The organism is Paenibacillus sp. 01T442, from assembly GCF_056398345.1.
Genome location: NZ_JBFTPF010000003.1, coordinates 1 through 57,671, shown reverse-complemented (window position 1 = coordinate 57,671; position 57,671 = coordinate 1). Strand labels below are relative to the sequence as shown.

The 57,671-nt window shown below is 46.5% G+C and carries 44 protein-coding genes, 1 pseudogene and 1 riboswitch (1 of these 46 running past the window's edge); of the genes and pseudogenes, 38 read left to right on the top strand and 7 right to left on the bottom strand.

Going from position 1 to position 57,671, the window contains the following annotated elements:
- The 6 genes from AC1DLM_RS04410 to AC1DLM_RS04385 form a co-directional block, all read left to right on the top strand.
- Nucleotides 1-1,563, top strand: the 3' portion of a protein-coding gene (locus tag AC1DLM_RS04410) for an extracellular solute-binding protein (protein ID WP_477569354.1). It extends 69 nt beyond the left edge of the window; only the last 1,563 of its 1,632 coding nucleotides appear in the window; the start codon falls outside the window, past its left edge; it ends in the stop codon at nucleotides 1,561-1,563.
- A gap of 40 nt (nucleotides 1,564-1,603) precedes the next feature.
- Entirely contained in the window at nucleotides 1,604-2,536 is a 933-nt protein-coding gene (locus tag AC1DLM_RS04405) for an ABC transporter permease (RefSeq protein ID WP_441992122.1), read from the top strand.
- A 15-nt stretch (nucleotides 2,537-2,551) separates the two neighbouring features.
- Nucleotides 2,552-3,424, top strand: coding sequence for a carbohydrate ABC transporter permease (locus AC1DLM_RS04400; protein WP_216626213.1), 873 nt, complete (start codon nucleotides 2,552-2,554; stop codon nucleotides 3,422-3,424).
- Between the two features lie 84 nt (nucleotides 3,425-3,508).
- Nucleotides 3,509-3,862, top strand: a complete 354-nt coding sequence (locus AC1DLM_RS04395) for a hypothetical protein (RefSeq protein ID WP_477569242.1) — start codon at nucleotides 3,509-3,511, stop codon at nucleotides 3,860-3,862.
- Nucleotides 3,863-3,880: 18 nt separating this feature from the next.
- Complete coding sequence (locus tag AC1DLM_RS04390) at nucleotides 3,881-5,122, top strand: extracellular solute-binding protein (protein WP_477569353.1); 1,242 nt, start codon at nucleotides 3,881-3,883, stop codon at nucleotides 5,120-5,122.
- Nucleotides 5,123-5,204: 82 nt separating this feature from the next.
- Nucleotides 5,205-5,723, top strand: a complete 519-nt coding sequence (locus AC1DLM_RS04385; RefSeq protein ID WP_477569241.1) for a DinB family protein — start codon at nucleotides 5,205-5,207, stop codon at nucleotides 5,721-5,723.
- A 436-nt stretch (nucleotides 5,724-6,159) separates the two neighbouring features.
- Here AC1DLM_RS04385 and AC1DLM_RS04380 read toward each other — a convergent pair whose 3' ends face one another.
- The gene (locus AC1DLM_RS04380; protein ID WP_441992526.1) at nucleotides 6,160-6,591 is read right to left on the bottom strand and encodes a VOC family protein; all 432 of its coding nucleotides are present in this window, start codon (nucleotides 6,589-6,591) and stop codon (nucleotides 6,160-6,162) included.
- Nucleotides 6,592-6,819: 228 nt separating this feature from the next.
- On the opposite strand from AC1DLM_RS04380, the gene AC1DLM_RS04375 reads away from it, so the two are divergent.
- From AC1DLM_RS04375 to AC1DLM_RS04340, 8 genes are all read left to right on the top strand, one after another.
- Complete coding sequence (locus AC1DLM_RS04375) at nucleotides 6,820-8,643, top strand: cache domain-containing sensor histidine kinase (RefSeq protein WP_477569240.1); 1,824 nt, start codon at nucleotides 6,820-6,822, stop codon at nucleotides 8,641-8,643.
- Nucleotides 8,627-10,249, top strand: a complete 1,623-nt coding sequence (locus AC1DLM_RS04370; protein WP_477569239.1) for a response regulator — start codon at nucleotides 8,627-8,629, stop codon at nucleotides 10,247-10,249. The genes AC1DLM_RS04375 and AC1DLM_RS04370 overlap by 17 nt, the downstream gene beginning before the upstream one ends.
- Before the next feature lie 151 nt (nucleotides 10,250-10,400).
- Entirely contained in the window at nucleotides 10,401-11,795 is a 1,395-nt protein-coding gene (locus AC1DLM_RS04365) for an ABC transporter substrate-binding protein (protein ID WP_477569238.1), read from the top strand.
- A gap of 154 nt (nucleotides 11,796-11,949) precedes the next feature.
- Nucleotides 11,950-12,846, top strand: a complete 897-nt coding sequence (locus tag AC1DLM_RS04360) for a carbohydrate ABC transporter permease (protein ID WP_436241228.1) — start codon at nucleotides 11,950-11,952, stop codon at nucleotides 12,844-12,846.
- Between the two features lie 51 nt (nucleotides 12,847-12,897).
- Complete coding sequence (locus AC1DLM_RS04355; RefSeq protein ID WP_477569352.1) at nucleotides 12,898-13,755, top strand: carbohydrate ABC transporter permease; 858 nt, start codon at nucleotides 12,898-12,900, stop codon at nucleotides 13,753-13,755.
- 13 nt (nucleotides 13,756-13,768) lie between these two features.
- Nucleotides 13,769-15,871, top strand: a complete 2,103-nt coding sequence (locus tag AC1DLM_RS04350; RefSeq protein ID WP_477569237.1) for a heparinase II/III domain-containing protein — start codon at nucleotides 13,769-13,771, stop codon at nucleotides 15,869-15,871.
- A gap of 147 nt (nucleotides 15,872-16,018) precedes the next feature.
- On the top strand, nucleotides 16,019-16,942 hold the full coding sequence (locus AC1DLM_RS04345) for a glycoside hydrolase family protein (RefSeq protein WP_477569236.1): 924 nt from the start codon (nucleotides 16,019-16,021) through the stop codon (nucleotides 16,940-16,942).
- Nucleotides 16,943-16,958: 16 nt separating this feature from the next.
- Nucleotides 16,959-18,941, top strand: coding sequence for a discoidin domain-containing protein (locus tag AC1DLM_RS04340; protein ID WP_477569235.1), 1,983 nt, complete (start codon nucleotides 16,959-16,961; stop codon nucleotides 18,939-18,941).
- Nucleotides 18,942-19,233: 292 nt separating this feature from the next.
- Here AC1DLM_RS04340 and AC1DLM_RS04335 read toward each other — a convergent pair whose 3' ends face one another.
- A complete protein-coding gene (locus AC1DLM_RS04335; protein ID WP_477569234.1) occupies nucleotides 19,234-20,094 on the bottom strand; it encodes a helix-turn-helix domain-containing protein in 861 nt (286 codons plus the stop codon).
- Between the two features lie 139 nt (nucleotides 20,095-20,233).
- Between AC1DLM_RS04335 and AC1DLM_RS04330 the strand changes: the two are divergent.
- The 8 genes and pseudogenes from AC1DLM_RS04330 to AC1DLM_RS04295 form a co-directional block, all read left to right on the top strand.
- A pseudogene (locus AC1DLM_RS04330) lies at nucleotides 20,234-20,578 on the top strand (aldo/keto reductase); the annotation flags it as partial.
- Nucleotides 20,579-20,639: 61 nt separating this feature from the next.
- Nucleotides 20,640-21,371 carry an SDR family NAD(P)-dependent oxidoreductase gene (locus AC1DLM_RS04325; RefSeq protein ID WP_441992044.1) on the top strand — a complete coding sequence of 244 codons (732 nt, stop codon included), beginning with the start codon at nucleotides 20,640-20,642 and terminating at the stop codon, nucleotides 21,369-21,371.
- Nucleotides 21,372-21,408: 37 nt separating this feature from the next.
- Nucleotides 21,409-22,050: a ThuA domain-containing protein gene (locus AC1DLM_RS04320; protein WP_477569233.1), complete on the top strand. Its 642-nt coding sequence runs from the start codon at nucleotides 21,409-21,411 to the stop codon at nucleotides 22,048-22,050.
- 1,139 nt (nucleotides 22,051-23,189) lie between these two features.
- Complete coding sequence (sdaAB, locus tag AC1DLM_RS04315; protein WP_441992046.1) at nucleotides 23,190-23,870, top strand: L-serine ammonia-lyase, iron-sulfur-dependent subunit beta; 681 nt, start codon at nucleotides 23,190-23,192, stop codon at nucleotides 23,868-23,870.
- Nucleotides 23,867-24,751 carry an L-serine ammonia-lyase, iron-sulfur-dependent, subunit alpha gene (gene sdaAA / locus AC1DLM_RS04310; RefSeq protein WP_477569232.1) on the top strand — a complete coding sequence of 295 codons (885 nt, stop codon included), beginning with the start codon at nucleotides 23,867-23,869 and terminating at the stop codon, nucleotides 24,749-24,751. Before sdaAB ends, sdaAA begins: the two co-directional genes overlap by 4 nt.
- A 95-nt stretch (nucleotides 24,752-24,846) precedes the next feature.
- Complete coding sequence (locus tag AC1DLM_RS04305; RefSeq protein ID WP_477569231.1) at nucleotides 24,847-26,904, top strand: molybdopterin oxidoreductase family protein; 2,058 nt, start codon at nucleotides 24,847-24,849, stop codon at nucleotides 26,902-26,904.
- A 53-nt stretch (nucleotides 26,905-26,957) separates the two neighbouring features.
- On the top strand, nucleotides 26,958-27,191 hold the full coding sequence (locus tag AC1DLM_RS04300) for a hypothetical protein (RefSeq protein ID WP_173110707.1): 234 nt from the start codon (nucleotides 26,958-26,960) through the stop codon (nucleotides 27,189-27,191).
- A gap of 1,103 nt (nucleotides 27,192-28,294) precedes the next feature.
- Entirely contained in the window at nucleotides 28,295-32,878 is a 4,584-nt protein-coding gene (locus AC1DLM_RS04295; RefSeq protein ID WP_477569230.1) for an S-layer homology domain-containing protein, read from the top strand.
- Nucleotides 32,879-32,948: 70 nt separating this feature from the next.
- Here the strand turns inward: AC1DLM_RS04295 and queF are convergent, their stop codons facing one another.
- The 3 genes from queF to AC1DLM_RS04280 all read right to left on the bottom strand — a co-directional run bounded on the left by queF (nucleotide 32,949) and on the right by AC1DLM_RS04280 (nucleotide 35,627).
- A complete protein-coding gene (gene queF, locus AC1DLM_RS04290; protein ID WP_477569229.1) occupies nucleotides 32,949-33,446 on the bottom strand; it encodes a preQ(1) synthase in 498 nt (165 codons plus the stop codon).
- Between the two features lie 10 nt (nucleotides 33,447-33,456).
- A riboswitch (PreQ1 riboswitch) is annotated at nucleotides 33,457-33,500 on the bottom strand.
- A 133-nt stretch (nucleotides 33,501-33,633) separates the two neighbouring features.
- Entirely contained in the window at nucleotides 33,634-34,620 is a 987-nt protein-coding gene (locus AC1DLM_RS04285) for a Gfo/Idh/MocA family protein (RefSeq protein ID WP_477569228.1), read from the bottom strand.
- Nucleotides 34,617-35,627: a Gfo/Idh/MocA family protein gene (locus AC1DLM_RS04280; protein ID WP_477569227.1), complete on the bottom strand. Its 1,011-nt coding sequence runs from the start codon at nucleotides 35,625-35,627 to the stop codon at nucleotides 34,617-34,619. Before AC1DLM_RS04280 ends, AC1DLM_RS04285 begins: the two co-directional genes overlap by 4 nt.
- Before the next feature lie 141 nt (nucleotides 35,628-35,768).
- Between AC1DLM_RS04280 and AC1DLM_RS04275 the strand changes: the two genes are divergently transcribed.
- The 14 genes from AC1DLM_RS04275 (at nucleotide 35,769) to AC1DLM_RS04210 (ending at nucleotide 54,163) form a co-directional block, all read left to right on the top strand.
- Nucleotides 35,769-36,653: an AraC family transcriptional regulator gene (locus AC1DLM_RS04275; RefSeq protein ID WP_477569226.1), complete on the top strand. Its 885-nt coding sequence runs from the start codon at nucleotides 35,769-35,771 to the stop codon at nucleotides 36,651-36,653.
- Nucleotides 36,654-36,846: 193 nt separating this feature from the next.
- Nucleotides 36,847-38,967 (top strand): hypothetical protein, encoded by a 2,121-nt coding sequence (locus tag AC1DLM_RS04270; RefSeq protein WP_441992053.1) that lies wholly within the window; start codon nucleotides 36,847-36,849, stop codon nucleotides 38,965-38,967.
- A gap of 246 nt (nucleotides 38,968-39,213) precedes the next feature.
- Nucleotides 39,214-40,239 (top strand): zinc-dependent alcohol dehydrogenase, encoded by a 1,026-nt coding sequence (locus AC1DLM_RS04265; protein WP_477569225.1) that lies wholly within the window; start codon nucleotides 39,214-39,216, stop codon nucleotides 40,237-40,239.
- A gap of 18 nt (nucleotides 40,240-40,257) precedes the next feature.
- On the top strand, nucleotides 40,258-41,217 hold the full coding sequence (locus tag AC1DLM_RS04260) for an ABC transporter permease (protein ID WP_477569224.1): 960 nt from the start codon (nucleotides 40,258-40,260) through the stop codon (nucleotides 41,215-41,217).
- A gap of 13 nt (nucleotides 41,218-41,230) precedes the next feature.
- Nucleotides 41,231-42,118 (top strand): carbohydrate ABC transporter permease, encoded by an 888-nt coding sequence (locus AC1DLM_RS04255; protein ID WP_441992056.1) that lies wholly within the window; start codon nucleotides 41,231-41,233, stop codon nucleotides 42,116-42,118.
- Between the two features lie 193 nt (nucleotides 42,119-42,311).
- Complete coding sequence (locus AC1DLM_RS04250; RefSeq protein ID WP_441992057.1) at nucleotides 42,312-43,916, top strand: type 2 periplasmic-binding domain-containing protein; 1,605 nt, start codon at nucleotides 42,312-42,314, stop codon at nucleotides 43,914-43,916.
- A 108-nt stretch (nucleotides 43,917-44,024) separates the two neighbouring features.
- Complete coding sequence (locus AC1DLM_RS04245) at nucleotides 44,025-44,807, top strand: SDR family NAD(P)-dependent oxidoreductase (protein WP_477569223.1); 783 nt, start codon at nucleotides 44,025-44,027, stop codon at nucleotides 44,805-44,807.
- 38 nt (nucleotides 44,808-44,845) lie between these two features.
- Nucleotides 44,846-46,573 carry an IlvD/Edd family dehydratase gene (locus AC1DLM_RS04240; RefSeq protein WP_477569222.1) on the top strand — a complete coding sequence of 576 codons (1,728 nt, stop codon included), beginning with the start codon at nucleotides 44,846-44,848 and terminating at the stop codon, nucleotides 46,571-46,573.
- 53 nt (nucleotides 46,574-46,626) lie between these two features.
- Entirely contained in the window at nucleotides 46,627-49,065 is a 2,439-nt protein-coding gene (locus tag AC1DLM_RS04235) for a hypothetical protein (RefSeq protein WP_477569221.1), read from the top strand.
- 198 nt (nucleotides 49,066-49,263) lie between these two features.
- Nucleotides 49,264-50,643 (top strand): ABC transporter substrate-binding protein, encoded by a 1,380-nt coding sequence (locus AC1DLM_RS04230; RefSeq protein ID WP_477569220.1) that lies wholly within the window; start codon nucleotides 49,264-49,266, stop codon nucleotides 50,641-50,643.
- Nucleotides 50,644-50,732: 89 nt separating this feature from the next.
- Nucleotides 50,733-50,918 carry a twin-arginine translocase TatA/TatE family subunit gene (locus AC1DLM_RS04225; RefSeq protein ID WP_477569351.1) on the top strand — a complete coding sequence of 62 codons (186 nt, stop codon included), beginning with the start codon at nucleotides 50,733-50,735 and terminating at the stop codon, nucleotides 50,916-50,918.
- 155 nt (nucleotides 50,919-51,073) lie between these two features.
- On the top strand, nucleotides 51,074-51,925 hold the full coding sequence (locus AC1DLM_RS04220) for an amidohydrolase family protein (protein ID WP_477569219.1): 852 nt from the start codon (nucleotides 51,074-51,076) through the stop codon (nucleotides 51,923-51,925).
- A 23-nt stretch (nucleotides 51,926-51,948) separates the two neighbouring features.
- Nucleotides 51,949-53,232 carry an aspartate aminotransferase family protein gene (locus tag AC1DLM_RS04215; RefSeq protein WP_477569218.1) on the top strand — a complete coding sequence of 428 codons (1,284 nt, stop codon included), beginning with the start codon at nucleotides 51,949-51,951 and terminating at the stop codon, nucleotides 53,230-53,232.
- Nucleotides 53,233-53,260: 28 nt separating this feature from the next.
- Nucleotides 53,261-54,163 carry a fumarylacetoacetate hydrolase family protein gene (locus AC1DLM_RS04210; protein ID WP_477569217.1) on the top strand — a complete coding sequence of 301 codons (903 nt, stop codon included), beginning with the start codon at nucleotides 53,261-53,263 and terminating at the stop codon, nucleotides 54,161-54,163.
- Between the two features lie 90 nt (nucleotides 54,164-54,253).
- Here the strand turns inward: AC1DLM_RS04210 and AC1DLM_RS04205 are convergent, their stop codons facing one another.
- Nucleotides 54,254-54,811, bottom strand: a complete 558-nt coding sequence (locus AC1DLM_RS04205) for a DJ-1/PfpI family protein (protein WP_056609321.1) — start codon at nucleotides 54,809-54,811, stop codon at nucleotides 54,254-54,256.
- A gap of 149 nt (nucleotides 54,812-54,960) precedes the next feature.
- Between AC1DLM_RS04205 and thyA the strand changes: the two genes are divergently transcribed.
- Both thyA and AC1DLM_RS04195 read left to right on the top strand, forming a co-directional pair.
- Entirely contained in the window at nucleotides 54,961-55,755 is a 795-nt protein-coding gene (gene thyA / locus AC1DLM_RS04200) for a thymidylate synthase (RefSeq protein ID WP_477569216.1), read from the top strand.
- Between the two features lie 33 nt (nucleotides 55,756-55,788).
- On the top strand, nucleotides 55,789-56,268 hold the full coding sequence (locus AC1DLM_RS04195) for a dihydrofolate reductase (RefSeq protein ID WP_477569215.1): 480 nt from the start codon (nucleotides 55,789-55,791) through the stop codon (nucleotides 56,266-56,268).
- A gap of 246 nt (nucleotides 56,269-56,514) precedes the next feature.
- On the opposite strand, the gene AC1DLM_RS04190 is transcribed toward AC1DLM_RS04195, so the two are convergent.
- The gene (locus tag AC1DLM_RS04190) at nucleotides 56,515-57,144 is read right to left on the bottom strand and encodes a YcnI family copper-binding membrane protein (RefSeq protein WP_477569214.1); all 630 of its coding nucleotides are present in this window, start codon (nucleotides 57,142-57,144) and stop codon (nucleotides 56,515-56,517) included.
- Nucleotides 57,145-57,671: the final 527 nt, after the last annotated feature.

Genomic DNA, 57,671 nt, shown 5'->3' with positions numbered 1-57,671 from the left:
GATGCGCAGAAGTCTGCGAAACGGGGCAAGATTACAGTCACGATTTATGATCGTGGCAACATCCCTTCCGGCCAAGGAACGATTGAAAACAATCTGATGACGAAATGGATTAATCAAGCAGGTCCCGTGGATGTCACCTTCATTCCTTTACCACGGACGCAGTCTGATCAGAAGCTGAACACGCTATTCGCAGGTGGAGGCGCACCTGATCTCATTCTGGAATATGCGCCGCATGTCAAGAACCCGTTGATCGATCAGGGGCAACTTCGTCCGATCGACGATATGATTGAGAGATACAGCACGACGTACAAGGCCCTCTTGACGAAATTTCCAGCATTGCGTAAAGCAGGGTTGGGTACGGATGGCAAGTTGTATCAATTCGGCCGTATTAACGAAACAATTCCTCAGCGCGGCATTTTTATTCGCAAGGATTGGCTCAGGAAATTGAATCTGGACATTCCGCAAACCACCGAAGAGATGTATCTGGTTGCCAAAGCTTTTACCGAGCAAGATCCCGATGGAAATGGGAAAAAGGATACCTATGGCCTCGCCCTTGCCAATAATACGGTCGCTACACTAAACGAAATGTTCGGTGTCACGTATCCGAATTTCGTTGTTCTGGGCAACGAGCTCATTCATGGGTGGGACAATATGCAGGCTGTAACAGCTTTCAAGAAAAGGCTGTACAATGAAGGATTGGTTGACAAGGATTTTTTTGTCGATAAGAACGGGTCTAAGGCAAAGCAGGATTTCTTGAATGGGAAAATTGGCATTTATATGGATCAGTTTAATGTCCCGATTACCTTTTATAACGACTTCTATGTGGGTCTGAAAAAGAGTGTGCCAGACGCAGAGCTGGCTATTATGCCCTATCCGACAACCCCTGTGGGACGCTTTAATCCGATTTTCGTCAACCCGATCCAAATGACGKGTGTTGTAAATGCTGAAGCGAAGGATGCTGAAGCGGTTATGAAATATGTGGATTTCGCAGCTTCAGAGACGTTTATGAAAACGATGTACTACGGGTTCGAAGGCGTGCACAGTAAGACACTGCCAGGTCAATGCCCGCAGGTGACGGACTTGAATAAATGGCAGAAGGAATTCAACTATGCGTCAGGCGATTTCGGGATGTTAGCCTCACCAACACTTGCCGGTAAATGTTACTTCGGTGTGGAGAAAATGGATACGAAAGACCCTTTGCAGCAGGAAGTTAAGAAGATGTTCGATGCGAATTCTTCCTTCATCGATTTTAATTTGCAGATGGCAGGACCCACGCATTCCGAGCAAATGCCTCAGCTGCCGAAAGATCTTCAGCAAATTCTTACAGATACGATGAAGCAAGTGGATGTAGGGGATGGCGACATCTGGATGAAGGCCATTTTGACACCGAATTATTCGCCAGAGCAAGCGAAGAAGGATGCCATTGCCGTTTGGGAGAAGGCGGGAGGCGCACAAGTGGACGCTTGGTACAAAGCCTTTTATGAGAAGGACAAGGATACGATTATTTTGAGCAAAGATATCTATGATATTTTCAAGCAACAACGTGCGCTTCAGAACAAATGAGAGGCGTACCTGACACTCAGTTAGGTGGTGACGAATCGGTATGGCATCTGAGACGGCTAGGAGTAAGACGCAGCTCGCATTGCGCTATATCAATAAGAAGAAATATTTGTACATCCTGTTGATTCCAGCTGTTGTGTACTTTCTCATTTTCAATTATGTGCCGATGTACGGCATTATCATTGCGTTCAAGGATTTCAACTTCTCCAAGGGGATTGTCGGAAGTCCCTGGATTGGCTTCGAGAATTTCCGATACATGTTCGGGCTCAGTGATTTCTACACCGTGTTCTGGAACTCGTTGTACTTAAGTTTTCTGCGACTTGTATTTGGATTTCCGTTCCCCATTCTACTGGCTTTACTGCTCAATGAGATGCGTAACCGCACCTATCAACGCATTACGCAGACGATCATCTATCTGCCGCATTTTATTTCTTGGGTGGTCATTGGGGGTATTCTGGTCAACTTCTTATCCCCGTCATGGGGCGTCGTGAATATTTTCTTGAAGCAGTTTGGCTTTGAACCGGTGTTCTTCCTGGCGGATACGAATTATTTCCGACCTTTGGTGATCCTCAGCAGCATGTGGAAAGAATCGGGTTGGGAAAGCATTTTGTACTTAGCCGCGATGGTAGGGATCAATACGGAACTGTATGAGGCGGCTAGTATCGATGGTGCGAACCGCTTCCAAAGAATCCTAAATGTCACGCTGCCAGGGATCAAATCGACGATTATTATCCTGCTGATTCTAAGGCTGGGTCATATTATGGGCAATGGCTTTGAACAGATTTTTGTATTGCAAAATCCGTTGAACCTCAGTGTTTCCGAAGTGTTTGAGACCTATGTGTATCGCGTCGGGTTGATTGGCGGAAGGTTCTCTTTCGGTACAACCGTTGGGCTGTTCACCTCTGTGATTGGGCTGATATTCCTGCTAGCCAGCAACCAGATCGCAAAGTGGATGAAAGAAGATGGGATTTGGTAAGAGGAGGTTACATTTGTGGGTATTCGATCGTTTGGCGATAAAGTTTTTGATGGTTTGAATTATGGCATTGTGACGCTGTTCGCAATCGTTTGCTTATTTCCATTCTTCTATGTGGCTGCATTCTCGATTACACCGTACTCTGAGTATTTGGCGAATCCCTTGAAGCTCATCCCCTATCACATTGAGCTAGCGGCGTACAAACAGATTTTGCAGATGCCGCTCATGTGGACCGGGTATAAGAATACGCTGATCATCACGATCATAGGCGTAGCACTCAATATATTCCTGCTCCTGATTTCAGCTTATCCGCTATCCAAAACGGATTTAAAGGGCAGAAACATCATTATGATTCTCATTACCTTCACGATGTTCTTCAATGGTGGGTTGATTCCTAACTTTTACTTAATCAAAACGTTGCATATATACAACACTTTATGGGCGATGATTTTACCTGGCGTCTTGGGCGCCTACAACTTGATCTTAATGAAGAACTTTGTAAGCGCTATACCAGCGAGCTTGGAGGAATCGGCTTTTATCGATGGGGCCAATGAAATCAAGGTTTTGTATAAAATTATCGTGCCACTTTCTAAGCCTGCTATTGCGACCTTCGTTATTTTCCATGCGGTGACGCAGTGGAACACGTTCTTCTCAGCGATTATATACACCTCCAAGCGGAGTTTGTGGCCATTGATGTTGATTTTGCGGGAGATGGTCGTCGATGATGGCGGTATTGCCAAAGATGCCATGGATATGAACAACAGCGGTATTACGGTTTTTACGATTAAAATGGCGATCATCATTTTTGCGACACTCCCGATTCTGCTTGTGTATCCTTTCCTACAAAAGTATTTCATGAAGGGTGTACTGGTTGGTTCGATTAAAGGGTAATTTCATCATTTCGCAAGGGTAAGCCTCGATTAAATCTGCTATTTCGCAGTTTAATAATAGCGATACATAAAGGAGATGTTGGTATTGAAAGGGTCAGTCAAAAGCATCGCAAGCAGTCTCATTTGCATCGGGTTATTGTCTTCCATCGTTATGGCTTGTAGTTCTACCACGGATACGCCGGCTAGCACAACTGCTGCATCGACAGCACCAGGAGCAAGCACAGCGTCAGCAGCACCAGTCAAAGCAGCACCTGTCAGTATCAAAATGTTTAACCGGGTCAATGCGAACGTGGTCATTGATAACAATCCCGTGATTGCAGAGGCTGAGAAGTTGGCCAATGTGAAGCTATCTGTCGAGGCACCTCCAATTAACAACTATGTCGAGAAACTTCAGGTACTGATGGCATCCGGCGATCTGCCAGATCTAGTGTACAACTGAGGTGGGGCTGACGCGAATCTGGAGAAATGGTCTAAGGATGGTCTACTGACGCCGCTTGATGACAAGATTGCGAAATATCCGAATTTGACGAAAAACATTACGAAAGAAATGTGGGACGCTGTTAAATCCATCAACGATGGGAAAACGTACATTATTCCTAGAACGAATGTTGTGAATCACTGGGGGTACATGGTCAACCAGCAATGGCTGAATAAGTTGAATTTGAAAGCGCCAACAACATTAGATGAGTTTACGAATGTGTGTAAAGCTTTTACCAATAATGACCCAGATGGCAATGGTAAAGCCGATACCTACTGTCTGAGCTTGTCCAATCCTAGCCTTGGCAGCAACACGGTGTGGAATTCCACCTTCTTCTTAGCTTCTGCTTTTAATCTTCCGATCATCAATGGCGTCAAAGATACCGATGGTGCTTATAAAATCAGAGAGAAAATGTCCGGCTATATTCCTTTCTTGACGTATTTGAAAGGCTTAAATGAACAAAAACTCATCGATCCTGAGTACCTGATTAACAAGATTTATGTGGATCAAGAGAAGCTGAATCAGAATCGCGTCGGTATCATTTATTCTCATCAGTACGCGGTTATGGCCAACTTATCCAAGGATAAGGAATCTGACAAAAAGTACTCGTATCAACCTGTATTAAAAGATAGCAAGGGTGTAGCCATGGATCTCGTTACGCCGGCAGTGTGGGGCGGCTGGATGATTCCGAAATCGTCCAAAAATGTGGATGGGGTGTTGAAATTCCTAGATTGGGGCAATACAACAGAAGCGAACACATTGTTCCAATTAGGTACGAAAGGGTTAACGTTTGACAGCTATGATCCTGCCACCAAAAATATTTCTCGTACGGCAGAACAAGCAACCAAACTTGCTTCCACAACAAGCACGTATATGACGCTTGCTAACGCGATTGATGGCAACCCAGCTATTATCGAGGGTGCAGATACAGTAGACAGATTGAATACGTACAAAGCGCAATTGGATGCTGCGATGAAGCAAATGACTGTAGTAAACGTGCCTGCCGTTCGCTCACCTAAAATCTTGAACCTGAATACAACAATTCCGGATCTAGTGAAGAAAAAAGACGATCAAGAATTGAAATACTTGATGGGCACTCTTACTCTTCAGCAGTTTAAGGAGTTCTTGGAGAAAGAATGGTATCCAGCTACAGCGGATGCAGAGAAAGAATATGTCGATTACATGAATAAGTTAGGTAAAYAAAAAAGTGAAGTACCCTGACAATATGCTGTCAGGGTACTTGTTTTATAATAAGGGTATAACTGGAAATAAGGATAATACCAATTGAAGGAGTGAATGTTAAATGACACAAACGGCTGAACGCATGTATGACTATCATGTATGGGCGAATCAAACGCTGATCAAGAGGTTGAAGGAGCTTCCACAAGAGGTGTACCGCCAAGAAGTTCAGAGTGTGTTTCCGACGGTATCGAAAGTGATTGCTCATATCTACCTGACAGATCGCGTTTGGTTAGACATACTTGGAGGTAGGAATATGAAGGCGGCAATGGAAGCCTCTTGGCCGATAACCGAAGCAACAGAAAGCAAAAGCTTGGAGGAACTAGAGGTCATGTATACCGAGTTGTCGCTGCGATTTAAGGAATTTTTGAAGGAGCAGCCTAACTTGGAAAAGAAGATTATGCTCGATAATCCCTATGCAGGCGTAAGGGAAACCAGTTTGGCTGAAATGGTTCTACAGGTTGTGAATCACGCAACGTACCATCGGGGGAATGTCACGGCCATGCTGCGCCAAATGGGTCATGCTTCCGTTATGACGGAATACGCGTTGTTCTGGTATGCGGGGGCAGAGCAGCTAGCTTAACGAGTCGAAGCTACACTTCACGAGAGCKATCACTTGCCCATGTGTGTGCTACCATGTTCAGAAGCTTCAAGTCTAGAAGCTGCACCGCGTGCGCTCCCCCCACCATCCGCAAATTAGATGGATTTTCTGATGTTAATTTGAGTGAAATCAGTTGAAAAATTGGTTTAGATGGATTATATGTAGCTAATTTTGGGGAAATCCTATGAGTTGGCGAAAAGAGGGGATATTAACTGTAGTATATCCATCTAATCAGCACATTTACGTAAAATGCGCTGAAATAGATGGATAATTTCCATTTAAACTGCGAGGTGGCCAATTAGTGAGCCGTGTGGTTGGTCAGTCGGTCGGATGTTCAGCCAGTCATCAGCGCTACCAGCCAAGCCCCGAAACAAAACGGCCATGTCGCAATTATGCGAACAGGGCCGTTCTTTCACGTTTACTTCATCGTTTCGCCTTCTGTAAATATCTGGAAGGTCACGCCAAACTTGTCCTTCACTTGTCCGTAAGCAGGGCTGAAGAATGCTTCATGCAGGTCCATGATGACGGTGCCGCCTTCTTTGAGCCCTTCGAAAAATTGTTTCGATTTGCTTGCATCCTTCGTTGTAATACAAATCGTCACCTGATCTCCCTGTTGAACGGGTTTACCTGAGTCAGAGTCCGAGAACATCATTTGGCTTTCGCCAACTTGCAGCATGGCATGGGCAATAAGCCCTTTTTGTTCATCAGCAAGCGGGTAATCAGGGCTGGCGGGCATTTCACCAAAGGTCTGTTTAAAAAGGACTTGAGCATCCAGCGCTTTCTCATAAAAGGCAATCGCTTCACCAGCAGTGCCAGGCAATACTAAATACGGAGTTAAACGAACGGACATCAATAAACAGCTCCTTAGATTGAATTAGTTGAGGGGTAAAAAGTCTACCTCTTATTATTACCACATTTACCCGAAAAAATAAAGAACATATGTTCTGAATGTTTGCTATATAACGAAATAGCTGCCCTCGATCTTGAATTTCCCCCATGCCTACGGAAAGTGACCTATACTATAATATAGTAGATGAAGACTATCTACTCACATACAGGAAAGGTGCTAACGTCGCCTATGAATAAGCTTGCTATCTGGTCGTGGCTGTCACGCCTGTTCCATTCTTTCTCACTCAAACAACGGATATGGTTCACCTTTGTCATACTCATTACCGTAGGTCTGGTGGCAACAGGGAGTATCGCCTACCTGATCGCGTCCAAGGAAATTCAGCGCAATGCGATGCAGTCGAGTCAGGATACCGTGAATCAATCTGCGCAAATTGTGAATGAAAGACTGAAAAATATCGGTACCGCGGTGCGGTCCTTAATGTTCAGTGACGCTTTCAAGCAGTTGATGAAGGATGTTCAGAATAAGGATAACACGAGCTACTATAAGTCATTAACGGCTTTACAGTATGTGTTCAACCAGGTGAAATTCAATGATTCCATGATCGATAGTATATTGATCGCCACGCCAATTGGGGATTTCTATCCCACCTCCAGTGCGCGAAATATATCTAATTCCTTTTTTGAATCCGATATGTTTAATCAATTCCGGCTTTTAAAGCGCGGCTTTTGGAGCCCGGGACATGTGGATCCGTTTTTTACGGGGAAACAGCGGGTCCTATCGCTTGTCGCAGAAGGTGTAAGTGAAGATTCGTATTTGCAAAATGAGTCAACTAATGTGTATGTGGTCATCAATGTGAAGGAAGACGATTTGCGTGATCTCTTCATGGACAATTTGTCGGACCCTAATAAGCACTACTACTTCGTGGATTCGCATGGGGCAGATATTAATTATTCCGAGCGTATTCAGGATAATGTGTTTATTCAACGTCCTGATTTTGTTCAGCAACTTACCCATGATAGTAAAGGATCGTTTTTTTTCGAGGATAAGGATCGGAATAACTATCTCGTTAATTATGCGCGGCTGGATATCAAGGAAGATTGGATGATTGTTGGCGTCCAAGTCAAAGATAAATTGTTAGCCAAATTGAATGGGATTAAGCAAGCCACGATGCTGGTTACGATTGGATTTGTTCTCGTATCGTCGTTGATTACGAATAATTTGACGCTGTTGCTGCTCAAACCGTTGTATAGACTCCAGAAGCTCATGAAACGAGTAGAAGAGAATGATCTGGAAGTACGTTTTGAAAGTGCGTATAAGGATGAAGTTTCCCAGGTTGGGTTCCGTTTCAACCGGATGTTGGACGAGATTAAGCAGCTCATCGCGGATGTCACCAATCGAGAACGTGATAAACGGAAAGCGGAGATTAAAGCTTTGACAGCGCAAATGGACCCGCATTTTTTCTATAACACGCTCAATACGATCTACTGCAAATCAGTCCTCGGTGAAAATGAAGATGTGAATGAAATGATTTTGGCCTTATCCAATATGTTTCAATTGAGCCTAAGCGGAGGACGGGATTTGATTCCACTCGCAGATGAACTTGATCATGTTCGTCAATATTTGGCCATTCAACAAAGGTCGTATGAGAATTTATTCGTCTGCCGGATGGAAGTCGAGCCTGGGCTAAATGCCTGCCTCGTTCCGAAAATCATCATTCAACCGTTGATAGAGAATAGTATTTTACACGGTTTTAAAGATATGAAATCGGGCGGTGAAATCCAGCTTACAGCTCGAATAGATGGGGACTGGCTCCATATCATGGTGGAAGACAATGGGCAAGGGCTGATACCGGAGAAGTTGTTGCAAAGCATGATGCATCCAACTACCTCGAAGCATGGCTATGCCCTGCGAAATATCTATACCCGATTAGAGTTGTATTATGGGACAGAGCAACGGATGAAGATAACGACGAATACATGGGGCGGTGCCCGCATTGAACTATGGCTGCCACGGTATGAGACAGAGGAGGATTTCCATGGACCGACTAATTAAGCTATGTGTGGTAGATGACATTCGAAGTGTTGTTGATATGATTACGAAGAAGATCCCTTGGCATGAGCACGACATCGAAATCGTAGGCAGCGCAACCGATGGGGAGGAAGGTTTTGCCGTTATTCGTGAAACAAAGCCAGATCTTATTCTAACCGACATTCGGATGCCTAAGATGGATGGTTTAGAAATGACCCGCAACATTATGGAGATTCTTCCGACGAGTAAAGTAGTCATTTTAAGTGCGTATACCGATTTCGATTATGCGCAAAAAGCGATTCAATATGGCGCCTTAGATTATGTGAAGAAGCCATTTTCTATCGATCAAATTGTGAAAGCAGTCGTCAAAGCCAAAGAAGTCTGGGAGCAAGAGAATCGTAGCCGCACCCAGCTGATCGGTCTCCAACAGAAGATTAAAGAAAGCATGCCGGCACTTCGACAGGAATATCTCTCCTTACTCGTCTACCATCAAACCAATGAAGCTGAATTAGCGCGATTATCGGACTTTCTAGACATTAATGAATTGAAAGCACCATTTGCGGTGATGACGATTCAGATTGATCAGTTTACGGACAAATATGGCGAAGTTCCTGTAAAGGAGCTCGAGCTAGTCCGTTTTTCTTTGCAAAATATCGTTGAAGAAACGATAGCCTTTTACGGGGCAGCCGTCGTGTTTCGAGAGGGGTTTAATCGCTATATTTGTATTCTCAATGTCACCGATCAAGAGTCGCCTATAGCGGTCGCAGACGAATGCTGCGCGAACATAGCGCGTCATACGAAGTTCACAATTTCCATCGGTATCGGACAATGTGTAGAGACCGTGCAAGAGCTGCCCAAGAGCTATCAGCAGTCGCTTAGCGCGTTATCGTATCATTTTTACACGGGAGGCAATGGTGCATTTAGCTTTAATTCGGATGCACAAGCCGTTCCTGTGGAGTGGATTTATACGGAGGACAGCGAGAATGAGTTCTTGTTCGCTTTCCGCTCAGGCAATCGAGACGCCTGCGTCGAGTGGGCGATGACGGTTTTCACGGAGATGGGGAAAGTGTCCGTTCTCCCTGAGCCTGGTGTCGTAGAGAGACTGCTGCAAGGCCTTGTCCTGCGCATGCTGCGGGTGCTGATGGAGAAATTCCCTCGCCATAGCTTAGCTGAATTTGAAGCGAAGAATCAGGAAATCAGAGATAGCGGTGCCGCTATCCTAGAATATCGCGCATGGTTCATTGAGCTGTGTGAAATTGGGTGTGGACTGATCCATCAAGAACGGGCGAGCGAGTCGCAGAAAATTATTCTTCGTTCAGCGGAGTACATCAAAGCTAATCTGGACATCGATTTGACCTTGGAGCACTGTGCAAAGCAGGTTAATTTAAGCTGGGGCTACTATTCGAATTTGTTCAAAAAAGTAACCGGTTCGACCTTCCAACAATTCGTTACGCAAGCGAAAATGGAGCGGGCAAAGTCGATGCTGATTGAGGATTATCAGGTGCAAGAAATTGCGCAACAGCTGGGCTACGAGCATCGGCGTTATTTCAGCGAGGTATTTAAAAAGCAGACCGGTCTCACACCGACGGAATTCAAAGAAATGTCGCTGGGCAAGCCCTCCAAGCCGTGAGGGCTTGCCTGTTTTATGAACAAGTGGGAAGGGCAACATATAGGAACATATAGAAATATCTGCCCTCATTCAAGAGTTGACCTCATTATCAGGACAAGAGAATTCTTTTAATATTAGAAATGTAAACAACAGATTTAAGGGAGGCTTACACATGATAAAGAAATTAGGGACGGTCACATTAACAGTCGCACTCGCAGGTAGTTTGGCAGCTTGCAGCTCCACCAAAACCGAAACAGCAGCAAGCCCGGCAGCATCGGCGAAAGCATCAAGTGCGCCAGCGAGTTCGGCTACTACCAAAGCCAAAACGAAGCTTTCTTATTGGACGGGTGACCGTCATGATATGGACTATATTAAGAGTGTTGTACAGAAATTTAACGAAACGAACGGCGAGAATATTGAAGTTGAAATGGTTGTTAAGACAGAAGACTTCAACCAAGCGATTGATCTGGCTTTTGCTTCCGGACAGGCGCCTGACATTATTCGTGTCAAAGAAAATACAATTCAGCCTTTTGCAGCGAAAGGGTATCTGAAACCGATTGATTCTTATGTAACGGATGCAATTAAGAAGAAATTCCCAGTCATTGATGATTTCAACCGCATTGGTGGCAAAATGTACAGCCTTCCAAACTACGGTTCAACGATTCGTCTCGTTTACAACAAAGAGCTTTTCGCTAAAGCTGGCATCGCGTCACCTCCGAAAACATTGAAAGAAATGGTTGAAGATGCGAAGAAAATTACCGCAGTTGGTAAAGCGAATGGCTCCTATGGTTTCGCGCAGAACTTCAAGAGCCCGGACAGTGCCCTTGGTCGTTCAGCAAGAGTCATTGCAGAGGCAAGCGGCTACGGCGGCTTTGGATATGATTTCAAAACAGCCAAGTTTGACTTCGCAGGGTACAAAGATATCATTCAATCCTTCAAGCAAATGGTAGACGACGGCAGCACATTGCCAGGTATGGAATCCTTGGATATTGATCCACTTCGTGCACAATTCGCGGAAGGTAAAATTGGTATGTACATCTCCTTCTCTTCGGAGCCAGGTGTATACGCGAATCAATTCCCCGCGAAGATCGATTGGGCTGCAGCACCTGTTCCAACCATTGATGGCACGATCAAAGGCGCAAGTTCATTCCTTGGTGGTCAATGGCTATCCATCAGCAATACGACCAAAAACGCCGATCAAGCTTGGAAATTTATGCAGTTCATGTATGATGATGAAGTATTGAAAACGTATCACGAAAAAGGCTTTGGCTTGTCGATGGTACCATCTGTATCTTCTGTTGCCAAAAAACCAGAGATCAAAGGGATTGAAGGCTTCTTGCCAAGTGGAAATGACGGCACATGGCCGCTTCAACCAACCGTTACGGTTGAAGGCATGAAATTCAATGATGCATTCTTCAAATATATGATCAGTGGCGGAAATTTGGATCAGATTATTCAAGATCTGAGCAAACGTTATAACGATGCGTTGGATAAAGCAGTCGCCAAAGGCGATGTCAAAGTAGCTCCGAACCCAAGCTTCGATCCAATGAAATTAATGATGAAATAAGAGCTGCCTGAAGAGGTCCAAAGCGAGAGTGGAGCTGAAACTCCACTCTCTCGCTCTTGATAGGGAAATTAGATTGATCAGGGCCCCCGGAAAGTAATTGGACTACACATCGAAGCTTAGCTTCACTTTTTGGGGTATTTTAGGAGGGAATGGGATGAACAGGACACGCCAGATCGGTTTTTCATACTTATTTTTATTTCCAAGCTTTCTACTGACCATGGTGCTGGGCGTCTATCCGATTGCTTGGGCGATTCGTTATATGTTTTATGACTACAAAGGCTTCGGGGCACCGGATTTTATTGGGATTGATAATTTCAGACGACTCTTTCAGGATACGGAGTACTGGCATTCTGTCATAAATACATTCGTCTATGCAGGTGGCAAGCTCATCATAACCCTTCCGTTATGCTTAGTACTTGCCGTTATATTAAATTCCAAGCTGCGTGGACGCAACTGGTTAAGAGCGATCTATTTCATGCCTACAATCATTAGTTCAGCGGTTATGGCTGTCGTATTTTTTATCATTTTCAACTCGTACAACGGTATTCTTAATCAGTATTTATTAAAGTTTCATATCATCTCTGAAAGAATCGATTGGCTCGGACCCAAGCATGCGATGCTGACAACGATCATCATTGCGGTATGGGGAGCGGTAGGGAACTACATGCTGTTATTTCTAGCTGGTCTTCAAAATATCCCGAATGATGTGTACGAAAGCTCCTCCTTAGACGGTGCGAATAAATGGCAGCAGTTCTGGTATTTAACGATTCCGATGCTGGGTCCGGTACTGCAAATCGTCATTATGCTGGCGATCATCAATTCTCTCAAAGGATATGAGAGCATTATGGTTCTCACCGAAGGTGGACCGGTTGGTAAGACAGAAGTCATGTATCTGTATGTCTACAAGCTCTTTTTCCCAACACCATCAGGATCCGTTACGGATCAGCAATTTGGCTACGGCAGTGCTGTTGGTTTCATGACTGCTGTCATTGTCGGCATCATTACGCTTGTTTATCATCTGATGTCGAAACGCCTAAACAAACTACAATAGGGAGGAGACTTAAGAATCATGGAAGTGACAGAAGCGATACCTGCTGTTCATATGAAGAAAAAGACGCAGTCGTTTTCAGTGGGGAGATTGGGTGGAAAAGCACTGCTCTGGTTGTTTTTACTGATAACCGCACTGCTCATCGTGTTCCCAGTCGTTGTGACTTTTTTAGGCTCCTTTATGTCTAATTTGGAGATTACCAAGGGGGGAAAGATCTTCCCGTCTTCCTGGCATTTCGTAAACTATAAGGAAGCCTGGGTACAGGCCAACTTCGCGAGATTTACTTGGAACAGTATATTCTTGAGTGGAGCAACGACGATCGGCGTACTGATCGTAGCTTCCATGGCAGCTTATGTGGTTGACCGCATTAAGTTCCCAGGGAAAGCCATTTATGTCGCGATTCAAGCGTCCACGATGTTTATCTCCATTGGCGCAGTCGTCATTAGACCGCAGTTCGAGCTGATGGTGAAGCTGCATCTGAATACGAGTTTATGGGGCGTTGTCCTCATTCTGATTAGCGGTCATGCGTATATCTTCTTTATTCTATTAAGCTTTCTGCAGGGTATTTCCCGGGAATTAGACGAAGCCGCGCGTATTGACGGCTGTTCCAATGGCGGCATTTTCTGGCGAATTATTCTGCCTCTCATGCGACCTGGACTCGGGGTTGGCGCCTTGTTTACCTTTTGCGGGGCGTGGAATGAGTACTTGCGACCGTTAGTGTTCACGATGACGAATCCGAAGTTGCAAACATTAACCGTTGGCTTATCCTATCTGCGGTATGGGTCATCAGCAGCCGTTCAAACGCATTACATGTTGGCGGGTGCTTGCTTATCGATTTTGCCATTATTACTCGTTTATATGATTGCGAATCGTTCATTCATGCAAATGACGGCGGGTTCATTGAAAGGCTAGGAGGACTCTGACCATGGATATTAAGCGTTTAGAGCGACTGCGTGGAAACGCAGTCAACACAGAATTTCAATCAGCAATGGCGCTGTTACGACGGGATGCGGAAGAAGCGGCGAAGATCACCTTCGCCATTCGCTCCCATGAGCAAGGCGAATGGATGCACTATTATTATTGTGATGAAGATGGGACTCGGCTCACTTTCCAGTGGGACGAGCCCTTTCTTCATCTCTGTTCGATCTGTGGCAAGGCGAGGCGAAGCCAGCTGTTTGACGGAGGCTGGACATCGATCGCTCATAGCCAGATCGGCCGAGCTGTGTATCACGTTGCTCTACTGTATGCAATAGAACCTGACGCAGGTCGATTGCAATTCGTTAAATCCTATCTGATGGCGTATGCCGACCACTATGAAACGTACGCGATCCATGGTGATATTCCTTATAATGGGCCTGGGAAATTATTTGCCCAAACCTTAGATGAAGCCCATTGGATCACGGATCTAGCACTTGGCTTTGATATGATACAGAAGCATCTGACGCCAGCTGAGATTGCCCATGTACGGGCAGGTCTGCTGGAGCCCTGTGCTCGTTTTCTCATTGCACATAAAGAGAAGCAAATTCATAATCACTCGGTTTTGATTACATCGGCAATAGCCGCGCTGGGGCTTTTGCTACATGATCGTGATGTGCTGAACGCAGGCTTAGCAGGTGAATACGGCTTGGATGACCAACTTGAACGCGGGATTCTTGAAGACGGCTTATGGTACGAGGGGAATGTGCAATATCATTTCTATGCTTTTAAATCCCTGCTGCACTATGCGTTAATAGCGGAAGGAACTCCGTGGGATGTCTGGCAAAAGAATGCGCTGAAAGCGATGTTCGATTTTCCGTTGCAGCTTGTTCTGCCGAACGGCATGATGCCGACGATCAATGATGCAGGGCGTGGGGATCATATCGGCACCTATGCGCCTTATTATGAAATTGCTTATGATATTTACGGGGACGGGAAATATCGTTCGTTCTTGGCTACGGCTTACGGAACAGCTGACGCAGATCCACGTATGAATGAGGCAACTCAAACGAAGCGAAATTCGATCTATGCCTTAATGTTTGGTCAGGACTTGACTGGACATGTAGAGGAGTCAGACATGCTTGGAGTGGAGGTACAGCGCACACGCTCTTTACCTGGAAGCGGGTTAACCAAACTAGTGAATCCAACTGGCTGGCATGTGATCGTAAAGCATAGCCGTTTCGGTGGCGAACACGATCATATGGATCGTCTGGGGCTATCGATTATGCACGACAATGTGCCGCTGCTCATTGACCCCGGTACAACGGCATATGGAATCCCCGCTCATTTCGGATGGTTTAAACATACGTACTCACATAACACGGTGAGTATTGACGGGGCGGATCAGCCGCCACGAGACGGACGATTGATTCAGATGCAGGAAGAAGCATGGGGCGTGTGGTTGGAGACTGCGGTGGATTGGCTGGCAGAGGATTATTTGATGAAAGATCGTATTATCCTGCCTGCTGAGCTCAATCCTTGGGACACTGACGTCTATGAAGGTGTGCAAATTCGGCGAATTAACCTACTAGCAGAGGATCATCTATTAGATATTGTTCAAGTCACCGTTCCAGTCCCACGGTTGGTCCATGTAACGAATCATTTTAGCGGCAAGCTGCTAGGCAAGGAGGATGCTGCCAAATGGTCAACCTCGGAAGATCAACTAGGTCGACTGGATCAACAATGGTTCAAGGAGAAACGGAAGCTGGTGCAGGACGTATCGGTCTTCGAATACCGAATGAGTGAAGGCACGTTGGAACAACACGTTTGGTGCTCACAGCCAACAACGATATATACGGCACTGACCTCAGACAACCCGCCGAGCGGGCAACGAACGTCTTTCATTACCACCGCTGCTGTGGAACAATGTGCGATTTTTGTACAACTGCTGCACGTTGACCGTTGTAGGGAAGTGAAGGCACAGGGTCATCTTGAGGTTGTGGCGTTGTCGAATAGCAGTCTGCAAGTCGTATGGAATCAAGCAGAATCACAAGTCACGTATGATGTGCAGTTGAACGGAGTGAAAGCAGAGCTGAGCAGGAGACCTAGCTGACATGTCCATTGTTGCTAAATAGTATAGAAAGCTGCCCTTGTTATGTAAGTTCCCGCATTACGGGGAAGAGGGCGGATTTTTTATAATAAGTTATGTAAGCGCTTTAATTCATTGCGTTAGCGAAGACATCTGAAGGAGGGAATTTATTTGCACAAAATGAAGGCATGGCTGATCGGACTATTTTCATTTATTTTTATCCTTGGGAGTTTAGGTGCTGTCCCTGTTCGGGTTCATGCGGCCACCATCTCATCCTACGCATTGCCTTCGATCTACACGGCATCCACGGTGTATGGTCTCAAGGTAGATGCGACAACGATTCCTGTTGTTAGTTATACGAGTGAATACGATTATGCCCACTTCTCCATGTCGGGGTCAGCGACTATTGAGATCACGGCCATAGGGCAAGCGAGCATTACGTCCTACTCGATCTCCCCGAAGAAGCTCAATTTGACGGGAACTACGAGTGGCAATAAGCTGACGTTTACAGTCAGTGGCGACGAATATTTGATAGTCAAAATCAATGAGGGGCGCGCTCTCGTCATCGCAGCTGACCCGGCGGAGACGAACAAACCCGCCTCGTCGGGGACGGGGATTTATAATGTGAAATCTTCGCCTTACAACGCGGATAGCACGGGTGCTGGCATGGCGACGACCGCTATTCAGAATGCCATAAATGATGCGGCCAACTACACGGGCGGACAGGGGATTGTGTATGTGCCTGCAGGGATTTATAAGGCGGGCAACTTGCAGCTGAAAAGCGACGTTGCTTTATATTTAGAAGGCGGAGCCGTGCTTCGTTTTACAGGGGTAGCGAGTGATTATACCGTGAATTGGCATAAGGATTCACAGCTTCGAGACGTTACTTGGTGGTTATACACTCAGACCGGCGCAGACAATGTGAAGATATACGGTCGAGGTACGATCGACGGCAATGGGAAATACGCGACATCGAAGAACAATTTTGCCAGTAATATTATTGTGCCAATCGGGACTACCAATTTCACCTTGGATGGGCCGTTGATTCGCGATTCCGGTTCGTGGGCGGTAACCCCAGCAAGCAAGGTCGAATGATCTTACGTTTAAAAATATGAAGATCTTTAACCGTTTTGATATGGGCGAGAACGACGGTATCGATGTGAATGAATCCCAAAATGTGCTCGTTCAGCATGGGATCGGCATTGGTTTGGATGATCCTTACACAACGAAAACGTGGGATCAGACGGTGGATATTAGTCTAAGCTGGCCGGGAAGTCCCGAGCCCGTAAGTAATGTCGTGTTTGATGATCTTATTTCCTGGACGGTTTACTTTGGATTTAAAGTAGGTCAAGGTATGAGACAAAATCAAAGTGACGTTACGTTCAAAAACAGTGTCGTTTACGACTCATCTGTCGGTATCGGTGTCGACCATAAATATGGGGTTGGAACACTAACGAATGTTACCTTTGATAATATCGATATCGAGAGAGTTACCAATACCAACGATAGCACGCGTACGTGGGCCTACTTTATTATTCGAAATGCCGATGGTTTCGGTGGCGGTACGATTAACACATTGAATGTCAAAAATATTCTGGTTCGCGATGCGGGAACGACTTTAGGGACGCTAAAAGGCTTTAGCAGCACCAAAAACATCAGTAATATCACGTTCGATAACGTGGTTATGCCTGGGAGTGCGACGCCTGCTCAAAATTTATTCCAGATGAACATCCTCAATCGTGCTTTCCATACGCCAGTGACGATCCTGCCAACACAGATCGCAGAACCAGTGCAACGACCGAATATAGCGCTGAATAAAGCGGCAACTGCTTCATCTTCCGCTGCTGCGTCGAGTCTTTCTTTTGATGGCAACTTCGGTTCGAGATGGGGATCTAGTTATACAGATAATGAGTGGATCTATGTAGATTTAGGGTCCGCTGTGTATATCGATGCCGCGAAACTTTATTGGGAAGCTGCGTATGGCAAAAACTATCAAATTCAAGTATCGAATGATGCGGTCAACTGGACAAATGTCTTTACCACGACGTCAGGGGATGGCGGTGTCGATGACATAAGCTTTACGCCTACAGTGGCTCGATATGTGAAAATGAATGGCACCTTGCGAGGCTCCTCGTACGGATACTCCTTGTGGGAGTTTGAAGTGTACGGAACCGTAGGCAACTTAGCCATTGGGACCGGTGTATCGGCGACCAGCTCTGTTGAGAATACGAATTTCTCCACTGCGAAAATAAACGACGGGCAGCGCAACACGGTATCAGGATCGATGGGTTGGACCAGTAATAACAGCCTGACTGCGAACCTTACAGAGTCAGTGACGCTCGATATGGGTTCGAACAAGACCATTTCGAAAGTGGATCTGTATCCACGAAATGACACTGGCAATATCGGTCAGAACTTTCCGATTGATTTTACAATTAAGACCTCTACCGATAATGTGAATTGGTCGACGGTGGTTACACGTACGGGCTATGCGCAGCCGGGGAATGCAGTTCAGAGTTTTGCGTTTTCTGCGTTATCTGCAAGATATGTGAAAATCGAAGGGACGAATTTACGCCCGAATCCAAGTGATGCGAATCGGTATCGAATGGCCTTTCCAGAGGTGGAAATCTATGCAGCCAATCAAGCCGCCGGAGCTATCGTTTCAGCGAGCAGCTCGTTGGAAAATAGCAATTACTCCACGAACAAAGTGAATGACGGCGGACGCAATTCCGTAACGGGTTCGATGGGATGGACCAGCAACAACAGCTTAACTGCGAACCATACGGAGTGGATGACGCTGGATATGGGGTCTAATCGCAGCGTGACCAAGGTTGATCTGTATCCGCGCAATGACTCGGGAAATGTTGGTCAGAATTTCCCGATTGATTTTACGATCCAAACGTCTACGGATGGCTTGAATTGGTCGACTGCGGTTACACGTACGGGCTATGCGCAGCCGGGGAATGCAGTTCAGAGTTTTGCGTTTTCTGCGGTATCTGCAAGATATGTGAAAATCGAAGGGACGAATCTACGCCCGAATCCGAGTGATGCGAATCGGTATCGAATGGCCTTTGCTGAGGTAGAAGTGTACTGATATTCATGGAGATGACCACGTTAGCCTTTGGCTGATGTGGTTATTTTTTTGATGAGTAGGAGTTGAGCTAAGGGGAGTAGTGGGGTCAGTTAAGTAGCTGGATTTTCAAATAAATGTAAAATATACAGTTATTTTTGCCGATTAACATGAGTTTTATTTAATAAATGGAAAAAATGCATCTAATTTGAGCGCAAATAGTGGTTTGGTTGATTTTCGCTCAAATTAACTGTAAGAAATACATCTACTGCGCCAAAATGGCGAGAATCAGTAAAAATAACAACATAAAATCCATTTAATTTGTTTGTGACAGTTGGCTGGTTGGCGGCTGGATGCCATCCCGATACTGGCTGGGTGAGATGCCATGCAATTTCTTGAACATCCGACTAAGATGCAGCTGATCCGTATACCCTACAGAGTATGCGATCTCCTTAATCGAAAGTGACGTACTCGTCAGGAGCTCACACGCTTTGCTCAGACGGATCTCGCCTAAGTAGTGCTGAGGCGGTGTCCCGATGGCAGCTTTGAAAAGGCTCGTGATATATTTACGGCTGAGCCCCAGCGTTTGCGCCATTTCCTCGATAGTAATCGTTCGGGCGTAGTTGTTTTTCATAAAAGAGATCGCCTGCGCCACGTACAAGTCTTTCATAGTTTTCTGCTGCGAGAAGGAGGACTCCTGTTGAGAGGACTCCAGCAACAAAGCTAGAAAGGCATACAGCGCCGAAGTCAACTGCAACGGTTTGCTGTAGACCTGTTGGTTCGCATCAAACAGTTTGTTGAAGCACTGCCTGATTTCCAACTCGCGATCGCATGTAATGACGGGATTGTCTGGTGTAAAGCCAGCTTGCCGCAAATAATCTTGCACGATGCCACCGCCGAATGCGACCCACGAAAAGTTCCATGGCTCCTTCTCATCCGCCTGAAAAAATGAAACGACATAGGGAGATATCAGAAAAACATGCCCCTGAGATAAGTGATACGTTTCATCACCGACGCGATAAATCCCCTTGCCACTGTGAATATAGAAGATTTTATAGCTCTGCTTAATCGCTGGTCCCCAAAATTGGTCTCCGACGCATTGTTCCGTGCCCGTGTAATAGAATTGGATGTCCTGTTGGGCTTCAATCGAGTACTGTGCAATTTTATGGTTGGCCATCGGCAGCTGCTCCCTATACGTATTGAAAGAAAATATGTCTTTATGCTATATAGTGCTTCCATTGTATTATAGCAGTGACTTCCGATATGGACTAGAATGAACGAACCGAGTACTGCAGAAGATTTTAGATCGACGTCCATTTAGTCCGCTAGCGGGTGGACTGCTTGGCGGCAATGGCCTTTCAGCTGACAAAGGTACGCGAAGAAGCAGACAAAGTGAGGCGCTCGTAGCTAAGCACCGCAATCAGCTGGAAGCCTTTGTAAGTTTGTGCGGCGATCTAGGTGAAAAACCCGCGCATGTGGCATTAGCTTGGCTCCTCGCCAACCCTGCCGTTACAGCGCCAATTATCGGGCCGCGTACGGTGGAACAGCTGCTGGACACGCTTCGAGCGGTAGAAATTAAGCTAGATGAAGCGACACTGAAGGAGTTGGATCGTATTTTCCCAGGGCCAGGCGGAGCGGCTCCCGAGGCATATGCCTGGTAAGGCGTTAGCTACCGTGAGGTATGTCGGTTACTTTTACAAATAAATGTAAGGAGCTGTGTCTATGAAGAACAATCGTTGGGCCTTGGTCACCGGAGCAGACCGCGGGCTAGGCCTCGCTTTGGTCAAAGGACTTTTAGCAAGAGGTTATGATGTATGGGCAGGGCAGTATGCGGAGGAATGTCAGGCATTGCAAGAGTTGGAGGCCGTCTATGGTAAACGGTTGCGTCCTATTCGTCTAGACATTAGCGATGCGAAGAGTGTAGCGGAAGCACTGCGTACGGTGGCTGCTGAAACGGAGCAGCTTGATCTGCTCATAAATAATGGTGCCATCCTAGGTAACATTACCTCCACGATTCAGGATGAGCTAGATTTTGAAGACATCGAGGAAGTGTTCCGCGTGAACACACTTGGCGCATTGCGTATGACGAATGGACTGATGGATCTCATTTTAAAAAGCAATGACAAGATGATTGTGAACATCTCGTCCGAAGCAGGCAGCATCGGGGCTTGTAAGCGAACAGCTTGGTATGCCTACTGCATGTCCAAGGCTGCGCTCAATATGCAATCGCAGCTCGTTCATAACCAAATTTCTCCGCTAGGCGGTAAAGTGCTGGTTGTGCATCCCGGGCATGTACAGTCCTACATGAAGGGGGAGCTTGATACGTCTGCCAACCTGTCGCCAGAGCAATCTGCTCAGCACATTCTCGGCCTCGTCGAACAGCGGCTCGGACCCGATTGGCCGGATCAGGCGTTGGCACTGAGCGATTACCAAGGCGGACAATGGCCGTGGTAAGATAGGGTGACATGAAGTAAAAAGGAGATGGATTCGTATGGCAAGCATGCCTACCTTGCTTCTAGGCAATAACGACGATGCACCGTACCATACGTTGCGGGCGGTGCAGGAGCTAATTATCGATAATCTTGGAGCGTCTTTTCAAGTGAAAGCGGTAGAAGGGACCGGTCACCTGAAATTGGATATCCTCCAGCCCTATCCGTTAGTTGTTTCATACTTAGATATTTGGKGGAAAGTACCTGCGACCGAGGAAGCAGCAGGCCTCCTTCAGTATGTTGCTAGTGGTGGCGGACTGCTGGTCATCCATAACGGCATCTCCATCCAGGGCAGCCCGGAGCTTAGCCAGCTGATCGGAGCTCGATTCACGGGGCATCCGGCTTACACCACACTCTCCTTCACGAAGATGGAGAGCAATCATCCGTTGATGGAGGGACTTGAGCCGTTCGTGATGGACGAAGAGCCGTACCGTTTCGAACTAGATCCGTTCGCACCGATCGAGCTTCTTCTTACCTACACGCATGAAGGCCAAGAATGGCCTGCAGCTTGGACGCGCACATATGGATTGGGCAGGGTCGTTTACCTGATGCCCGGCCATCATCCACCATCTTTTCAATCGGAGGCTTATGGGAAGTGGATTCGATCTGCGGGCTTTTGGGCAGCAGGTGTGCCACTAAGTTAAGTTGACATTTGTCTCCATGTAATACACAAGAACCAGCGCCTGGATAGGCGCTGGTTCTTGTGTGCGTTCTATTCATCATGCTCGCACTCGTCATGCAACTCGTACCCGAACCCGAACCCGAACCCGTACCCGAACCCCAACCCGAATGTTGTCTGGATAGGTTAGGTGAGCGGATGGCATTCCGGACGAGCTGCTGCTGGCGTAGGGGCGAGCAGAGGGTTGTAGGCGTGGAGACAAAGCGGCGTGTTGGAATGGGTCTCTCCCATTTCTCAAAAATGCAAATGTACAACCTTTCCTACCAATTTTTGGTTGAAATTGACAAATGCGTGCAAATAGGCAACCTTTTTAACGTAATCATGAGTATCTCCTGAAATTACTCCAAATTGATGCCTATGTGCATCAATTTCCAATAACGGCGGGGAAAACCATTCGAAAAGTGCTCTTTTGCATTTTTGATAGGGTTAGAGGACTTGTATGCTACTCATTACTCCACATTCTCCTCTTTATCCTCACTACTCATTACACTCAAAAATTTACTTTCCTTACTACTCACTACTCATATTGGCAGTAAGGGCCTCGCACCCGGGCCCCGCACCCGGCACCCCGACCCCCGACCCCCGAACCCCGAACCCGACCCTCGAACCAGCCCCCCGCTAACGGACACAGGAGATGTTATTTGTTGAGTAATCGAGGGTTTGGAATTCCTGACGGACACTGTGGACGATATTTGTGAGTAATCGAGGGTTTGGAATTTCTAACGGACAGAGGAAACGCTATTTGTAAGTAATCGAGGTCTTGAAATTTCTAACGGACACGAGTGCCTCTATTCGCCCGATATCTGCCATCAAACAGCACTTTATGCTACAATAACGCCTGTGGTGTCCGTTAGCTCCCCAAAAGGGCCGCTAAGCAAGAATTACTGTCCATGGTGTCCGTTAGCGCAGCAATCCCCTGATTAGCCCCCTATAAACGCCGCTAAATGGTGAGCCAATGTCCTTCATAAGGTGAAGTAACCAAGGCGCCTATTTAATAAGTATAATACTTTTATATAGTCAATTTAAAGACTTGTCTTTTATATGTCCCCTTTCATACAATAGGAGAAGATAGTAAGTAACACCTTAGGATTGGAGCGCTGTGTGATGCGTTTTAAAGATGTGTTTTCCATCATCGGTCCCTCGATGATCGGTCCCTCCTCCTCGCATACCGCGGGTGCGATACGCTTGGGACGCGTCGCCAGGCAGCTGCTAGGCGAGCTGCCGCTCAAAGCAGAGATCACGTTATACGGATCCTTCGCGGATACGTATCGAGGGCATGGCACGGATCTCGCGCTGGTTGGCGGGATTTTGGATTTTGAGACAGATGATCCACGTATTCCTCAAGCGGCAGATGAGGCAGAAGCGTTAGGCGTCGCTGTAGCTTTTCATATTAGTAAAGATAAAGCTGATCATCCGAACACGGTGGGTATTGTACTTACCTCAGAATCGCGGAAAGTCAGCATGAGAGGCGCCTCGATCGGAGGAGGCAATGTAGAAATAATTAATGTTGATCAATTTGATGTGAAATTCACAGCGAATTATCCGACATTGGTCATTTCACATCATGACCGGCCAGGAATGATTGCAGATATTACAACGCTGTTAGGCAGCAATCTAATCAATATTGGCTTTATGGATTTGGATCGAAAAGGGCGCAACCGAGAAGCGATGACGGTCATTGAGACGGATGCATCCATTCCAGCTGCTTTAGTTGAACAAATGCTGCGGTTGAACATGATCACCGACGTTAGAAAAGTGGATCTTGCAGAAAGAGGTGACGCATGAGATTCCGGACATTAAAGCAACTTGCCGAGGTATGCGCAGCAGAAGGCTTGACCATAGCGGAAGTGATGCTGGCTGATCAAAGTCACGAATCAGGGAAATCGCCTGAGTATGTATTTGAGAAGATGCGAGCGTACTATCAAATCATGAAAGAGGCGGTGGCCAAAGGCCTGACCGAGGACACGACATCGCGAAGCGGATTAACAGGGAAGGATGCGCAGCGTGTCGCCTCCTACCTCACGACAACGGAGGCTTCGCTCGGAGAAGAGGCATGCAAGGCGATGGCTTATGCGCTAGCCGTTTCGGAGGTTAACGCATCCATGGGGCGAATTATTGCGACGCCAACAGCGGGCTCGTGCGGGATCATTCCAGGTGTATTTATCAGTTCGCAGCAACGTTTTGGCTGGGAGGATGATCATCTGGTGAAAGGGCTGCTATGTGCGGGTGCAATTGGTTATGTGATCGCAAACAACTCATTTGTTTCTGGTGCGGAAGGCGGATGTCAGGCCGAAGTTGGCTCTGCGATCGGGATGGCGGCTGGTGCACTTGTTGAGCTACGCGGCGGAACGCCAGAACAAGCGATGCATGCAGTAGGGCTTGCGCTTAAGAACACACTCGGACTGATCTGCGATCCTGTTGGCGGACTGGTGGAAATCCCATGTATCGTTCGCAACGGCTTCGGTGCGGTTAACGCCATGGCGGCAGCCGATATGGCATTGGCCGGGGTCAGATCAGTGATCCCTTCCGATGAGGTCGTCCAAGTCATGTACGAAGTGGGCATGGCCATGCCGGAGAAGCATCGGGAAACGGCCAAAGGCGGCCTAGCTCAGACACCAACAGGGCGCAAAATTATGAAGGAACTGAATTTAAGTAAAAAAAAGTGACTCTAAAGTCTGTGGGGATACCCGCAGGCTTTTTATTTTAACTTCCCTCCATTTCGGTATATAGTAGACATATTGAGGTTGAAAGGAAGAGGATCATGCGCACACCAATGACTACCACTATGACGGAAGAACAACAAGGTATTTTTCCAGCCGTCTGCCCTCTGGACTGTCCAGATCAGTGCGGTTTATTACTTCATAAACAAGATGGGAAGATTGTTAAAATAGAAGGAGACCCTGATCACCCCGTGACACAGGGAGCCATTTGTAACAAAGTTCGCAACATGACGGCACGTATTTATGATGATAAAAGGCTGCAGTATCCCATGAAACGTGTTGGCCCCAAAGGGGAAGAGGCCACTTTCCAACGAGTTTCCTGGGATGAGGCATTGGACACGATCACGAGTCGCTGGAAAGAATTGATTGCCTCGGAAGGTCCAGAAGCCATATTGCCGTATAGTTTTTATGGCAATATGGGACGGATCGGAACGGAAGGCATGGATCGTCGCTTCTTCCATCGGATGGGAGCCAGCCGGCTGCTGTATTCGATTTGCGAATCTGCCGGCACAGAGGGCTATAAATATACGATGGGCGGCAGCTATGGGACCGATCCCGAGGATACGGTGCATGCGAAGCTGATCATCATGTGGGGCATCAATGCGGTCAGCACGAATATGCATCAGGTGATGCTGGCTGAGAAAGCCCGCAAAAACGGCGCACAAATCATCGTCATCGATGCGCATAAGAACCAAACAGGCCGCTGGGCGGACTGGTTCATTCCCATTTTACCCGGGACGGACGCGGCTCTGGCCCTAGGGATGATGTACATTCTGTTCGCTGAGGATCTGACGGATCAAGTTTTCCTGGAGCAATTCACGATAGGATATGAGGAGCTTAGGGAGCATGTGAAGTCATATGATCCTGCTAATGTATCCGAGATTACAGGCGTGCCGGTAGAGGACATTTATCGCCTTGCTCGTTTATATGGTGAGACTTCACCTTCCTTTATTCGCATAGGGAACGGGATTCAGCACCACGATAATGGCGGCATGTGCGTACGAACAATTGCTTGCTTACCCGCGTTAACAGGGCAGTGGCTGCATCAAGGCGGCGGCGCGATCAAAGGGAATGGCGCTTATTTGGAGCATAATTTACCGGCCTTGCAGCGACCGGACTTGCGTGCAAAGGAGGCGCGTCAGATCAATATGAACCTGCTGGGCAGCGCTTTACTCGAGTTAGATCCGCCTATCCATGCGCTATATGTGTATAATTCCAACCCAGCGTTGGTCGCACCTCATGCGAATAAAGTGAAAGAGGGGCTGGAGCGAGAGGATTTATTCACCGTCGTGCATGATCTGTTCCTAACGGAAACAGCCAAGTATGCGGATATTGTGTTGCCAGCTACGTCCTCTTTTGAAAATACGGACTTCTATCGCTCCTATTGGCATCACTATGTGCACCTTCAGCTACCGGTGATTGCGCCTTATGGTGAGAGCAAAGCGAATGTGGATGTGTTCCGATTGCTTGCATCGATGATGGGCTACGAGGATGAAGCGCTGCGGGACAGCGATGAGGACATGGTTCGTCAGGCTTTGCACCATCCTGGCAATCCAGCATTGGCTGACATATCGTTCGATGCTTTGTTGGATACCGGATTCATGAAGGCGGCGACTCTGCCCTTATTTCCTGGGAAACTTCGGACGCCTAGTGGCAAAATTGAACTACACTCGGCAGACATGGCGAGTAAGGGGTTTCCAGCGCTTCCAACGTATGTGCCGCTTGCTGAGACTAGTGATTTGCCATTTATGTTCATTCCGGCGCCGAATCATAACTTTTTGAATTCAACTTTTGCGCATAATGAGAAGCATGTCCGCATGGAGAAAATACCGAAGCTGCATATGCATGAAGACGATGCATCGGCTTTAGGTTTGGTCAGCGGCGATCTTGCACGGGTGTGGAACGAGCGCGGCGAGTGTGAGCTGGTCGTTATGGCTGGTCGCGATGTGAGGCGCGGTGTCGTTGTCAGTCAAGGGCTATGGGCAGATGCGCCAGGCAGTAAAACGCGCGTGAATGTCCTGACGCCAGATCGTGTGGCCGATATGGGCGGCGGAGCGACCTTTTTCTCGGGAAGGGTAGGCGTGGAAAAGTTGACCTGAGCTTGAACCTTTGGGCGCCGAGCGGCATACGGTACATCAGGAGATGATGACTTATGCCTATTCAGCAAAAAGCTTACGCCTTAATCGGGAGGCCCGTTGGTATTTCCCTGATGGATGGTACCGGAGTATCCGGCATTCTGTGCAGTGTACAAGGTGGATCGATCTACGTCATTGAATATTTATACCATACACAATTCGCAACTAAACATTATACGTTTAATCAAGTGAGAGATATTTTGCCATACCCGCAATGCCCGCAGCCTTATACACCACAACCTTTGTACTAAGTGGTAGAAAATTGGAATTGAGCACCTAACCGATCCTTTTGGATCGGTTTTTTTGCCACGCCAGAAAGTATAGCGCACAAAAATTGTGCGCTAGAGATTCCGCCGCCGTCAGTCGCGCACTAGCGCACAAAAATTGTGCGCAACGGCATTCTTCCGGCGGGCAGTCGCACGCTAGCGCACAAAAATTGTGCGCAATGGCATTCCGCCGGCGGCAGTCGCACGTTAGCGCACAAAAATTGTGCGCAAGGGCAGTCCTTCGCCGGCAGTCGCACACTAGCGCACAAAAATTTGTGCGCAATGGCAGTCCCCCGCCGGGAGTCGCACGCTAGCGCACAAAAATTGTGCGCAATGGCAGTCTGCCGGCGACAGTCGCATGCTAGCGCACAAAAATTGTGCGCAAGGGCATTCCGCCGGCGGCAGTCGCACACTAGCGCACAAAAATTGTGCGCAAGAGCAGTCCCCCGCCGGCAGTCGCACGCTAGCGCAAAAAATTGTGCGCAAGAGCAGTCCTTCGCCGGCAGTCGCACACTAGCGCACAAAAATTTGTGCGCAATGGCAATCCGCCGGCTGGGAGTCGCACACTAGCGCACAAAAATTGTGCGCAAGAGCAGTCTGCCTGCGGCAGTCGCACGCTAGCGCACAAAAATTGTGCGCAAGGGCATTCCGCCTGCGACAGTCGCACACTAGCGCACAAAAATTGTGCGCAAGGGCATTCCGCCGGCGACAGTCGCACGCTAGCGCACAAAAATTGTGCGCAACGGCAATCTGCCGGCGGCAGTCGCACGCTAGCGCACAAAAATGGTGCGCAAGAGCATTCCGCCGGCGGCAGTCGCACGTTAGCGCACAAAAATTGTGCGCAAGAACAGTCCCGCGCCGGCAGTCGCACGCTAGCGCACAAAAATTGTGCGCAGTGGCAGTCCCCCGCCGTCAGTTGTCTTTGCTCGTCGTGGAATGGCCTCGATAGAGGTTTTTTGATACGAAATCCTAATTTATCCACTCCCTAACCTAAATAAATGACAATTCAATTGCGGAGAAAGCGAGTATGATCATTTTTGTATACGCTTACAATAGACGAAATATAAACGATAAGGAGTTTTGTCGGAATGGAATTTCATCTTTTCAAAAGTAAGATAAGCATCATGTTGATTTGTTCAATGATATTTTCGCTATTACTACTTCCTGTAGCTGGTATGGCGGCTGATCCAGAGGTGGTTGTTAGCGCGCTGCCTCCTTCAGAAGATGGTGCGATCCATTGGAAGACACCTGATATCGAGGTGCCATCTGTATTAGATACGGTCTATGATAGAAAAAATGGATCAACGGATGGACTATTTAGTGTCTCTACTAGCAGTACGCAAAAGAAACAGATGTATTTTAAGTTTGATGTGACTAGTGCATCAGATCTTAGCTACAAATACATTTTGCAGGTTTCTGCTAAACTAGGAAGCAGTTTGACCACAGCAGATTTGCAAGTTTTCGGATTAACCGATAATTCATGGCGGGAAAACACATTTACATGGAATAATGCCTCTACGCTTCAAAAAGATCTATCTCAAATGGAACAGGTAGGTCAATTTACGATAACCACACTMAATGGTGGTAAGCCTATTTATCATGATATTGATGTTTCCGATTATGTTAGACGACACTTGGCGGATGGGGTTGTAAGTTTCGTGGTAGCAGATTCCTTTGTAACAGGGAAATCCGTAAACCTGTATTCCAAAGATAATACTTCAGCCTCTAACCCAGAAACGCAGCTTCTTGTGAAACGTGTTGTTCAAAGCGACACAATACCGCCGCAATGGCCTAATGGCGCTGCTTTAAAGTCCATAAATTTAGGGACAGACTTTGTCCAACTAGCTTGGCCAGCCGCTACAGATAATAGCGCAGTTTCTAATTATAAGGTTTATCAGAACGACACGTTAATTCAAACGGTTGTCGGCAGTACCTATTACACAGCGCAAGGCTTAACCCCTCAATCAAGTGTTACCTATGCTGTCTACGCGGGTGATGTTGCTGGTAACTATTCCACGCAGCCGCTAATCTACAGCACAACAACCTTAGCGGCACCTGTGATCCCCATTCCAGTCGTAGAAGTGAATGCCAGCAGCAGCGACGGAAATGTAGAGAGCAACACCTTGGATAATAACTTATTCAGCCGTTGGTCAGCTTCGGGTGACGGCCAGTATATCATGTTTGATTTAGGTCAAACGAAACGAATTGGCTATGTAGGCATCGCTTTTTATAAAGGTGATCTACGTTCTACACGGCTAGATATTGAGACATCTAATGATGCAATAACATGGACAAACGTTTTTAGTGGAAACAGTCGTGCTACTACAGCGAATATGCAGGCGTTCGATATTCCAGATACGGATGCTCGTTTCGTTCGAATCGTCGGACATGGAAATTCAGATGGCAGTACGTTTACTAGCTTAACGGACGTCATGATCTATGCACCCTATGTGACTGGAGACACGCCAGTTGCTATTGTTCCGAATATTACACCTACTGCACCTCCGGGAGCAGTGCCTTTCACCAAAGCGGGTTTAACGAATCCAGACGGTACTGTACATCTGCTACATACACCGAATCCTGTCACTGGATCAATCATTAATGTAACTAGTTATGGTGTGGATCTTGCTGATAATTCTAATGATGACCGTGTAGGCATTCAAAATGCAATTAATGCTGCTTCACCAGGAGATGAAGTCTACCTGCCAAACGGTGTGTATAACCTAATTACTACACCTGATGGATTTGTAAATTTGAAGTTGAAGTCCGGTGTGAATTTACGCGGCGAAAGTGAAGTAGGAACTATTTTGAAGTCCAGCATCGATGATATTAAAAATAGTTCGGTTGTGAAGTCATCAAGTCAACACGACATTGTGGTTTCTAACTTGACGATCACTTCAACGTGGAATCGCTCGTTTTCACTTGAACATGCTACAAATAATCCAGATGCTGGGGGGCCAGATAGCAGTATTGCTATTGCCAACTATGGGGATACGCCATCTTTTAATGTGACGATTGATCATGTTACCGTTGAACGTTTTAGACGTATGGCGATTCGAATTGAAAATAGCCATGATGTTATCGTTCGTCATAGTACCTTCCGTAATGCAACAGATTTAGGCGGAGGCGGAGCGGGATACGGAACTTCTATTCAAGGTATGCCTAAGGTGGATCGACTTGGTTTCGACAATGATACGTATTGGAATGTTGTTGAAGATTCAACGTTTGAAGGACCGTATTTACGTCATGGTTCCCTAATCCAAAATGTCGCGCACAATAATGCTCTAAGAAATAATCATTATATAAATACTAAATTAGACTCTATCGATCTACATGGCGAGCTGGAATACTTAAATGAGGTTTACGACAATACCATTGAAAATATTTATACTGGTGGAGGTGTAGGTCTTGGGAATACAGGTGGGACTGCTCCCACTAATCATAGTAAATCTGGCCCTAAGAACCATATTCATGACAATCTAATCCGTAATTCGCGAGAAGGTATTGTTGTAACGATGGGAACGCCAGAAACGTTGATTGAAAATAATATTATTGAAAATACGACATCCGTAAATAATGCAGCAGGCATTAATATTCAAAATGGACCAGGTACTCGCATACTGAATAACATCATTCGTAAAAATACGGCGACCAACTACTGGGGAATTTTACTTGAACACGATAAAGGTGACCAAAATGCTAATTTTGTAGGTGCTGGAGATCCTCAAGACGTACAAATAATAGGGAATATCATTACAGGAAATACAAACGGGATTCAATTGCAGGCAGGAACTAATATTCATGTAAGTAAAAATATCTTAAACAATGTCGGAACAGATTATGATAAAGCTGTAGGCGTGACGGCAACGGAAATATGGCCTTCGACGGACAACACGTTAAGCATTTTGGAAATCAGCGCAGGAACGTTAAGTCCAACATTTGATGCGGCTACAACAGCTTATACATCAATTTTGCCAGATGGTATAAGTGAGATTCTTATTACGCCAACAACCAACAACAGTGGAGCAAAGGTGACTGTGAATGGAGCTTCTATCGTAGGTGGCACAGCTTCCAATGCCATTCAATTACAAGTAGGTGACAATGAGATAGAGATTGTAGTTACCGCAGAAGATCTATCGACGAAGACTTATCAATTAACAGTTACACGCGTTGTATCAACAAATAATAATTTAAGTAACCTAGCCATCAGTGCAGGAACGTTAAGTCCAATATTTGACGCGGCTAAAACGGAGTATACATCGAATGTGTCAAATGGTGTTACTGAAATTAAAGTAACGCCGACAATTGCAGACAATGGAGCTAAAGTAACTGTGAATGGAACAGCTGTCGAAAGCGGATCGGTTTCCAATGCGATTCAACTACAAGTAGGTGACAATGTCATTGAAATTGTAGTTACCTCAGAAGATCTTTTGACGAAGACATATCGTCTGAAAGTAACTAGAGATAATAGTCCATCAACTTCACCGTCAGCTGGTAGCAATCCGCCAAGTAACCCTTCGGATAGCCTAAACGCCATCATCACAGAGGTTAATGGTAAACCCATAGCTACAGCAACTTTAGATGAAAAAACGCTGGACGCTATTTTAAAAGCACAAGGGAATGGTTCAATTACTATAGTGGTGGATTCGCCAAACGATGTAGGGCAGGTACAGCTTACGCTGAATCAGCAGGCTCTGCAGAAGTTGAACGGCATCCCATCCGCGACGATTGAAACAGAAATTGGAAGCGTGAAACTCCCTCTCAATCAGTTGAATATGTCTCAATTAATTCAGATCCAAGTGAATATTAGTAAGAACGACAACGCTTTAGCACAAGYAAATGCTGCTGGATTCAACGTATTGAACGCAATCGATTTCACGATAAAGGCAGTCGCAGGGGACGGGAAATCAGCACCCATTTCCAGCTTCAATACTTATGTACCGTATTCCGTACAGGTAGATCCAGCGATCAATGAACGTAATCTTGCTGCAGTTAGAGTAGTCAAGGATGCGCAAGGGAATACGACGTATGAACCCGTGCCGCTTAAGGTGAAATCGGGAGAAGTGACTCTGTATAGTCATTCAAATGAGACGTTTCTATTAATTGAAACGAATATTTCGTTTGCCGATACGAATAAGCATTGGGCAAAAGATGGCATTGAGCGTATGGCGAATAAATGGCTTGTTCAAGGTGTTTCCAAAGAGGAGTTCCGTCCAGATCAACCAATCACACGTGCAGAGCTGGCAACGCTTCTCACACGGACGCTCGGCATCAAGTCATCGCATGCGAATACGGCTTTCAAAGATTTGAGCCTTACGGATTGGTTTAATGATTCCGTAAATGCTGCTGTAGAAGGCGGAATCATCACGGGGTACGAAGATGGTACGTTCCGACCTAATCAGACGATTTCACGTGAGGAAATGGCTGTCATGATCGATCGGGCACTGCAGGCTGCTGGGTATGATCCTCAACAAGCAACAGGCAATGTGCTTGCATTCACAGATCAGAAGCAAATTAAATCATGGTCGACTGACGCGGTTCAACGTTTAGTTCAACTGCAGTTGATGGAGGGCATGAGCCCCACTTCATTTGATCCAGAGAAGGATGCAACAAGAGCACAAAGTGCAGTACTCCTACAGCGCTTATTGCAAATCCTAACTTTTACGAAGTAGGCAAAACAAGAAAAAAGCTTGGTCAAGTCCCATTTGGGATTGATCAAGCTTTTTATTTTCCGCTGGTATCTTAGCGGTTATCAATTTTCTCTGGATACAGATCATGATTCATCAAGCGATGCTCTGCCATTGCTTCGTACTTCGTACCTGGTTGACCCCAGTTACAATAAGGATCAATGGAGATGCCGCCGCGAGGCGTGAATTTGCCCCATACCTCGATATAACGCGGATTCATCAATTCGATGAGATCATTCATAATAATATTGACACAATCCTCGTGGAAATCACCGTGATTGCGGAAACTGAATAGGTAAAGTTTCAAGGACTTGCTTTCCACCATTTTGATCGTAGGAATATACGAAATGTAGAGGGTAGCGAAATCCGGTTGTCCAGTTACCGGACATAAGCTTGTGAACTCCGGGAAGTTAAATTTGACGAAATAAGCACGATCTGGGTGTTTATTATCAAATGCTTCCAAGAGTGTAGGGTCATAATTAAAAATGTATTTCGTGCCTTGATTACCTAAAAGGGTAATATCTTTCAAGTCTTCATTGCTTCTGCCTGCCATTGGTAATCCTCATTTCATAGTTTTTTAGAGAGGGAGTTTGCGAACCTCTTCTATAAGCAGATAGGTCCGTAGGTCCGCTCATAGAGGTGACTTCCTATTTCATGAAATGTATCATATTTTGCAGGAAAAAGCATCTTTCAACTGGGTGGCAATTATTACTGACTTGCGCATATCGCCTAGCTTACGCTTATAGCAACACGGGTTGCCCCAGAGCCACGGATTTGTAACCCGCTAAGGCGACAACGGTTGAACGTAATCCATCTTCCCCTGTGATCGGCACCTGTTCGCCATTCAGCAACGCTTGCACAAATGCTTTCACTAAGTAAGCATCCATGGAGTCACCCCAGAAATTCCATTGGCCTTTCCCGTTATCTAAGCAATACAGCTCATTCTTTTGAGCAAAAGCATCGATGGAGAGCGTTCCTTTCGTACCCACAATCGTCATCGTCACATCTCCCCATGTTGGGAAAGAGGCATTCCGCGACCAGCTTGTGTCTAACACGCCGATTACCCCATTAGCGAATTTGACATGGATCATCCCCGCATCATCGATCTCTAAATTTTCATTGAATAATGTAGCCGCATAAGCATAGACTTCTTTCACTTCGGATTGGGTCATCCAATTCATCAAGTCCATGACGTGTACAGTATGATCTAATAAGGCACCGCCACCGGATAGCTCGGATTGAAGGAACCAGCCGGAAGGAAGAGAGCCGCGATTAGTTCCCTTGATGGCTACGATCTCTCCGATTTCACCCTGTTCGATTGCCTCCTTGGCTTTAACAACTGAGGCCAAATAGCGGCAAGGGAATGCCRTCATCAATTGAACACCGTTTTCTTTACAGGCAGCAATCATGGTCTCCATTTCCGAGACCGAAACGCCAAGCGGTTTTTCACATAGCACGTGTTTGCCGGCTTTCGCTGCTGCTATCGTGATCTCTGCGTGATGGACATTTTCGGAACAAATGACAACAGCATCCAGATCCGTGGCGAGTAAATCCTGATAATGTTCATAATGAGGCAAGCCGTATGCAGCGGTTACTTTTTCCACGCGGCTGTGACTCTCATCTGCAAAACCCGTGACCTCCACCTGCGGGATTGCTCGTAGTGATTCCAAATAAGAGTATGCATGGCCGTGCGCGAAACTGATCATACCTACTTTTAATTTCTTCATACTGTTTCCTCCCCGAACGCCCAGCTCGTCTTCAGTTGGACAGATTTCCCCGTGCGAACCGATTCCAGCGCAGCCATCGTAATTTCTAGTGCTTTATAGGCATCGTTCGCAGTAACGATGGGCTCGCTTCCATCTCGTATGCACTGAATGAAATGGGCAATCTCCAAATTATAGGGACTAGCGTATCCCGGACTTTGCGGAACTTCCGCGAAACGTCTGCCTTCTGAATCGGAAGGGGCTTTGCAGATGTGCAGGGAACTGCTTTTTTGGCTGTCGCTGCGGATTATGCCTTTGCTGCCTGCAATTTCCACGGCGGTTTGGAACGGCCCTTGGTAACCCCAGAAGGCCTCCACATTGGCAACGGCTCCATTTTCAAAAAGAAGAGTGACTAGTGCATAATCCAAGTCGTTGACACATTGGTTCAAGGCATAGACGGACTTCACTTCGCCGACGGCCCAGCGTAGAAAATCAATATCGTGGATCATGAGATCGGCAATGACACCTCCGCTTTTAGAGAAATCTTTGAACCATGGTCTGACGTCACCGGGGTGTGAACCGATTCGTTTGGCATGAATGACACCGACTCGTCCTAACTTGCCTTCATCGATGGCTCGCTTCATTTGTACATATTCAGGGAAGAATCGAACGACATGCCCGACAAACAAGCGGACGCCGTACTGCTCACAACATTGAATCATAGCTGTTGCATCTTCTAAATTAAGGGCAAGTGGTTTCTCGCAAATCACATGTTTGCCGGCTTGTGCCGCTTTTAACGTATATTCCTTATGTAAGTAGCTTGGCAGTGTCACGCTGACGACATCGAAATCTGCCTCGTTCAGCATGGCTTCAAAAGATGTAAAAGCAGGTGCCCCTGTCGTAAGGGAAAGTGCTTGTGCTAGCTCGAGATCCAGATCGCATACACCTGTCAACTCCACATCAGGCATATTGACATAGCTGAGGGCGTGCACATTCCCCATCCCCCCGCAACCAACGATCGCTATTTTCATGCCAAATTCACTCCTCATATTATCGTATGAAAATATGTAACTAAGTAATATGATATAGGTATTGTGAGGTAGCGTATATGCGGACATTTATTCAGTTTATATCCAAATTTGTCATCAGTGAAAGAGCGGTGTTTGAGAGTCATGCATATTTATAAAGAGCCAATCCCCTATCAGAACCCCTCATTATGCATGAAAGTGTGGCGATTCACCCAATCAGGGGCAGAAAAGGAGTACGGAAATACCTGGCATTATCATAAAGAAATTGAATTCATTTTAGTTGAGGAAGGAAGCCACGAAATTCAGACACCGAATCATGTCTACTCGCTCAAACCCGGGGATGTCATGCTGATCGGCTCCTCCCAACTGCATAGAGGGCGCAAAATAAGCGATAAAGACCTCGTCTATATTGTTCTTCATATTGACCTACAGCCTTATTTCGATCCAGCTATGATGAGGTATTATCGAGATTTTCTGGAGATTTTTCATCCGTTAGAAGCGCTTAATTACATTTTCCAAGAAAATGATCAAGTGAAGAAAGAAATTGCCAAGATTATTACGGATACCCATGATGAAGTTATGGGAACTAAGAAGGGGTATGAAATCGCGGTAAGCATGCACATCAAGCATCTGCTCTTAATGCTGCTTCGCCATGACAATCGGGATCTGTTAACGACACATGGCAATGTGGATGGGGATGCGGATATCATACGGTCACTTGTTGTTTATGTGGATGAGCATTTGACGGAGAAGATCGATATGGGAGAGGTCAGTCGAATCGCTGGCATGAGTTACTCGTACTTTTCGAAGTATTTTAAGAAAAAGATGGGCACTTCATTTATCGACTATGTCAATCAGAAACGTATTTCAAAAGCGGAGCGGCTGCTCGTTACTGAAAAACGCAGTGTGAACGAAATCGCAGAGTCGGTTGGCATAGGAAATATGGCGCATTTCTATGAGTTGTTCAAACGATTCAATGGCTGTACACCTAGACAATATCTGCACAAAATGAACGTAAGTGAGAGCTAACTTGAGTGGTCGATGCTTGTAGAAAAAGATTGACAACGGAGTGGAATTATTGAATTATGAACTTGAAAACAAATCTGAAACAAACCAGATAAGATTTTATTTGAGGAAAAGGATGTATAAGTGAACTAGATGAGAATCAGAATGGAGTTTTACAAATTCACTTTGAGAACACGGTGAAGTAAACGGAGGCCATATGATGATCCAACTATCAAATCTGGAAGAGTTATTAGCGTATCAAGTTCACACGATTAAGGATGGGCAGCTTGTCTATGTGGATGGGTATTATCAAAAGGGAGACGGTGGCTCCAAGCTTGTTCGTTGGATGATTGGCAGCACTGAGGCCGACAACGGCGGCACGATTCATGATCCTAGACATGGTGGAAGCGGCCGATGGAAGACCGTGCATAACGGTGTAGGAGATTTTCGGTGGTTCGGCATTCTGGACGCGACAAGGCATGCAGATGACGCCTTGGATGCGATGGTGAACGATGTATCGATTCACCGGATTGAGTCGCATTCTGATCTTAACTTTGTCAGAAGACATACGTACGACCGCAGCAACATCGAACTCGATTTTGGAGGGCACCGTGTCACAACAGTCGGGATCGAGCTAAATGCGAAAAGCAATCCATTCGGAGCTGTTATTTTTTTTCAGGGGAAAGCAACAGGTGAAACACAGACTCTTACACTCTCTGCTAATCTTCCAGAGCAATCTGACGTGCTAGAGGTGCTAGATACGGCGTCTTTTGAGGTGGGAGACTGGTGGGTAGCGAGGATTCAGAACCACCCGGAAGGCTATGCGCAGCGCGAGCTGGATTATATGGTGCAGGTCACAGAAATCATAGACGATAGCCATATTCGTGTGAATTATAAGCTCGGGTGGACGCTTGTTGCTGGACGGGAAATCACGTTCAAGAAGATGCAGCCTGTTTGCCACAGTCACATCAGGAATATGAATTTTATCGGTGTTTCTGTGCCTGATAATGGGTCGACGAGCGTAAAGCCATCTGAGGATTGGGATCAAATAGGATCACATCCCATTGCCTATGAATTCGCCGTTGCTTGCAATGTTAGCGACGTCACAGCCACTAAGGTTTTCTGGCCGGTCATTGAGCGGCGTTACTGCACTCATTTTGTGACGGAGCGTTGCAAGCTAATGAACCCAGAAGAAGTGATCTGGGGAGGAACCGGATATCTGACGCAGCAACTCAACGTGTTGTACGGTCATGTCCGAGATTGCCATACAAGCAACGCCCGTCACTTAAACGATTTCACATGTGGAGCATACTGCATGGTGGAGAACTGCCATGGTGATGGTGATGAACATGGTTCTTTTGTCACACACGGTCAATACGAGCATGATCTCACGTTTATCGGGAACTCAGGTTTATTGTCATTTGCCAACAGCGGTACAACGTGGGGAGATAGTGCGAAACGAATCTCTGTGAAGAAGCATGTGGCTTCGCGTGTAGTTGCACACAAGCGAATTACAGATTTGACACTGGAGGATGTTCATGCCGTCTGGAAAGAGGGATTAGTGGATTCCGGTACGATTTGGGCCAATGCAGATGGGCTGCAAATGAGAGGCTGTACGGCGGACACGATGCTTACACTTTCACAGAGCTCATCTCGTTCACAGCGAAGTAATCTTGCGGATGGTTGTTCCTTTGGCATGACGAAGGGGGCTGAAATCGCTCGTATGCCCGATAATCCCCATGTAGGATTTCGGCCAGTTATGACGGACTTCACGATGCAGAATTGCCAATTTCACAACGTTGATGATAATTCACTGGGTAGTATCAACAAACTAATTTTGATGAATACATGGTTTAGAGGAGCTTCTCCAGAAGCAAAACCCATTCAAGTTTGGTGTCCTGAGGTGGTTGTGCAAGGCGGGGGTTGTGAGAATAGCGGCATGATATTGATGGGTGCATTTCATCTGGATGAGACAGGTGCAAGTGACCAGTCCATTACGGTGGATGGCGGCACCGTGTTCAGTGGGACGAATGCAGCAAAGGCCTTTTTGAAGCGTGAAGAAATGTCAGGAATCGTAACGTGGGTATTCGGCGAGTGCAAAAGCTCAGTAATGGATGCCGAGACGGCGCATTTCAGCATACATAGCGGTCCTAATAAAATGAGGGCGATAGGTTCTCGTTTCTCTGGCGGCAAGTATGAGATTACGGAGGGAGCGATTGGCCATGATTCCTATTTACTCATGATGGCATGTGTAGAAGAAGGAGTCGATCGGTCCGCTCTTCCGGTTGAATCGGATAGAGTGAAGCATAAAGAGGGGAATATGATCATAGTTGAATAACCGTTGGAGCCTGTCTTTTATTAGATAGGCTCCTTTTACGTTACATACATGTCATGTAATTAAGGGTAATTGATTAGTTAGTGTTATGTTATCTAACATTGTAAGCGATTCCAAATTAAAAAGTTATTGACAACACACATGTCAGGTACTTATAATAAAAACATCAGAAACAAACCACAACGAAATGTTCTGATGATTGTGGTGTACTTTACAAATTAGAAATAAACCAGAAAAGAGGTAGGGGTTATGAAAGCAGTAAAGGGCATCAATGGTTCAGCACAAGTGTTGGAGCTTCCGAACCCGGAAATGATTCCTCAATTTGTCAAAGTGAAAACGGAATATTCTGTCGTTAGCGTAGGCACCGAGCTAATGATGATAACCAATAATGGGGATGCCAATTTAGGCTACAGTGCCAGTGGCATTGTAATGGAAATCGGGGAAGGTGTTACGCATGTCATCCCCGGACAACGAGTTGCTTGTTATGGGGTACCAGCCCATAGGGAACTCCTGCTTGTACCCAAGCATTTGGTCGTACCTGTGCCAGAAGGCGTGACTCAGGAGGAAGCAGCATTTGTTGGTATTGGTGCCATTGCGATACATGCTTTGCGTCAAGCTCAACTGAGCTTCGGAGAAACGATTATCATCGCGGGGCTTGGCATACTTGGGCAAGTGATTGCCCGTATTGCACATGCAGCGTCCTATAAAGTGATTGGTTTAGAGTTAATAGAGGAGCGCTGCCGAACGCTTGAGGCTATTGGAGCGATAGCCTGCCGCACCAAGGAAGAACTTCAGAGGGCAGTGGAGTCTGATCCTTCTTGTAAAGGTGCAGATGCTGTCATGCTTTGTGCGAGCAATAGGAAGTTTAGTATGATAGATGATGCGCTGGGTTGGCTGAGAGACCGCGGTCGCGTAGTGATCGTCGGGGATACAGGAACGGAATTTGATCGGGATCTGCTTTTTATGAAAGAAGCGAGTATTCACATTTCACGTGCGGGCGGTCCTGGTCGTTATGAGGAAACCTACGAGCAGCATGGGGTCGATTACCCGATAGGTTATGTTCGTTGGACGGAAGGCAGGAATATGGGGGAGTTTCTACGTTTGATCGCACAGAAAAGGATTGATATTCAATCGTTGATTACCAATGAGTGCGCACTCGAAGAGTTACCCACCATGTATCAAAGCTGCTTTGAAAAGCCACAGAAATCGATGGGTATTGTCGTGCGATATGAACAACCCAATCCCGCCGGAGTAGCAGATTCCTTTAACAATTAATAAAGGAGGTGATGGGGTATGCGAGCAAGTGTGAAGTCGATTACCGGTGAACCCATAGGAAGAAAACGAATGACCACGCATATTTGGAAAACGTTTCTCCGATACAAATGGTTGTACTTACTTATGGTTCCGGGGATTGCATATTACATTATTTATCACTATGTACCGATGTTCGGACTTGTGATTGCGTTTAAGAAGTATAACCTCATGAAGGGATTATGGGGGAGTGAATGGGTTGGCTTCGATAACTTTCGAACGATATTCGCCTCGCCGGAGTTTCCAAGTCTAGTCCGAAATACGCTTCTCATCAGTGTGTATCGTATTTTGTTTAACATGCTTCCGGACGTCATGTTGGCACTTATTTTAAATGAAATTCGTGCTCCTTGGTTTAAAAGAATTGTACAAACGATTACCTATGGGCCTCATTTCTTATCATGGATTATCGTGTACGGTCTTGTGTTTTCATTCTTTGCACCTGGTGCGGGGCTAGTGACGACGTTCTTTCGCGATATGGGTTGGGGAGAGCTTGATGTATTGACCAACTCGGACTATTTCCGTTCCCTGCTAGTGACGTCAGATATTTGGAAGAGCACTGGTTTCGGAGCCATCATCTATTTGGCAGCACTGGCCTCGATCAACCATGAATTATATGAAGCAGCCGTTGTTGATGGCGCAGGTCGTTGGCGGCAATTGTGGCATATTACGCTCCCAGGTATTCGCGAAGTGTTCATTTTACTGTTAATCTTGCGAATCGGACATATTATGGACGCTGGTTTCGAACAGGTATACATATTCCTGAACGCACGAGTTTATGATGTGGGGGATATTCTTGACACCTGGATCTTCCGTAGAGGAATTGAACAAATGGAATTCAGTGTGCCAGCGGCAATGGGTGTATTCAAATCAGTTATCGGTCTGGTGCTTGTGATTGGAGCGAATAAACTGGCCAAAAAAGTCGGCGGGTCCGGCATCTGGTAAAGGAGGCATCGTTATGCCATTCATGCTTAAGAAAACCAAATTAGACCGCATTGTAGATGCCGTTCTTTACACCGTACTCGGACTTTTCTGTTTAGCAACGCTGTTTCCCATCTACTTTGTCTTCATTATGTCAATCACACCCTATACGGAAGTGCTCAAAAACGGTGGATTTGTCATCGTACCGCATGCGATCACCTTCGAAGCATTCAAAACGATTTTCTCCAGCAATACGGTGCCGAAAGCGCTGCAAGTATCGATATTCGTTACGGTCGTTGGTACAGCGTGCAATCTAGCGATTACGACGATGCTAGCCTATCCGTTATCGAAGAAATTTTTGCCGGGACGCAATATCGTCCTGATGGGCATCGTGTTTACCATGTTGTTCTCCGGGGGGATCATCCCCATGTATTTGACCGTGAAAGCCACGGGCTTGATGGATTCCCTATGGGCACTTATCATTCCAGGTCTGGTCTCGTCCTTTAATATTCTGATCATGAAGACCTTCTTCGAAGGCCTGCCCTATGAAATTGAAGAAGCGGCAAAAGTGGATGGCTGCAGCGACATTGGTACACTTATGCGAATTGTGCTGCCGCTCTCGATGCCGATTATGGCAACCTTGGGATTGTTCTACGGTGTCAATCACTGGAATGCGTACTTCGGCGGGGTCATGTATTTGAATGATCGCAGTCTATATCCGATACAGGTTGTGCTGCGGAACATGATTGTGTCACCAGCCATTAGTCAGGAACTTGCGATTTCTCAATCTTCATTAAATACAATGCCGCCGGAAACCATCAAGATGGCAACCGTTGTGGTGGCAATCATACCAGTTCTTATCGTGTATCCGTTTCTACAAAAATATTTCGTCAAAGGCATGCTGTTAGGCGCTGTCAAAGGATAAGTCTAACAGCAGCTTTACCACAATTGGCTGTAAGCCAGTTACGTATTAAGTACGAGGAGGTGACAACGGGAAGTAGATCTACAGTGGTTATTTCGCAAACGATTCGTATCCATTGATTTGACGGAAGTAAATGGCTTGAAAGTAGTTTCATACGCGTTCTCATTCTTCTAAAACGAACAGGGGGGTCTTTCATTTGAAAACGTTATCAAAAGTAACTACGCTATTATTAGCATCTTCGCTGGTCCTTGTCGCATGCACGAGTTCGAAAGAGGAGGCTTCTAGTTCCCCAACTAACACGGCGGCGACAACGTCGTCGAGCCCAGATGCCAAGAAGGAAAAACTAGACCTGAGTTGGATGGTTATCGCAGATGCAAGCGCCCAACTTCCTTCGGCAGATAAAGACTTCGTGAAGAAAGCGATTGAAGAGAAATTCAATGTCTCACTGAAAATGACCTACTTGCCGTTTGGCCAAGACTATACCAATAAATTGAATACAATGATCGCATCAGGCGACATTCCCGATGTTTTCTACGCAGACGGAGTACCTTCTAATAATTACATCCGTGATGGTGTTGCCAGAGATTTGACGGGGATTGTCACACCGGCCAAAATGCCAAACTACTTCAAAAATTGGGTGTCGGAAGCAACTTTGAAGTCGTATCAGGTACAAGGTGCATTCAAGCGTGCTCCTGTTCCGTACGAAACAAGCTACTACCGTACCTTCTACATTCGGAAAGACTGGCTCGACAAGCTTAATTTGAAAATGCCGACGAACTACGACGAGCTTGTAAGTGTCATGAAAGCTTTTACTTTCAATGATCCAGACGGTAATGGCAAAAACGATACGTATGGTTTTACAGCGGCAGGCGGCGGTGCAAGCATTTCGATGGACTTCCCAGAATTCCTGAAAAATGGCTTTGCGGGTGACACATATGTAGAAAATGATCAGTTCATTGACGTTCGTACCGATATCCGCATGCAAAATGTGCTTACAGATATCAAGGCGCTACTGGACATGAAAGTTGTCGATCCGGACTGGTTCCTGAACAAATACGGCCAGCATTTTGATAAAGCTGCACAAGGTAAAGCGGGTATCGTGATCGGTCAAGGCAGAGACCTTGCCTTCGATAACAATCCGGCTGGATTGCAAATGAAAGCGAAGGCAGCAGGTCAAACAACAGCAGACTGGGAGCCGTTCCATCCGTGGGAAAAAACCGGTACTTGGGTAGAAACGATTCCACAAAATCCGTTCTTGCTCAGCTCCAAAAGCTCAGATGCCAAAGTACAGCGCTCTATTGAAATTCTGGATTGGCTCGCTGGAGAAGAAGGCTTCTTGTTGACGCGTTACGGGAAAGAAAACGTGGATTACAAACGCAATGGGAAAGACATCGAAGTCAATCAAGATGCCTATAAAAAAGACGTTATCGACAATAACAACTTTATTGAAGTGTATGGTTGGTTTACACCACGTAAACCTGAAGTGTTCGGATTGAATATCATTGATCCTAAAATAACCGAGCGAGATAAGAAAATCGTTGAAAAAATCAACTCTTACAAGATTCTTCCGTCGGTGGGTACTGCTCTTACTGTCAAGGAAGGCATGGATATCGGAGCTATGCGCAAACGGATGAATGAACTTCATGTTCAAATCTTGTATAAAGAGAAGGACGCTGCGAACTGGCCGCAATATCGCCAAGAAGTGATGACCAAATTCGGCGGCAAAGCGATTTTCGATAACTATGCTGAGCTTACTTCTGCAGCGAAAGGTAAAACAATCAAGTTCAAATCGGATAATTAATCGAGCTGTTCTTCTAAATCAGCAACTCAGACTGGTGAATGCATAGGAGTGTTCGCCAGTCTGACTTTGCAGGTATGTGAACTACCTAGGGAATGGAGGGCTTCCCGCGTGCGATTGCAAGGAAAACGGGCATTGATTACAGGAAGTGCCAGAGGCATCGGTCAAGGGATTGCACATAAATTCGTGCAAGAAGGGGCGAGTGTCGTATTGCTTGATTACATGGCGGATCAGCTTGAAGCATCTGCTGACACAATCCGAAAGCAAGCCATGGATAGGGGGCAAACCGCTCACGTTGCAACTGTCGTCTGTGATTTGAATGTGTCAGAGCAAGTGGACAAGGCTGCTGAACAAGCGTGGGCTTACTGGGATGGCATCGACATTTTGGTCAATAACGCTGGCATTGCAACACGCGAGTCATTTATCGACATCCCGCTCTCTCGTTGGCAGCAGGTAATCAACATTAATTTGAATGCGGCGTTCCAACTGAGCCAATGGGTGGCGAAGGGGATGATTGCTGGTGGGATTCATGGTTCGATCGTCAATATGGCTTCGAAAAATGGCTTAGCTGGAAGTGCTGTATTGGCCCATTACAATGCATCAAAAGGTGGCGTTGTTTTGCTAACGCAGTCGATGGCTGTTGATTTGGCACAGAATCACATTCGTGTTAATAGCGTTGCGCCTGGCTTCATTGATACACCTCTTGATCGCGAACTGAAGGAGAAATCGGAAGTCACACTCTCATTGACGGAACGAACCCCGATGCGCAGGCTCGGTACCATTGAAGAAGTGGCGAACGCGTTTCTATTCTTGGCATCAGACGAAGCATCTTACATAACGGGCACGACACTTGTTGTGGACGGAGGTCATCTCGCCAATGCTTGTGATTTGTAAACAAACATCGAGATTACGTGCAGGGAGGACTTACTAACATGGCGGATGAAGACAGCATTCTTGAGGTAAATGGTGAAGACAAACTTCGTGGTGACAAATATTTTAACGATACCGGGCTTTGGGGGTTTATCCACCGTTCATTTACGAAGTCCATGGGCTACACAGATGATGATTTGAAAAAGCCGGTCATCGGCATTTGCAACACGTTCAGCGAGTTGAATAAATGCCACTCTCACTTTAGGGAATTGACGGACTATGTGAAGCGTGGTGTCTGGCAAGCCGGCGGTCTGCCCATGGAATTTCCGACTATTTCCATAGGCGAACCCTATGTAAAGCCGACGACGATGCTGCTTCGGAATCTCATGGCGATGGACACAGAAGAAATGGTCAAAGCGCATCCGATTGATGGCGTTGTACTCCTGGGCGGATGTGACAAAACGGTACCTGCGCAGCTGATGGCTGCGGTGAGCGCTAATATTCCAGCGATTGTCCTTACGGGTGGACCGATGCTGAACGGCAAATTAAACGGCCAGACACTTGGCGCCTGCACCGACTGTTATCAGTTTACGCTTGAGCACAAAGCGGGCAATATCTCAGATGAACAACTCACCGTTGCTGAAAATGCCATATGCCGCAGTGATGGTCACTGCATGGTGATGGGGACGGCCAGCACGATGGCGGCGATTGCTGAAGCACTTGGTATGGCACTTCCGGGCTGTGCGGCAATTCCTGCCCCAGATTCCAGGCGACGCCATATGTCTGAGCAGACGGGGAAACAGATCGTGGAGCTTGTCCGTCGTAACATTCGACCTCGTGACATTATTACCAAGGAATCACTGGATAACGCGATTCGAGTGACGATGGCCTGTGCAGGATCTACCAATGCTATCATCCATCTTGTAGCTATTGCTGGACGACTTGGCTACCGGTTACCGCTTGAAAGGTTCGACGAAATTAGCGCAACGACRCCGTTTATCTTGAACGTTCGCCCATCTGGCAAGTATCAGATGGAAGAGTTCTTCGAAGCTGGAGGCGTGCCGTCCCTGATGAAGGAAATTGAACCGCTGCTGAACGGCAACTGTTTGACCGTTACGGGCCAAACGGTGACCGAGAACCTGCGAGGCGTGCGGGTCACTGATCGCGAGCTGATCTATCCGCTCGAGCAGCCTATTGCACCACAAGGCGGGATTGCGGTGCTGCGCGGAAATCTCTCTCCGAACGGTGCGCTAATCAAGCAAACGGCGGTTTCACCGCATCTCAAGAAGCACCGTGGACGCGCCGTCGTCTTCGAATCGCCGGCCGATCTGAATGCACGGATTGACGATCCCGATTTGGACGTCGATGAGAACAGTGTCCTCGTGTTGAAAAATGCGGGACCGAAAGGCGCGCCAGCGATGCCGGAAATCGGGCAAATCCCGATTCCGAAGAAGTTGCTGATGCAAGGGGTGCGCGACATGGTACGCATCTCGGATGCTCGCATCAGCGGTACTTCGTACGGCACCTTGATTGTGCATGTTGCTCCTGAAGCAGCCATCGGTGGACCTCTGGGGCTTGTGCAGAACGGCGATGAAATCGAGCTCGACATCGACATGCGCAAGCTGGAGTTACATGTAGATGAAGATACGCTTCGAGAACGCAAAGCGAAGTGGGAGGCTCCTCCACCTGCCTATGATCGTGGATATGGCCTTCTGTTCCTAGAACGTGTGCTGCAAGCGGATGAGGGCTGCGATTTCGACTTCTTACTGCCGCCAGAGCTTCGCAAGTAGCGATTTACGTAGTTGTCTTACCTATTCCCCTTACGAAGAGGAGTTGTTCAACGATGTTCTTCCTAGATGACAAGAAGGGAAAATCGAATGCGACGAACGTAAGCACCGAGGAGAATCAAACAAATGGTAAGTCGAATGAGGCCATCAGCAGACGTAAAGTTTTGGCCACGATAGGGCTGGGCGGCGTCATGTTGGCTGGCAGTGTCTTAGGCCCTCGACTCGCCTCGGCGGATAACGGGTCATCGAATGACAAAGATGCCAAAGACAGTAAAGACAGTAAAGACAGCGATCGCGTACTGCAAGTTAACAACGTGGCTGAACTAAAGTCACTCCCAATGGGTCAAATGAAGGACGGCCAACATGTGTTCGTTGGCGGTTACAACAAGAGCGGTGACGGAGGCGGCAAGCTGGTTCGGTTTGTAGCGGACAGTACCAAAGCTGACAATGGCGGGACTGTTCACAGGCTGACGAATGGCGGCAATGGACGCGAGCAAAATGATGCAGCCAGGGGAGGCAAACCACCCAAAGGAGAAGGTTGTTTTGAAGTCGTACACCAGGGTGTAGGCGATTTCAGGTGGTTTGGTATTTTCGACAAAAATATAAATGCGGATAATGCGCTGGATGCGTTGATCAATGATCTTTCAATTCATCGTGTCGAAGCGCACTCAGACCTTAATTTCATAAAACGCCATGTGTATCACCGCAGCGATATTGAAATTGATTTCCACGGCTACACAGTCACAACCGAAGGAATCGAACTGAACACGTTGGATAACCCGTTCGGAGCGGTCATGTTTTTCCAAGGTGTCGTAACTGGTGTGACGCAAACGGTTACGTTAACGGAAGATATATCTGAATATTCAGATATATTTGAAGTGGCTGATTCATCGATGTTTGAAGTGGATAGCTGGTGGCACGCGCAGATTAAGAACAACACGGCTGGCGGTGCTCAACGTGAGCTCGATTACCTGATCAAAGTAACCGAAATTTTCGATGCCACCCACGTCAGGTTCAACTATAAGCTCGGTTGGCTGCTTGCAAAGGGGCGTCCGATTACATACAAAAAAGTGAATCCAGCCTTCCGGTGTCATGTACGCAACATGAGTTTCATAGGCATCCCTGTGCCTCCTAACGGCACTAGTCTCAGGCCATTCCCGACATGGGATCAGATCGGTTCAAATCCGGTCGCCTATGAATTCGCCGTTGAATGCGATGCTTCGGGCATCAAGGCTAGCAAAGTGTTCTGGCCGGTCGTCATGCGGAGATACAATACGCATTATGTAACCGAACGCTGTCAATTGATGAACCCCGAAGAACGCGATTGGGGCGGCACTGGCTATTTGACGCAGCAGATCAACGTATTGTATGGGCATATCCGAGATTGCAATACGAGCAATGCACGTCACTTGAATGATTTTACCTGCGCAGCTTATTGTATGGTTGAGAACTGTCATGGCGACGGCGATGAGTACGGTCCGTTCGTCACGCATGGTCAGTACGAGCACGATCTGACGTACATCAACAACTCTGGTTTGTTGTCCTTTGCAAACAGCGGTACGACCTGGGGGGATAGTGCGAAGCGTGTGACCGTCAAGAAGCATATCGCATCGCGAATTGTCGCGAGCAAGCGGTTAACTGACTTGACACTTGAGGATTGCCATGCCGTCGTTACGTACACCAAACCTGGCGTTAAAATGGCGAATTCGGGCTCATTCTGGGTGAACATGGACGGCTTGCAAATGAGAGGCTGTACGGCACAAGAGATGGTGACGATATCCAAAGGCTCCTCGCGTACCAAAAGGAAAAACATCATCGATAGCTGCTCCTTCGGCATGCTGAAAGGCTACGAAATCGCCCGTCCGATCCGCAGTGGAACGACTCAAGTAGGATACACGCCGAGCAATGGTGAACTGACCATCCTCAACAGTGAATTTTACAATATAGAAGATGTCACACTAGGAAGCATCAATAAACTGACCCTCATTAATACGTGGTTCAAAGGACTCCCTCAGGTAGGCGGTACTGTGAAGATTGGTACGCGTGAAATCATCATGCAAGGTGGTGGTCTCGTTGATTGTTGTTTCTTGCTAACAGGAGCTTGGGATAAAGTGGGGGACGTCAACAATCCGAGGAATAAGCCTGACCAATGGATCACCATTGACGGCAGTGCGATATTCAGCGGAGTGAATGGTGAGAAGGCGTTTCTCAAAAGTGTAGATGCTACGAATGTCGTTACTTGGAACTTCGGAAACTGTACAAGTATAGCCTCGGATGCTAGTACAGCACATTTCTCCATTCAAAGTGGAATGAATAAATTGAAAGCGATCGGCTCCCAATTTACGGCAGGGAAGTATGAAGTATCAGCTGACGCTTTCGGCAGCGGTGCCTACTTCTTCATGACTTCTTGCGTGGAAGAAGGCGTCAATCGGACTGCACTTCCAGTAGAAAGTGATACCGTGAAACATAGCGTTGGCAATTTATCGATTTCTTGATAGTAGGCATAAGATTAACAGGCAGAATTAGTAGATTGAAGGGTTTCATCGCATATCCGGTAACGTTATGGTGTGAAACCTTATGTACATTGACATGTGACGGTGGGTCGTTGCTATAATACTAATAACAATGCGGATACAGGAAGTGCCCATGTCTCCTGATCTTGTCAGTGTATCGGATGGAAATGAGGTTTATAGATGGAAAAACGGACAACTCGCAGCTCCTCTCGCACGCGCCTAAGCGAACTCGTCAACACATTGAGAGAAGATATTTTGACAGAAAAGCGGCCGGTAGGGGAATATTTACCTTCTGAGAAAACGTTCGCCGCGGAATACAATTTAAGCAATCAGTCGGTACGAAAAGGGCTGGACGTTCTGGTTGCAGAGGGACTTATTGAGAAAATTCCTCGTGTCGGAACAAAGGTTGTCGGTGCTCCTGAAGGCGCTTTCGTCACTGTGAAGCTTGGCTTCCATAGTTCCGTGACGGATGAGGCGGATATTCATAGACTGCTATCCAGCTTTCAAAAGGAAAACCCACATATCCGCGTACAAGCTGTGCCTACTTCCAGCAATAACTACAGTTATATCAGCGAGTACTTGTCCAGCGGTCTTCTCGACGTGGTCATGATGAACTTTAAGGATTTTCAGGAATGTGTGGAAACGGGTGAAGAAGGGATGCTGGAGCCGACGGAACGGAATCCAGAGCTGTATTCATTTCTATCGGATGCTTTTGTGGCAGAAGGTCGTCAACTCGTACAACCTTTTATTTATTCACCGCTTATTCTTTGCTATAACCGCGAACATTTCCATGAGGCGAACTTGCCGGAGCCAGATAGCAGCTGGCAATGGAAGGATCTGATCACGTATTCGTCAAAGCTGGCGATTCCGAATGAACGCCTCGGTTTTCACTGTGACTTGTATTCGCCAAATCGTTGGCCGCTGCTTCTGTTGCAAACAGGCGGGAAGTTCGAGCGCCATGAAGATGGCAGACTTAAGCTTGCTGGTACAGCTATGATGGATGCGCTTCGCTATTGTGGCGAGATGAAGCACAGTATTCCTTCTTTGTCAGAAGGGATTACAACTGGTGAGTCAGAGCTGCTCCTGGCCAAAGGCAAAGCGTCGATCATCATGACCAGTTACTTCTACTTAAATTACTTGCTTGGTGAGAGGTTGTCCTTTGACATTGCGCCTGTCCCGCATTTTGGTACGCCAATGACGATGCTGCTTAACACGGGACTTGCTGTTAATCGGAAGTCACAAGTGAAGGACGCGGCGGTCAAATTAGTGGAATATTTAACTAGCTATAAGGCCCAACTTTTCGTTCGCCAGCACACATACAGTCTTCCCGCCAGAAAATCTGCCGCAGAGTGGGTAGGGGAAGAGAAACGTTATCTGCCGTCCAGATTTTCACTATTTCGCGAGACGATACCTGGTTTTCGATATTTCACGGATTTAGCTATAAGTGCAAGAGAGTTATCAGAAATCAATCAAGAACTCAAAATGTATTGGGCGGGCTTGGAAACGGAAGAGGTATTGTGTTCTCATATCGAAGAACGTCTTACCGTTAGTTCTGTGTGAGAACAGCTTCCAATCACGATCTTTGTAGGTCAAAAGTTGTCAAACCAGAAGGAGTGAGTTATGTGCCGCATTTTAGTGCTTCAACTATTATGTTACTAATTATAACTGCACTGGTATTGTTCGGTCCCAAGAAACTGCCTGAGTTAGGTCGTGCGTTTGGCAAGACCTTGAGGGAGTTTAAGAAAGGAACCAAAGGCTTCATGGAGGAAGACGAGTCACATCCTTCCCTGCAGTCACGTAAGGATTCCCGTATGGATGAGGACAATAAACACTAAATGATCTCCTTTGAAATAAAGCTATGAAACAGATCGACTCTATGGGGTAACTGCCGGATGGAGTACGGTCTCTTTCCGATGCCATAAAAATGCTATTAAGATGCCAATTAACGCATGTTGGAAGACTATATTTTAGCTAAAAGGCGGTGCAGAAGATGATTTTTGATTGTCATACGCATTTATTTCTTCCCGGTCAAACCAATGGACCCTTCCTAGCTGCGGTAAAACGCAGTTGGGGTGAGCATATGGATATCCTTGCCACTCCGGAGATGCACGAAGAAAATATTCGTTCTTTTGATGGGGCTATCGTACTTGCTTTCGACGCTCCTGCTACCGGCATCCAAGTACCTAATCAGGTTGTTGCTGAGTATGTAGCTAAGCAACGTGGACGATTATTCGGCTTTGCGAGCATCGACCCAAACAGGCCAGCTGCGGCTAGGCTGCTAGAAGAGGCTATCAAGGAATATGGCCTTAGCGGACTTAAGCTAGGTCCGATCTATCAGAATTTTTATCCTGGTGAACAACGTCATTTTGAGTTGTATGCCAAAGCGGATGAATTGGGATTGCCCATTATGTGGCATCAAGGCACGTCTTTTGTACCCGAAGGATACCTCGATGCGTCCAGGCCAGCAGCATTAGATCCGATAGCCCGTGCATTTCCTAATCTGAAAATGGTTATTGCGCATATGGGGCACCCGTGGGTGGATGAATGTATTGCCTTAGTTCGCAAAAATGTCAATATGTATATGGATTTATCAGCATTAGGTTCACGACCATGGCAGTTCTATAACGCACTCGTTTCAGCCATGGAGTATGGTGTCACACATAAGATTTTATTCGGCTCCGATTATCCTTTCTTCAGCACACAACAAACGATTGACGCTTTCCGGAATATTAATCACTTGGTTGAAGGCACGAAGATGCCGCACATTCCAGAGCAGATTATCGAAGAAATCATTCATCGCAACACGCCAGAGATACTCGGCCTGACCACGTCCACCAAATAAATCATTTCCAGGAGGTAAGAGATATGTCAAAGAATATTGAGCTGTATGAGGAGTCGAAATTATACTCACCAGGCGGGGTACATACGTCCATTCGTAACGTGAATCCTATGAAGGTGTTTACGAAAGGTGAGGGCGCTTATATTTATGATGCAGATGGCAAAAAATACATCGATTATCAAGGTGCATTCGGCCCGATTATTTTGGGGCACAGCCATCCTTACGTCAATCGCAAAGTGATTGAAGCTATTGAACGAACGGATTTGTACGGCGTCGGCTGTACGGATCTAGAAGTAGAATTGGCTCGCAAAATTTGTACACACGTCCCATCGTCGGAGCAAGTACTTTTTTGTAATTCAGGATCTGAAGCTACCTATCATGCCATACGCTTAACTCGTGCGATTACTGGTCGTAACAAGCTGATCAAATTTCAAGGCTGCTATCACGGCTGGCACGATTATGTCGCTCGAAACATGCTTAGTTCTTGGGATATGATTGGCAAAAGAGATCCGGGCTCTGCTGGCATGCTAGATGAAGCGATCGATAATACCTTGGTTTGTACATTTAATGATCTGGATGATGTTGAAAGGACCTTCCGCGAGAATAAAGGGCAAATCGCATCGTTGATTGTCGAGCCGATTCCCCATAATATCGGTTGTGTTATGCCGCAGCCTGGCTTCTTGGAAGGGCTTCGTGAGCTTTGTACGGCACATGGTGCACTCCTTATCTTTGATGAAGTGATTACGGGCTTCCGCCATGATATTGGCGGTTATCAGAAGGTTGCAGGTGTTACCCCCGATTTGACAACGATGGGTAAAGCGATGGCGAATGGCTATCCAATCGCCGCTGTAGCGGGTAAACGTGAGTATATGCAGCGTTTCAATACGTACCCAGGTGGGGACGTGTGGTTTGCAGGCACGTATAACGGGCATGCCGTAGGCACAGCCGCTTCGATAGCAACACTTGAACTGATGGAGAACGAACCGGTGCATGAGCATATTTTCCGATTGGGCGAGAAGATGCGTTCGGGCATACGTGGCATTCATGAACGACTTGGCATCGAGGCTTATGTGGCAGGTTTCGGTTCCGTATGGACGACATATTTCATGAAGAGCGAGCCGAAGAACTACTCGGATTTGCAGCAAAATGATGCAGAGCTATACGTAACCTATCGTAAGAAGTTGATCGAGAAGGGCATCTTCAAAATGCCGATGAACATTAAACGCAATCATATTAGTTATTCTCATACCGATGAGGACGTCGACACAACACTTACGATCATCGAGTCCGTGTTGAAGGAACTTGTTTAATTAATCTAAAGATAGGAGGATACGGCACATGAAATTCCTTTCGTTTCTTCATAAAGGTGACTACCGATTAGGTGTCAAAATAGAGCAAGGTGTGGTCGATGTTGTGGCGGCACTCTCCGCAGTTACGGAAGAGAAAGCAATTCCGACAACCATCCATGAGGTTATTTATGGCGGTGCCGAGGCTTTGAACCATCTGCTTTCATTTATAGAATGGGTCCTTGTTTCGGATGCAGATCAAACCGCTTATCTATTGGATGAATCTACATTAACCCTTGGACCATGCGTCATGCATCCGAATAAAATCATATGCGTGGGACTTAATTATCGCAGACATGCGGAGGAAACGAATGCACAAATCCCGCAATTTCCTATTCTGTTCAACAAGTTCAATAACGCCTTAGCGAGTCATGGGGAGGACATTTCGTTACCTAAGGTTTCGGAGAAAGTGGATTATGAAGCGGAATTAGCCATTGTCATTGGTAAAACAGCGAAATATATTTCGAAGGAACAAGCACTTTCTCACGTCTTTGGGTACTGTAATGCGAATGATTTGTCTGCCCGCGATTTACAGGTAAGGACGCAGCAATGGCTATTGGGGAAATCGTGTGATCAATTTGCGCCTATCGGTCCTTATGTTGTGACAGCTGATGAAGTCGGCAACCCGAACGATCTTGAGATTAAAACGGTTGTAAATGGAGAGGTAAGGCAGCATTCGAATACATCGGATATGATCTTCCATTGCGATGAAATCGTCAGCTATATTTCACAGCATATGACGTTAATGCCAGGAGATATCATTTTAACAGGGACACCTGAGGGTGTTGTTTTAGGCTATCCGCCTGAGAGGCAGGTATACTTGAAAGATGGAGATATCGTGACGATTGAGATTGAGAAGCTCGGAGCACTGACCAATCGGATGGTGGCGGAGTAAGAGGAGTTTTGACAAAACGGGACTGTTCCACAAGTAGTGTAAACTACTTACGAGACAGCCCCGTTTCTTTATGTCATCTATGTAGTTCGATTAGGCCAATAATTTCAAGAATTCCCGCATGAATCCTGGTAAATCCGGCCAAGCATGACCGCTGACGAGCTTCCCATCGACATGCAGCGTATCAGTTGTATACGTCGCGCCAAGCGCTTCTACATCCAAGCGACATGCGTTATACGCTGTCAACGTGCGACCCTCGAAGAGGGAGCGGTCCTTCAGAGCGGCGAATACTTGCGCACCATGGCAGATGGCACCGATCGGCTTATCCGCTTCAAGGAAATGCCGAAGGATGCGTGGAACATCTTCACTCGAACGAATGTATTCAGGAGCTCTGCCGCCAGGAATGATGAGCCCATCGAACTGGCTAGGATCAACATCGGCGAAAGCGACGTGGGAGGGGAGAAGATGTCCTGGTTTCTCGGTGTACGTTTCCCAATCTTCAACAAAGTCGTGAACGACGGTACGAAGTACTTTCTTCGTTGGAGATGCGATAACGGCCTCGTATCCCTCTTCTAGTACACGGTAGTAGGGATAGTACACTTCCAATACTTCAACAGCATCACCAGTTAAAAATAAGATCCTTTTGGACACGATATCACTCCTTGGAAATAGATGGTAATCCATATTTAATTATGAACAAAACTGGTTTTCTTGTATACGGGTGGAATTTGAGATGAATTGTCGAATTAGATGATGTTATAATAAGAAATAATGTCGAAAGCGTGGGGAATGATTGAATTATGAAAGCTTATTTAGAACTGCTTAAGGATGTCTTAGATCAAGGTGTTGAAAAGGGAGATCGCACGGGAACAGGAACGATTTCTGTTTTTGGGCGTCAGATGCGAATCAACCTGAGCGAAGGGTTCCCTCTTTTAACAACGAAGAAGCTGCATATCAAATCCATTGTTCATGAACTGCTGTGGTTCATAAGCGGCAGCACGAATGTCCAATATTTGCGCGATAACGGTGTTACGATCTGGGACGAGTGGGCGGACGAAGACGGAAATCTTGGCCGCGTATACGGTGCACAGTGGCGTACATGGCTTGCGCCTAATGGGCAAATTATTGATCAAATCGAGAAGCTGATTCACCAAATCAAGACGAATCCAGATTCTCGCAGACACTTGGTTAGCGCTTGGAACCCTGCTGAAGTGGATCACATGGCGCTGCCGCCGTGCCACTATGCGTTTCAATTTTATGTAGCGAACGGTCGTTTATCGTGTATGTTCCAAATGAGATCCGTGGACACGTTCTTGGGTCTGCCCTTTAATCTGGCGTCGTATGCCCTGTTAACCCATATGATTGCTCAGCAGTGCGATCTCGAAGTGGGGGATCTGATCTGGAACGGCGGCGATGTACACATTTATCAGAATCATGTTGAACAAGTGAATAAACAGTTAGTGAGAGAGCCGCAAGAGCTGCCAACGCTTCATATCAAAAGGAAGCCAGCTTCCATTTTCGACTACCAATTCGATGATTTTGAATTTCTTAACTATACACCACTGCCGGGCATTAAGGCCCCGATTGCGATATAAGGAAGTTATTGTAACGAAAGGAGTGTTCGCCGTATGAGTATCTCATTTATTTTTGCCATGGATCGTAACCGCGCCATTGGCGTCAATAATAAGCTGCCTTGGCATCTGCCAGGCGATCTGAAATTTTTCAAAAACGTGACGATGGGGCACCCCATCCTGATGGGACGCAAAACGTACGAGTCCATCGGCAAACCGCTGCCCGGAAGACGAAACGTTATTCTCACTCAGAATACCGCGTACCAAGCCGAGGGCTGCGAAGTTATTCACTCGGTAGATGAAGCGATCGAGACGTTCCGTGAACAGGAGCTGTTCGTCATCGGCGGAGCAGAGATCTTCAAGCTATTTGCCTCCCATGTGAATCGGATGTACATCACTTACATCGAGGATGAGTTCGAAGCGGATACCTTTATGTCGGAACTCGACTTGTCCAATTGGACCTTGGTATCATCTGAGCTGGGCGAGCGGAACGAGAAGAATCCGTATGAGTACTATTTCCGGATTTACGAGAGATAAGGTTCTCAGACCTAGTCCTCTGGGGCTGTCGGGCAATGAGATGATTTCACATGATGAAACCGAGTCGAAATAGATGTACTTTTTACAGGTAATTTAGCTAATAAGCTACGTCACACATGCAGTTGCACAGACGTCTATCGAATGTATCATCCGATGGACGTCTTTTTCTGGTTGTATCGCGAAGCAAAAAAGGACTGCCCACAAGGAACACCTTGTGAACAGCCCTTTAAACCAATGAAACCGTTACTACTTACGTTTTCTTACCAACGATACGATCAATGCAAACGCGCCAAGCACCACAGCAGCAATGGACAGGTACAGCGATGTGTTTGATTCTGAACTATCTCCAGCAGAAGCTGTGCCAGCCGTTACATTCCCGTGACTATCCGTTGTCGCACCTGCGGCAGCTTTCGCTTTAACGGTAGTGACAGAAGCGGGTTTGTCCGAGCCATTCGCCCCAACCCATTCCACGACAGAGCCGTCCTTGTAAGTTTGGTAGGCTTTCCAGATGATTTGAGTAGCGGTATCAGCCACTTTACCTTGCATGCTGAAATCACCGAATTCAGTTGCTCCTAGACCATCGCCCGTTGCAGTCCAAGTAAYGCCAGTGATTTTGCCAGCAGCATCCTTGGCGATGTCGTACTTCCAACCTGCTTTAGGTTCAAAACGAGAAACAGCTACGGAATCAAGCGGGAATTTGATTTCGACCTTAACTGTCGCAATGTCCTTCTCGGAAGGTACACGTACAGTGAAAACTTCATAGCTGCCTTGCGTAGCTTCTTTGGGATATACAACGACATGAGCACTTGCGATCCCTACGAGAAGCATGGATGCGATCATCATCGAACTTACGGTTAACATAAACTTTTTAAACATGGAATTATATTCCCCTTTCAATCTCAACTCTTATCATGTTGTCCATGTTACCTGATCGACAATCATAAGAGTATGACTCGACTGGGCTATTTTTTCGACTAGTTTTGTCCAAATCGTAGCATTTTTGTGACTCATGTCATAAGTCGTCTCTATTTTTGGATAAGGGCGTGATGATGTGTGACATGCTGGCTGCGAGTAGAGAGGGAGTAGAAGTAGTGTGGTTAGTTGAGTAACTAGATTTTCAAATAAATGTAAAATATACAGTTAATTCCGCTGATTTTCATGAGATTTAGTGAATAGATGGAAAAAGTCCATCTAATTTGAGTGGAATTAGTAGTTTGGTGGATTTTAAAAGAAATTAGCTGTAGGAAATCCATCTATTGCTCGCAAATAGCGAGAATCAACAAAAATAACAACATAAAATCCATTTAATTTGTTTGTGGCGGGTGGAGGAAGGTTTGGCGGTAGAAGTAGAAGTAGAAGTAGAAGTAGAAGTAGAAGTAGAAGTAGAAGGTAGAAGTAGAAGT

What these genes read in the sequence shown, in the direction of transcription:
- AC1DLM_RS04195 (WP_477569215.1), top strand. Translation starts at nt 55,789, where the DNA reads ATGAGTATCTCATTTATTTTTGCCATGGATCGTAACCGCGCCATTGGC.
- AC1DLM_RS04375 (WP_477569240.1), top strand. Translation starts at nt 6,820, where the DNA reads ATGAATAAGCTTGCTATCTGGTCGTGGCTGTCACGCCTGTTCCATTCT.
- AC1DLM_RS04255 (WP_441992056.1), top strand. Translation starts at nt 41,231, where the DNA reads ATGCCATTCATGCTTAAGAAAACCAAATTAGACCGCATTGTAGATGCC.
- AC1DLM_RS04300 (WP_173110707.1), top strand. Translation starts at nt 26,958, where the DNA reads ATGCCTATTCAGCAAAAAGCTTACGCCTTAATCGGGAGGCCCGTTGGT.
- AC1DLM_RS04335 (WP_477569234.1), bottom strand. Translation starts at nt 20,094, where the DNA reads ATGGCCAACCATAAAATTGCACAGTACTCGATTGAAGCCCAACAGGAC.
- AC1DLM_RS04230 (WP_477569220.1), top strand. Translation starts at nt 49,264, where the DNA reads ATGGAAAAACGGACAACTCGCAGCTCCTCTCGCACGCGCCTAAGCGAA.
- queF (WP_477569229.1), bottom strand. Translation starts at nt 33,446, where the DNA reads ATGGCAGGCAGAAGCAATGAAGACTTGAAAGATATTACCCTTTTAGGT.
- AC1DLM_RS04225 (WP_477569351.1), top strand. Translation starts at nt 50,733, where the DNA reads ATGTTACTAATTATAACTGCACTGGTATTGTTCGGTCCCAAGAAACTG.
- AC1DLM_RS04280 (WP_477569227.1), bottom strand. Translation starts at nt 35,627, where the DNA reads ATGAAAATAGCGATCGTTGGTTGCGGGGGGATGGGGAATGTGCACGCC.
- AC1DLM_RS04405 (WP_441992122.1), top strand. Translation starts at nt 1,604, where the DNA reads ATGGCATCTGAGACGGCTAGGAGTAAGACGCAGCTCGCATTGCGCTAT.
- AC1DLM_RS04305 (WP_477569231.1), top strand. Translation starts at nt 24,847, where the DNA reads ATGCGCACACCAATGACTACCACTATGACGGAAGAACAACAAGGTATT.
- AC1DLM_RS04210 (WP_477569217.1), top strand. Translation starts at nt 53,261, where the DNA reads ATGAAATTCCTTTCGTTTCTTCATAAAGGTGACTACCGATTAGGTGTC.
- AC1DLM_RS04270 (WP_441992053.1), top strand. Translation starts at nt 36,847, where the DNA reads ATGATGATCCAACTATCAAATCTGGAAGAGTTATTAGCGTATCAAGTT.
- sdaAA (WP_477569232.1), top strand. Translation starts at nt 23,867, where the DNA reads ATGAGATTCCGGACATTAAAGCAACTTGCCGAGGTATGCGCAGCAGAA.
- AC1DLM_RS04275 (WP_477569226.1), top strand. Translation starts at nt 35,769, where the DNA reads ATGCATATTTATAAAGAGCCAATCCCCTATCAGAACCCCTCATTATGC.
- AC1DLM_RS04340 (WP_477569235.1), top strand. Translation starts at nt 16,959, where the DNA reads ATGAAGATCTTTAACCGTTTTGATATGGGCGAGAACGACGGTATCGAT.
- AC1DLM_RS04350 (WP_477569237.1), top strand. Translation starts at nt 13,769, where the DNA reads ATGGATATTAAGCGTTTAGAGCGACTGCGTGGAAACGCAGTCAACACA.
- AC1DLM_RS04385 (WP_477569241.1), top strand. Translation starts at nt 5,205, where the DNA reads ATGACACAAACGGCTGAACGCATGTATGACTATCATGTATGGGCGAAT.
- AC1DLM_RS04265 (WP_477569225.1), top strand. Translation starts at nt 39,214, where the DNA reads ATGAAAGCAGTAAAGGGCATCAATGGTTCAGCACAAGTGTTGGAGCTT.
- AC1DLM_RS04355 (WP_477569352.1), top strand. Translation starts at nt 12,898, where the DNA reads ATGAAGAAAAAGACGCAGTCGTTTTCAGTGGGGAGATTGGGTGGAAAA.
- AC1DLM_RS04370 (WP_477569239.1), top strand. Translation starts at nt 8,627, where the DNA reads ATGGACCGACTAATTAAGCTATGTGTGGTAGATGACATTCGAAGTGTT.
- AC1DLM_RS04365 (WP_477569238.1), top strand. Translation starts at nt 10,401, where the DNA reads ATGATAAAGAAATTAGGGACGGTCACATTAACAGTCGCACTCGCAGGT.
- sdaAB (WP_441992046.1), top strand. Translation starts at nt 23,190, where the DNA reads ATGCGTTTTAAAGATGTGTTTTCCATCATCGGTCCCTCGATGATCGGT.
- AC1DLM_RS04325 (WP_441992044.1), top strand. Translation starts at nt 20,640, where the DNA reads ATGAAGAACAATCGTTGGGCCTTGGTCACCGGAGCAGACCGCGGGCTA.
- AC1DLM_RS04235 (WP_477569221.1), top strand. Translation starts at nt 46,627, where the DNA reads ATGTTCTTCCTAGATGACAAGAAGGGAAAATCGAATGCGACGAACGTA.
- AC1DLM_RS04215 (WP_477569218.1), top strand. Translation starts at nt 51,949, where the DNA reads ATGTCAAAGAATATTGAGCTGTATGAGGAGTCGAAATTATACTCACCA.
- AC1DLM_RS04360 (WP_436241228.1), top strand. Translation starts at nt 11,950, where the DNA reads ATGAACAGGACACGCCAGATCGGTTTTTCATACTTATTTTTATTTCCA.
- AC1DLM_RS04380 (WP_441992526.1), bottom strand. Translation starts at nt 6,591, where the DNA reads ATGTCCGTTCGTTTAACTCCGTATTTAGTATTGCCTGGCACTGCTGGT.
- AC1DLM_RS04220 (WP_477569219.1), top strand. Translation starts at nt 51,074, where the DNA reads ATGATTTTTGATTGTCATACGCATTTATTTCTTCCCGGTCAAACCAAT.
- thyA (WP_477569216.1), top strand. Translation starts at nt 54,961, where the DNA reads ATGAAAGCTTATTTAGAACTGCTTAAGGATGTCTTAGATCAAGGTGTT.
- AC1DLM_RS04260 (WP_477569224.1), top strand. Translation starts at nt 40,258, where the DNA reads ATGCGAGCAAGTGTGAAGTCGATTACCGGTGAACCCATAGGAAGAAAA.